49 protein-coding genes, 1 tRNA gene and 1 pseudogene (1 of these 51 running past the window's edge) are annotated in these 56,837 nt (G+C 63.2%); 21 read left to right on the top strand and 30 right to left on the bottom strand.

Features of this window, described 5'->3' with window-relative positions:
• Positions 1 to 134: 134 nt before the first annotated feature.
• Complete coding sequence (yddG, locus tag V6765_RS18600; protein ID WP_448431501.1) at positions 135 to 1,007, bottom strand: aromatic amino acid exporter YddG; 873 nt, start codon at positions 1,005 to 1,007, stop codon at positions 135 to 137.
• Between the two features lie 4 nt (positions 1,008 to 1,011).
• Entirely contained in the window at positions 1,012 to 1,791 is a 780-nt protein-coding gene (locus tag V6765_RS18595; RefSeq protein ID WP_448431499.1) for a DUF3108 domain-containing protein, read from the bottom strand.
• 228 nt (positions 1,792 to 2,019) lie between these two features.
• Between V6765_RS18595 and rpmB the strand changes: the two genes are divergently transcribed.
• Together rpmB and V6765_RS18585 are read left to right on the top strand one after the other, a co-directional pair.
• Positions 2,020 to 2,316, top strand: coding sequence for a 50S ribosomal protein L28 (rpmB, locus tag V6765_RS18590; protein ID WP_448431497.1), 297 nt, complete (start codon positions 2,020 to 2,022; stop codon positions 2,314 to 2,316).
• A 96-nt stretch (positions 2,317 to 2,412) separates the two neighbouring features.
• Positions 2,413 to 3,045 carry a VUT family protein gene (locus tag V6765_RS18585; RefSeq protein WP_448431496.1) on the top strand — a complete coding sequence of 211 codons (633 nt, stop codon included), beginning with the start codon at positions 2,413 to 2,415 and terminating at the stop codon, positions 3,043 to 3,045.
• Here the strand turns inward: V6765_RS18585 and V6765_RS18580 are convergent.
• Positions 3,035 to 4,468: a mannitol dehydrogenase family protein gene (locus V6765_RS18580; protein ID WP_448431494.1), complete on the bottom strand. Its 1,434-nt coding sequence runs from the start codon at positions 4,466 to 4,468 to the stop codon at positions 3,035 to 3,037. The genes V6765_RS18585 and V6765_RS18580 overlap by 11 nt on opposite strands.
• Positions 4,469 to 4,654: 186 nt before the next feature.
• On the opposite strand from V6765_RS18580, the gene amyA reads away from it, so the two are divergent.
• Positions 4,655 to 6,142 (top strand): alpha-amylase, encoded by a 1,488-nt coding sequence (amyA, locus tag V6765_RS18575; protein WP_448431492.1) that lies wholly within the window; start codon positions 4,655 to 4,657, stop codon positions 6,140 to 6,142.
• Positions 6,143 to 6,146: 4 nt separating this feature from the next.
• Here amyA and V6765_RS18570 read toward each other — a convergent pair whose 3' ends face one another.
• Positions 6,147 to 6,689 carry a VOC family protein gene (locus tag V6765_RS18570; protein ID WP_448431490.1) on the bottom strand — a complete coding sequence of 181 codons (543 nt, stop codon included), beginning with the start codon at positions 6,687 to 6,689 and terminating at the stop codon, positions 6,147 to 6,149.
• 94 nt (positions 6,690 to 6,783) lie between these two features.
• On the opposite strand from V6765_RS18570, the gene V6765_RS18565 reads away from it, so the two are divergent.
• Positions 6,784 to 7,446: a TetR family transcriptional regulator gene (locus tag V6765_RS18565; protein ID WP_448431488.1), complete on the top strand. Its 663-nt coding sequence runs from the start codon at positions 6,784 to 6,786 to the stop codon at positions 7,444 to 7,446.
• Positions 7,447 to 7,453: 7 nt separating this feature from the next.
• On the opposite strand, the gene V6765_RS18560 is transcribed toward V6765_RS18565, so the two are convergent.
• From V6765_RS18560 to V6765_RS18545, 4 genes are all read right to left on the bottom strand, one after another.
• Positions 7,454 to 8,392: an esterase-like activity of phytase family protein gene (locus V6765_RS18560; RefSeq protein ID WP_448431486.1), complete on the bottom strand. Its 939-nt coding sequence runs from the start codon at positions 8,390 to 8,392 to the stop codon at positions 7,454 to 7,456.
• Positions 8,389 to 10,287: a cobaltochelatase subunit CobT gene (gene cobT / locus V6765_RS18555; protein WP_448431484.1), complete on the bottom strand. Its 1,899-nt coding sequence runs from the start codon at positions 10,285 to 10,287 to the stop codon at positions 8,389 to 8,391. The genes V6765_RS18560 and cobT overlap by 4 nt, the downstream gene beginning before the upstream one ends.
• A 10-nt stretch (positions 10,288 to 10,297) precedes the next feature.
• The gene (cobS, locus tag V6765_RS18550) at positions 10,298 to 11,290 is read right to left on the bottom strand and encodes a cobaltochelatase subunit CobS (RefSeq protein ID WP_448431482.1); all 993 of its coding nucleotides are present in this window, start codon (positions 11,288 to 11,290) and stop codon (positions 10,298 to 10,300) included.
• A 71-nt stretch (positions 11,291 to 11,361) separates the two neighbouring features.
• Positions 11,362 to 12,003: a J domain-containing protein gene (locus V6765_RS18545; RefSeq protein ID WP_448431480.1), complete on the bottom strand. Its 642-nt coding sequence runs from the start codon at positions 12,001 to 12,003 to the stop codon at positions 11,362 to 11,364.
• A gap of 162 nt (positions 12,004 to 12,165) precedes the next feature.
• Here V6765_RS18545 and V6765_RS18540 point away from each other — a divergent pair, with 162 nt between their 5' ends.
• Positions 12,166 to 12,447: a BolA family protein gene (locus V6765_RS18540; RefSeq protein WP_448431478.1), complete on the top strand. Its 282-nt coding sequence runs from the start codon at positions 12,166 to 12,168 to the stop codon at positions 12,445 to 12,447.
• Positions 12,448 to 12,462: 15 nt separating this feature from the next.
• Here V6765_RS18540 and V6765_RS18535 read toward each other — a convergent pair whose 3' ends face one another.
• Together V6765_RS18535 and V6765_RS18530 are read right to left on the bottom strand one after the other, a co-directional pair.
• Complete coding sequence (locus tag V6765_RS18535; protein ID WP_448431476.1) at positions 12,463 to 13,203, bottom strand: HAD-IIB family hydrolase; 741 nt, start codon at positions 13,201 to 13,203, stop codon at positions 12,463 to 12,465.
• Positions 13,204 to 13,206: 3 nt separating this feature from the next.
• A complete protein-coding gene (locus V6765_RS18530; RefSeq protein ID WP_448431474.1) occupies positions 13,207 to 14,544 on the bottom strand; it encodes a glycosyltransferase family 4 protein in 1,338 nt (445 codons plus the stop codon).
• Positions 14,545 to 14,748: 204 nt separating this feature from the next.
• Here V6765_RS18530 and V6765_RS18525 point away from each other — a divergent pair, with 204 nt between their 5' ends.
• The 6 genes from V6765_RS18525 (at position 14,749) to V6765_RS18500 (ending at position 21,776) form a co-directional block, all read left to right on the top strand.
• Entirely contained in the window at positions 14,749 to 16,029 is a 1,281-nt protein-coding gene (locus V6765_RS18525; RefSeq protein ID WP_448431472.1) for a glycerate kinase type-2 family protein, read from the top strand.
• A 418-nt stretch (positions 16,030 to 16,447) separates the two neighbouring features.
• On the top strand, positions 16,448 to 17,422 hold the full coding sequence (locus tag V6765_RS18520; RefSeq protein ID WP_448431470.1) for a polysaccharide deacetylase family protein: 975 nt from the start codon (positions 16,448 to 16,450) through the stop codon (positions 17,420 to 17,422).
• 135 nt (positions 17,423 to 17,557) lie between these two features.
• The gene (gene leuB, locus V6765_RS18515; protein ID WP_230722493.1) at positions 17,558 to 18,673 is read left to right on the top strand and encodes a 3-isopropylmalate dehydrogenase; all 1,116 of its coding nucleotides are present in this window, start codon (positions 17,558 to 17,560) and stop codon (positions 18,671 to 18,673) included.
• Between the two features lie 55 nt (positions 18,674 to 18,728).
• Entirely contained in the window at positions 18,729 to 19,520 is a 792-nt protein-coding gene (locus tag V6765_RS18510; RefSeq protein WP_448431468.1) for a phosphatase PAP2 family protein, read from the top strand.
• A gap of 129 nt (positions 19,521 to 19,649) precedes the next feature.
• Entirely contained in the window at positions 19,650 to 20,480 is an 831-nt protein-coding gene (locus V6765_RS18505; RefSeq protein WP_448431466.1) for a phosphatase PAP2 family protein, read from the top strand.
• 264 nt (positions 20,481 to 20,744) lie between these two features.
• A complete protein-coding gene (locus V6765_RS18500) occupies positions 20,745 to 21,776 on the top strand; it encodes an aspartate-semialdehyde dehydrogenase (protein ID WP_448431464.1) in 1,032 nt (343 codons plus the stop codon).
• 75 nt (positions 21,777 to 21,851) lie between these two features.
• Here the strand turns inward: V6765_RS18500 and V6765_RS18495 are convergent, their stop codons facing one another.
• From V6765_RS18495 to V6765_RS18485, 3 genes are all read right to left on the bottom strand, one after another.
• A complete protein-coding gene (locus tag V6765_RS18495; protein ID WP_448431462.1) occupies positions 21,852 to 22,559 on the bottom strand; it encodes a carbonic anhydrase in 708 nt (235 codons plus the stop codon).
• Between the two features lie 177 nt (positions 22,560 to 22,736).
• A complete protein-coding gene (locus tag V6765_RS18490; protein WP_448431460.1) occupies positions 22,737 to 23,696 on the bottom strand; it encodes a helix-turn-helix domain-containing protein in 960 nt (319 codons plus the stop codon).
• Between the two features lie 151 nt (positions 23,697 to 23,847).
• Positions 23,848 to 24,999, bottom strand: coding sequence for a CaiB/BaiF CoA transferase family protein (locus V6765_RS18485; RefSeq protein ID WP_448431458.1), 1,152 nt, complete (start codon positions 24,997 to 24,999; stop codon positions 23,848 to 23,850).
• 215 nt (positions 25,000 to 25,214) lie between these two features.
• Between V6765_RS18485 and V6765_RS18480 the strand changes: the two are divergent.
• A pseudogene (locus tag V6765_RS18480) lies at positions 25,215 to 26,326 on the top strand (AbrB family transcriptional regulator).
• 87 nt (positions 26,327 to 26,413) lie between these two features.
• On the opposite strand, the gene V6765_RS18475 reads toward V6765_RS18480, so the two are convergent.
• The 3 genes from V6765_RS18475 to V6765_RS18465 form a co-directional block, all read right to left on the bottom strand.
• Complete coding sequence (locus tag V6765_RS18475; protein WP_448431456.1) at positions 26,414 to 26,704, bottom strand: HigA family addiction module antitoxin; 291 nt, start codon at positions 26,702 to 26,704, stop codon at positions 26,414 to 26,416.
• Between the two features lie 11 nt (positions 26,705 to 26,715).
• Complete coding sequence (locus V6765_RS18470) at positions 26,716 to 26,997, bottom strand: type II toxin-antitoxin system RelE/ParE family toxin (RefSeq protein WP_448431454.1); 282 nt, start codon at positions 26,995 to 26,997, stop codon at positions 26,716 to 26,718.
• A 111-nt stretch (positions 26,998 to 27,108) separates the two neighbouring features.
• Positions 27,109 to 27,185, bottom strand: a tRNA-Met gene (locus V6765_RS18465).
• 231 nt (positions 27,186 to 27,416) lie between these two features.
• Between V6765_RS18465 and V6765_RS18460 the strand changes: the two genes are divergently transcribed.
• On the top strand, positions 27,417 to 27,863 hold the full coding sequence (locus V6765_RS18460; RefSeq protein ID WP_448431452.1) for a metallopeptidase family protein: 447 nt from the start codon (positions 27,417 to 27,419) through the stop codon (positions 27,861 to 27,863).
• Positions 27,864 to 27,885: 22 nt separating this feature from the next.
• On the opposite strand, the gene V6765_RS18455 is transcribed toward V6765_RS18460, so the two are convergent.
• Positions 27,886 to 28,527, bottom strand: a complete 642-nt coding sequence (locus tag V6765_RS18455; protein ID WP_448431450.1) for a carbonic anhydrase — start codon at positions 28,525 to 28,527, stop codon at positions 27,886 to 27,888.
• Between the two features lie 36 nt (positions 28,528 to 28,563).
• Entirely contained in the window at positions 28,564 to 29,445 is an 882-nt protein-coding gene (gene pdxY, locus V6765_RS18450; RefSeq protein ID WP_448431448.1) for a pyridoxal kinase PdxY, read from the bottom strand.
• A gap of 212 nt (positions 29,446 to 29,657) precedes the next feature.
• Here pdxY and V6765_RS18445 point away from each other — a divergent pair, with 212 nt between their 5' ends.
• Both V6765_RS18445 and V6765_RS18440 read left to right on the top strand, forming a co-directional pair.
• Positions 29,658 to 34,439: an NAD-glutamate dehydrogenase gene (locus V6765_RS18445; RefSeq protein ID WP_448431446.1), complete on the top strand. Its 4,782-nt coding sequence runs from the start codon at positions 29,658 to 29,660 to the stop codon at positions 34,437 to 34,439.
• Positions 34,440 to 34,567: 128 nt separating this feature from the next.
• A complete protein-coding gene (locus tag V6765_RS18440; protein WP_448431533.1) occupies positions 34,568 to 35,896 on the top strand; it encodes an MFS transporter in 1,329 nt (442 codons plus the stop codon).
• Here V6765_RS18440 and purH read toward each other — a convergent pair.
• The 4 genes from purH to htpX form a co-directional block, all read right to left on the bottom strand.
• Complete coding sequence (gene purH / locus V6765_RS18435) at positions 35,877 to 37,493, bottom strand: bifunctional phosphoribosylaminoimidazolecarboxamide formyltransferase/IMP cyclohydrolase (protein ID WP_448431444.1); 1,617 nt, start codon at positions 37,491 to 37,493, stop codon at positions 35,877 to 35,879. The genes V6765_RS18440 and purH overlap by 20 nt on opposite strands.
• Positions 37,494 to 37,632: 139 nt before the next feature.
• Complete coding sequence (locus V6765_RS18430) at positions 37,633 to 39,234, bottom strand: heparinase II/III family protein (RefSeq protein ID WP_448431442.1); 1,602 nt, start codon at positions 39,232 to 39,234, stop codon at positions 37,633 to 37,635.
• A gap of 194 nt (positions 39,235 to 39,428) precedes the next feature.
• Complete coding sequence (locus tag V6765_RS18425; protein WP_448431531.1) at positions 39,429 to 40,793, bottom strand: RsmB/NOP family class I SAM-dependent RNA methyltransferase; 1,365 nt, start codon at positions 40,791 to 40,793, stop codon at positions 39,429 to 39,431.
• A complete protein-coding gene (gene htpX / locus V6765_RS18420; protein ID WP_448431440.1) occupies positions 40,784 to 41,731 on the bottom strand; it encodes a zinc metalloprotease HtpX in 948 nt (315 codons plus the stop codon). The genes V6765_RS18425 and htpX overlap by 10 nt, the downstream gene beginning before the upstream one ends.
• Positions 41,732 to 41,952: 221 nt before the next feature.
• Between htpX and V6765_RS18415 the strand changes: the two genes are divergently transcribed.
• Positions 41,953 to 42,159, top strand: coding sequence for a DUF1674 domain-containing protein (locus V6765_RS18415; protein WP_448431529.1), 207 nt, complete (start codon positions 41,953 to 41,955; stop codon positions 42,157 to 42,159).
• 56 nt (positions 42,160 to 42,215) lie between these two features.
• Complete coding sequence (locus V6765_RS18410) at positions 42,216 to 42,671, top strand: thermonuclease family protein (RefSeq protein WP_448431438.1); 456 nt, start codon at positions 42,216 to 42,218, stop codon at positions 42,669 to 42,671.
• A 3-nt stretch (positions 42,672 to 42,674) separates the two neighbouring features.
• On the opposite strand, the gene V6765_RS18405 is transcribed toward V6765_RS18410, so the two are convergent.
• The 6 genes from V6765_RS18405 to V6765_RS18380 all read right to left on the bottom strand — a co-directional run bounded on the left by V6765_RS18405 (position 42,675) and on the right by V6765_RS18380 (position 49,428).
• Complete coding sequence (locus V6765_RS18405; protein WP_448431436.1) at positions 42,675 to 43,034, bottom strand: VOC family protein; 360 nt, start codon at positions 43,032 to 43,034, stop codon at positions 42,675 to 42,677.
• Between the two features lie 52 nt (positions 43,035 to 43,086).
• The gene (locus V6765_RS18400) at positions 43,087 to 44,139 is read right to left on the bottom strand and encodes an ABC transporter ATP-binding protein (protein WP_448431434.1); all 1,053 of its coding nucleotides are present in this window, start codon (positions 44,137 to 44,139) and stop codon (positions 43,087 to 43,089) included.
• A gap of 1 nt (position 44,140) precedes the next feature.
• Positions 44,141 to 45,436, bottom strand: a complete 1,296-nt coding sequence (locus tag V6765_RS18395) for an MGH1-like glycoside hydrolase domain-containing protein (RefSeq protein ID WP_448431432.1) — start codon at positions 45,434 to 45,436, stop codon at positions 44,141 to 44,143.
• Entirely contained in the window at positions 45,433 to 46,680 is a 1,248-nt protein-coding gene (locus V6765_RS18390; protein ID WP_448431430.1) for a carbohydrate ABC transporter permease, read from the bottom strand. The genes V6765_RS18395 and V6765_RS18390 overlap by 4 nt, the downstream gene beginning before the upstream one ends.
• On the bottom strand, positions 46,680 to 47,978 hold the full coding sequence (locus V6765_RS18385) for a carbohydrate ABC transporter permease (protein WP_448431428.1): 1,299 nt from the start codon (positions 47,976 to 47,978) through the stop codon (positions 46,680 to 46,682). Before V6765_RS18385 ends, V6765_RS18390 begins: the two co-directional genes overlap by 1 nt.
• Positions 47,979 to 48,084: 106 nt before the next feature.
• A complete protein-coding gene (locus tag V6765_RS18380) occupies positions 48,085 to 49,428 on the bottom strand; it encodes an ABC transporter substrate-binding protein (RefSeq protein ID WP_448431426.1) in 1,344 nt (447 codons plus the stop codon).
• A gap of 416 nt (positions 49,429 to 49,844) precedes the next feature.
• Between V6765_RS18380 and V6765_RS18375 the strand changes: the two genes are divergently transcribed.
• Positions 49,845 to 50,639 carry a DUF1206 domain-containing protein gene (locus V6765_RS18375; protein WP_448431424.1) on the top strand — a complete coding sequence of 265 codons (795 nt, stop codon included), beginning with the start codon at positions 49,845 to 49,847 and terminating at the stop codon, positions 50,637 to 50,639.
• A gap of 78 nt (positions 50,640 to 50,717) precedes the next feature.
• On the opposite strand, the gene V6765_RS18370 is transcribed toward V6765_RS18375, so the two are convergent.
• Complete coding sequence (locus V6765_RS18370) at positions 50,718 to 52,025, bottom strand: mechanosensitive ion channel domain-containing protein (RefSeq protein WP_448431423.1); 1,308 nt, start codon at positions 52,023 to 52,025, stop codon at positions 50,718 to 50,720.
• 197 nt (positions 52,026 to 52,222) lie between these two features.
• The gene (locus V6765_RS18365) at positions 52,223 to 52,834 is read right to left on the bottom strand and encodes a hypothetical protein (RefSeq protein ID WP_448431421.1); all 612 of its coding nucleotides are present in this window, start codon (positions 52,832 to 52,834) and stop codon (positions 52,223 to 52,225) included.
• Between the two features lie 304 nt (positions 52,835 to 53,138).
• On the opposite strand from V6765_RS18365, the gene V6765_RS18360 reads away from it, so the two are divergent.
• The 3 genes from V6765_RS18360 to V6765_RS18350 form a co-directional block, all read left to right on the top strand.
• A complete protein-coding gene (locus tag V6765_RS18360; RefSeq protein WP_448431419.1) occupies positions 53,139 to 54,908 on the top strand; it encodes an IlvD/Edd family dehydratase in 1,770 nt (589 codons plus the stop codon).
• Positions 54,909 to 55,127: 219 nt separating this feature from the next.
• Positions 55,128 to 56,447 (top strand): nucleotide sugar dehydrogenase, encoded by a 1,320-nt coding sequence (locus V6765_RS18355; RefSeq protein ID WP_448431417.1) that lies wholly within the window; start codon positions 55,128 to 55,130, stop codon positions 56,445 to 56,447.
• A gap of 7 nt (positions 56,448 to 56,454) precedes the next feature.
• Positions 56,455 to 56,837, top strand: partial view of a glycosyltransferase gene (locus V6765_RS18350; RefSeq protein WP_448431415.1) — the 5' end (the start) only. Its footprint extends 1,090 nt past the window's final position; only the first 383 of its 1,473 coding nucleotides appear in the window; it begins with the start codon at positions 56,455 to 56,457; its stop codon lies off the right edge, out of view.

The following is a 56,837-nucleotide window of genomic DNA, read 5'->3' as shown; positions in this document are numbered from 1 at the left end:
CTCACTGTCGCTTTCGCGACATCTCTCCCCTCCGGGGCGAGAAGATTGGGGGGCTGTGCGGTTAAGTTCCGTGAAACGGGCGCGCACACGACGCAGGGGGAGACCCGCTTCCCGCCCTGTTCCCCAGCTCCCGCCTAGGAATTCTTTCCTCTGATCATGTCGCGCGCGGCAATCACCGCGCCGCCGGTGATCAGCAGGCAGGCGGCGATTACGCGCCAGCCGGGTTCGCCGAAGCCGGCGATGATCAGGATGATGGTCGACAGCAGCGGCGCGGCATAGCTTGCCGCCCCCAGCACCTGGATATTGCCGTGCTTCACGCCATAGTCCCAGGCGTAGAAGGCGAGGCCGACCGGCAGCAGGCCGAGGCCCGCCACCGCCAGCCACTGCCCGAAATTCTCGGGCCAGACCGTGGTTTCCAGCCCGATGTGGCAGACAAGCGAGAGCAGGGCGGTCGCAAGGCAGAAACCGGTGACGACATCGGTCGAGACCTTGGAGAAGGAGCGCGACGCCAGCGAATAGCCCGACCAGGTGAAGGCGCAGAGGAAGGCGGCGAAATAGCCGAGGGCGTATTCTCCGCTGAACGCCAGGCCGCCGCCGCGGGTCACCAGAATGGCGGTGCCCGCAAAGCCTGCAAGCGCGCCGATGATGTGATGGGCTCTCAGCCGCTCGCCCGGCAGCAGCGCCGAGCCGACCACGATCAAAAGCGGCCACAGATAGGCGATCAACCCGGCATCGACCGCTGGCGCGTTTCTGAGCGCGGTGAAATAGAGGAAATGATAGCCGAACAGGCCGGCAATGCCGACGATCCAGACCTTCGCCGGCTGGCGCAGTCGCTTCAGCCGCTCCGGCCGCGCGATCAGCACCGCGATCCCCGGCAGGCTGGCGATGGCAAAGGCGATGGCCGAAAGCTGGAACGGCGGCACATTGCCGGACGCGGCTGTAAACAGTGCCAGCAACGCCCACATCAGCACGGCGGAAAACCCGATCAGGGTGGCGCGCATTGTCATGGCGTCAGCGCGGAAGGCCGAATTTCGAGGCGTAGATCGTCAGCCGCCCGATCTTCAGCGGGATATGGGCCATGACCGGCGCGAACACGTTCAGTTCCTCATTATAGGCGAACCAGACGACGAGTTCGCGAGAATTGGCGAGATATTCGATATCCTCATCCTTGCGCTCGTAGCCGGCCACCGGCTTGAACCGGATGGCGCAGCCGATCGCGCGCCCGGAAAAACCTTTTGTCGAAAACGGACGGCTTCCCGCCGACGCCATTTCGAGCTCCAGCCGGGTTTCGCCGTCGAAGATCGAGACCGTGGTGGCGCAGGGGTTCTTGGAAGGCGGCAGCAGCAGCGCGGAGACCGGGTCTATCACATTGCGCAGATGCTTGGATCTGACCTCGACCCAGTTATCCCCGCGCGGGCCCGGATCGGGCACGATGGTCGATTTCGTCACGCGCTTGTTGGAAAAGGTGGCTGCGTAATCGCGGGCATAGTCGCCATCGCGGTAAATGAGCTGGAATTCCCGCGTTTCCGGCTTGCCGTTCTTCCACAATCCGTCGGCATCGACCTTCACGGCGATCGAGGTGAACAGATTGCCAATACCCGCCGCCTCGATATCGGCATTGATATTGTACTTGCCGTCGGTAACCGTGGTGTTGAACACCGCATCGGCGATCTTGATGCCCGAAAACGACAGCGTATAGACGGTCTGCTGCTTGATATCCTCGGCTTGCGCGGCGGGCGCGGCAAGGAGCGCCGCGACGAGCCCGAGCGATTGAAGAAGTTTAGCTGCCATATCCCGCATCCGTCCATTGAAGTTCGATTACCCTCCGTTTATGTCGTAGCTGACGGCAAAAAAACAGCCGTAAATTTTTCGCCCGCCGCGAAAAACCGGCAAATCGCCTTGACCTTTGGCGAGGGCGAGATTATAGAACCGCAACTTTCCAATGAGCCGCCAATTGGATCGCGGGGCATGGCTGTCCCGTTGAAAGCCTTGGCTAAAGAAGAATAAGTAGGTGTTACCATGTCCCGCATGTGTGAATTGACTGGCAAGGGCGTGCTGTCCGGCAACAATGTTAGCCATGCCAACAACAAGACCCGTCGCAAGTTTCTTCCCAATCTTTGCCGGGTAACCCTGATGTCGGAAGCAACCGGCATGAGCTATCGTCTGCGCGTTTCGGCGGCGGCGCTCCGCTCCGTTGAGCATCGCGGCGGTCTCGACGCATTCCTGCTGAAGTCCGGCGAGCGCGATCTTTCGCCGCGCGCCCGCCTTCTGCGCAAGGAAATCATCAAGAAGACGGCCGAACAGGCCGCCGCCTGATTTCAGGCATTCTGACTAAACTGGAGAGCCTTGCCGCCAGCCGGTAAGGCTCTCTTTATTCGTTCTCCAGCTGGTGGCATCACCCAGGGTAAAAAAATGCGACAGACGCAGTCCGTTCTTATCTACAGCCTGCTGATGGCAGGCGTCGTGCTTCTTTCCAACATTCTCGTCCAGTATCCGGTTTCCGGTACGCTGTATGGCATTTCGCTCGCCGATCTTCTGACCTGGGGCGCGTTCACCTATCCGCTCGCCTTCCTGGTCAACGACCTCACCAACCGTCAGTTCGGCCCGTCGGCCGCGCGCAAGGTGGTGATCGCCGGTTTCGTCGTCGGCGTCGCCTTTTCCTTCTACGCCTCGGTGCCGCGTATCGCGATCGCCTCGGGCACGGCGTTTCTGGTCGGCCAGCTTCTCGATATCTCGGTTTTCAACCGCCTGCGCCGGCAGACATGGTGGAAGGCTCCGCTGGCGGGCTCGCTGTTCGGCTCCGTGCTCGACACGGTGCTGTTCTTCTCGATCAGCTTCGCCGCCATCTTCGCCTTCATCGGCCCAAATGATGAGTTCGCGCTCGGCATGGCGCCGCTCTTCAGCGTGTTTTCGCTCGAAGTGCCGCGCTGGGTCTCTTGGGCGCTCGGCGATCTTTCGGTCAAGCTCGCCTTCAGCCTGATCATGCTTCTGCCCTATGCGGCGCTGATTTCCTGGCTCAGGCCGATGCGTAGCGTCAACGCATAGCGGCGGCCGCCGTCTCGCGCGGACCGTTTTCGACAATGCTTTCATAGGCCTTGAGGATCGCGGCGCGGAAGGCGGGGTGCGTCGCCAGATTGGCGTCGAAGATCGTGTCGATGGCGATGAGGCCATCGACCAGCGCCGCGCCGTCGCGGTCCCGCGCGACATCCAGCAATTTCTCGGAAAGCGGGTCGGTCAGCGTGCCGCCCTTATCCGCCGCAAGCTTCACGAATCGCATCCAGCCGGCCACGGCGAGCGCCTGTAGCGGCCAGGAGCGGCCGGCCGCGATATTCTCATCGATCGCGTGAAGCAAGCGCTGCGGCAGTTTCTGGCTGGTATCCCAGGCGATCTGGCCGGTGCGGTGTTTCAGCTTCGGGTTGGCGAATCGGGCGATCAGGTCGTCGGCATAGGCCTCGATATCGACGCCGTCGATCGCGGGCAGCGTCGGACGCTGTTCATCGAGCATCAGGCTGCGGGCGGCCTTGCGGAACACCGGATCGGCCATGCAGGCGTCGACCGTTTCGATCCCTGAAAGGCTGCCGAGCATTGCCAGAAACGTATGCGCGCCGTTCAGCATTCGGAGCTTCATCATCTCGAACGGGCGCACGTCGTCGGTCAGCATCGCCCCGCCTTCGGCATAGGGCGGGCGGCCGGCGGCGAAATCGTCCTCGATCACCCACTGGCGGAACGGCTCGCAGACGATGCCGTTGTCGTCGGCCGCGCCGCCATTGATGTCCTTCAGCAGCGCGCGCCCTTCATCGTCAAGCGCCGGCACGACGCGGTCGACCATGGTGCCGGGGAAGGTCACATGGGCGTCAATCCAGTCGGCCAGCCTGCCGTCGCGCTGATGGGCGAAGGCGAGCACCGCGGCGCGCACAAGCCTGCCATTGTCCGGCTGGTTGTCGCAGGAAAGCACGGTGAGGCCGGAAAGCCCTGCCGCGCGGCGGCGCGCGAGGCCTGCGACGATGACGCCGATCGCGGTTTTGGGGTTTTCGGGGTTTTCCAGATCGGCGCGGATGCCCTTATGGTCGAGATCGAGCTGGCCGTTGCGGCAGCAATAGCCCTTCTCGGTGATCGTCAGGCTGATGACGGAGAGCGGTTCGGAGGCGATCAGATCGAGCAGCGAATCGATGCCGTCGCGCCCGGGATGGCAGGTGCCGACGACCACGGCGATCTCGCGCGCGGTCACGCCGTCGCCGTCGACCTCGGCCACCAGATAGCGACGTCCCGCGACATCGAGCGCGGAAAGCTCTTCCGCGCCGGAGTTCAGCCGGCAGGCCACCACGCCCCAGTCGCCGCCGGCGGCGTTCAGGCCCTCCTGCAGATAGACCATCAGATGGGCGCGGGCGAAGGCGCCGAAGCCGATATGAAGGATGCGCGGGCGGAGCGAGGCCGGATCGAATTTGGCGCGGATGACGGTTTCTGGCATCGGAACTCCTCGTGAATGCCTGACGGGGTCGCAGGCACCTTATCGCGGCGGGCGGCGGCTGCGGTCAAGCAAAGTTTGCATGTCATCGGCCTGAGCGCCAGAATGCGGCCTCACTCGAAGTGCGCGGAACTTTACCCGGCGCGAACCGTTTCTGAGCGCTATCCATCCCAATCCAGCGAGGGCAATGTGGCCGGACGCGTTCTTCTTCAGTTTTTCCATTGGTATTATCCAGACGGCGGCAGGCTCTGGAACGAAGTTGCCGAGAAAGCCGAAAATCTCGCGGAGATCGGCGTCACCGACGTCTGGCTGCCGCCGGCCTACAAGGGCTCCGCCGGCGGCTATTCGGTGGGCTACGACACCTATGATCTTTTCGATCTGGGCGAGTTCGACCAGAAGGGCACTGTTCCCACCAAATATGGCGATCGCGGCGCGCTGGAGGCGGCCTGCAAGGCTTTGGCCGATCACGGGATCGGCGCCATCCACGATGTGGTGTTCAACCACAAGATGGGCGGGGATGAGCGCGAGGCGGTCAAGGTACGCCGGGCGAACCCCGACAACCGCACCGAAATCGAGGACGAGGCCTTCGACACCCACGCCTACACACGCTTCACCTTTCCGGGCCGGCAGGGCAGGCATTCCGAATTTGTCTGGACCCAGAAGTGCTTTACCGGCGTCGACTATATCGAGGACCCGACCGACAACGGCGTCTTCCGCCTCGTCAACGAATATGGCGAGGGCGAATGGAATGACGAGGTGGACGAGGAGCTTGGCAATTACGACTACCTGATCGGCTCCGATGTCGAATTTCGAAATCGCGCGGTCTATGAGGAGCTGAAATACTGGGGCCGCTGGTTTTCAGGGCAGGTGCCGGTCGCCGGCTTCCGGCTCGATGCCGCCAAGCACATCCCCGCATGGTTCTTCCGCGACTGGATCGGTCATATGCGCGGAACCGTGAAGGAAGACCTGTTCGTGGTCGCCGAATACTGGCATCCCGATATCGGCGCGCTGGAAAACTATCTGGAGCTTGTCGACCGTCAACTCCTGCTGTTCGATGTCGGCCTGCACCACCGCTTCCACGATGCCGCGAAGGGCGGCGGCGATTTCGACATGCGCACGATATTCGACGGATCGCTGCTTTCGGCGCAACCGGAACATGCCGTCACGCTGGTGGAAAACCACGATACCCAGCCGCTGCAATCGCTCGAGGCCGCCGTTGAGCCCTGGTTCAAGCCGCTTGCCTATGCGCTGATCCTGATGCGCGAGCAGGGCGTGCCGAGCGTCTTCTACGCCGATCTCTACGGCGCGGACTATCGCGACAAGGGCAGCGACGGCGAAGAGTACGACATCGTGATGCCGAAGGTCGAATGCCTGCCGGCGCTGATTTCCGCCCGCAAGCGATTCGCCAATGGTGGCCAGACCGATATGTTCGACGACCCGAACTGCCTCGCGGTGGTTCGCCATGGCACCGATGATATGCCGGGCTCGGTCACGGTGCTCACCAATGGCGAGGAAACCAGCAAGCATGTCGAACTCGGCGAGGGGCATGCCGGGGCGAGCTTCCGCGATTTTCTCGGCCATCGTGAGGATACGGTGACGGCCGATGAGAACGGCAATGCCGATTTCCCGGTCAATGGCGGCAGCGTCAGCGTCTGGGTGCGCGAGGATGCGCTATGACTGCCTATCCGCGCGGTAGCGTGCGGAAGGCCTTCTTCGCGGGCGAGCCCTGCCATTCAGGATGCTCGGCTTCCGCCTGCTTCCAGGCTTGCGCCGAGCGCCGGTAGGCCATGGGCGAGGCGATTTTCGGGATATGCGCCAGTTCCCAGTGGATGCCATTGATGGGGTCGTCGAAAAACACACCGTAATAGCCGGGCGCATAGACCGGGTATTCCGCAGGCGTCTCCGTCACCGGAACGTCCTTAGGAACGAGGAAATCGCTATGGAAACGATCAACCTCCTTCCGGTTCTTCGCCCACAGCGCAATGTGATGAATCCCGGTGGCGCGCGCCTCGTGGTCGAGCTTGCCGCCGGTCTTGGCCGGCTGGATGCCGATATAGCTGTGGGGAAACGGGAACCGCGCCATGTAATAGGTCGAGCGATAGCCGATATCCATGGTCCAGAAGCTCTTGTAGCCCAGCCAGCCGAACATCCGATCGTAGAACGCCACCGAGTTCTCGTAGTCGATGACCGAGAATTCAACATGATTGACACCGCGCCAGCGCATTGTGCATCTCCTGTTTTGTGGCGGAATTGGACCTCGCCGCGATTTCGTGCAATACGTTAGACCGCTGGTCTAAAATGTCAATGAAGGCGGATTGATGGCTGCGGCAGACACGAAGAAGCCAATGGCGGAGGGCGACACGGCGCTGGAAAGGCTTGAGGCGCTGGCGCCGGATCGTCGCGCGCGCCTGCTGGACGCGGCCGCGGCGGCTTTCGCAGAGGCCGGCTTTGCCGGCGCTTCGATGAACGCCATCCTCGCCGCGGCCGCCATGAGCAAGGGGCAGGCCTATTACTATGTTCACGACAAGGGCGATCTCTATTCGGCCGTGATCGAACGCGCGCTCGGCGAACTGGTTGGCCGGATGGACTTTTCAGCGCCGCTCCAGGCCGAAACGATCGATCTCTTCTGGGGTGGCATTTACGCGGCGTTCGAGCGCCTCAGCGGGGCTCTTGTCGCCGATCCCGTCATGGCGGCGCTTGGCCGGACGATGTATGAGGGCCCGCAGACGGAAAAGGCGCTTGAAGCGCCGCTTGCGCGGATCAGGCGCGCTCTGGAGCAACTCGTGGAAAAGGGGCAGGTGCTGGGCGCCGTCCGCTCCGACATGCCGCGCGCGCTGATCGTCGACATGGTGCTTTCCGCCGCCCGCGCGCTTGACCGCTGGTTTGCGCAAAACTGGGACGATCTCTCGCCGGAAGAGGCGGCGCGCCTCAATCTTGAGGGGCTGAAGATGATCCGGGCGATGGTCGCGTCCGCCGGTTGATCCAGCGTCAGCCGACCAGCCTGAACTCCAGCATCAGCGTCTGCTGCAGCACCGAATCATTGTCGTCCGAGATGATGATCAGATGCAGGCTGCCGTCCGGCATCGCGATAACGTCGAGGCCTTCCATGTTGTCGATCCTGTTCAAGCCGCTTGCCTGCATGATGACCGGGCCGTCGACCACGGCGCCGGCGTGGATCGTATCGGCGGGTATGCGGCGAATGCGCATGCCGATGCCGCCTAGAAGCGAAAACCGGCGCTCCAGGAGCAGCAGGTCGCCGTCCGGCAGAAAGGCGGCGTCGGTGACGTCGAATTCCTGATTCTTGACGACCTTGAAAATGCCCTTGCCGGGACCGGAAATGATGGCGGCAAACAGGTTTCCGTCGCTGTCGATGCTCTTTTCCGCAACCACCACGGTCCGGCCATCAGCATTGGTCGCCATCGCCTCGAGGCCGCCATTGGCGCGCAATTCGTTGCGGGGAATCAGGAAATCGGGGCCGGGCTTCGCTGTCGCGTCGTCGTGACCCTCCAGCGGGTATTGATCGATCCGGTGCTTGTTTTCGAAGCCGACGAGGATCCGGCCGTCCTTGATCGTCATGCTCTCGGCATCCATGTCGACCTTTTTGGCGTGCACGCCATCGGCGTTCTTCATCGGCGTGACCGTCACGTCGGCGACACCGGAAAGTCGTCCTCTGCCATCGCGGGTAATCTCGCCATCGACCCATTCGCCATAATCGGCAATCGCGACGAAGCGCTCGCCGCCGGGCAGGAAGCGGATCGCGGAAAGCCCATGCAGCCCGGACAGTTTGAGCCCGCCGACGAATTGCAGGTCGCCGAAGCGGGTCACGCTCGGGTCGCTCGCGAAACTTTCGATCCGCGTGGAAGAGACATCCGCCGCCGAAGCCTGCGTGGCAAAGAGCGCAAGCGCAAGAAGAAGGGCGCGTATCATCTGGCGCGTCGACGCGTCGGCGCCTCGGCGCCCTGTTCCTCGAACAGCGCGGCAAGCTGATCGGTCATCGCGCCGGCCAGTTCGTCGGCATCGACGATGGTGACGGCGCGGCGGTAGTATCGGGTGACGTCATGGCCGATGCCGATCGCCAGCAGTTCGATCGGCGAGCGCGTTTCGATATGCTCGATCACCGCGCGCAGATGCTTTTCGAGGAAATTGCCGGGATTGACCGACAGCGTCGAATCATCGACCGGCGCGCCGTCGGAGATCATCATCAGGATGCGGCGCTGTTCGGGCCGCGCCATCAGCCGGTCATGGGCCCAGATCAGCGCCTCGCCGTCGATGTTTTCCTTCAGCAGTCCCTCGCGCATCATCAGGCCGAGATTGGCGCGCGAGCGCCGCCAAGGCTGGTCGGCGGATTTGTAGATGATATGGCGCAGATCGTTGAGCCGGCCGGGGGCCGCGGGCTTGCCGGCCTCCAGCCACTTCTCGCGCGACTGCCCGCCCTTCCACGCCTTGGTGGTGAAGCCGAGGATCTCGACCTTGACGCCGCAGCGCTCCAGCGTGCGCGCCAGAATGTCGCCGCAGGTGGCGGCGACCGTGATCGGCCGGCCGCGCATCGAGCCGGAATTGTCGATCAGGAGCGACACAACGGTGTCTCGGAACTGGGTGTCGCGTTCCATCTTGAAGGAGAGCGGCTGCATCGGGTCGATGACCATGCGCACCAGCCGCGCGGTATCGAGATAGCCTTCCTCGAGGTCGAAATCCCAGGAGCGGTTCTGCTTGGCCATCAGCCGGCGCTGCATGCGGTTGGCGAGCCGGCCGACCGCGCCCTGAAGGTGGGCGAGCTGCTTGTCGAGATGGGCGCGCAGGCGCTGAAGCTCTTCCTGGTCGCACAGTTCCTCGGCGGTGATTTCCTCATCGAACTCGGTTGAGAACACGCGGTAATCGACCTTTTCGTTGAAATCGTCAAAGGCGGTGTTGGGACGCTTGGTCTCGCCGGCGACTTCGGAATCCGGATCGGCCTCGTCGTCGAGATCGGTGTCGGCCACTTCCGCGCCGTCGAGCTCGCCCTGGTCCATTTCCTCGTCGGCGCTGTCGCTGTCATCGGCGGCGGCGGAATCCTCGCCGGCCTGCTCCTCGACCTGTTCGTCGTTCTCGCGTTCGGAACGCGGCTGCTCCTCGTCAGAGAGATTTTCTTCCTCATCGTCGTTTTCGAGGTCGTCGCCGGCATAGTCGTCGGCCATTTCCATCGATGACAGCATCGAGCGGACAACGCGGGCGAAGGCGTCCTGATCGTCGATCGAGCCTGCCAGCCGGTCGAGATCGACGGCGGCCTTATCCTCGATGAAATCGCGCCAGAAATCGAGCACCCTTCCGGCCGATTCCGGCGGCTTTTCGCCTGTCAGCTTTTCGCGCACCAGCATGGCGACGGCCTCGGAAACCGGCGCGTCCTCCTTGCGATCGATGGCGGCGAAATTTGCCTTTTCGTATTTTTCCGCATGCATGGCGGCGAGGTTCTTCGCCATGCCCGGCATGCGCTTGGCGCCGATCGAATCGATCCGGGCCTGCTCAACCGCGTCGAAAATCGACTGCGCCTCGGTGCCGCCGGGCGACATGTGGGCGTGGGTCACGGGGTTGTGGCAGGCCATGCGCAGCGCCATGGAATCGCCAAGACCGCGCACGACGGCCAGTTCTTCCGGCGACGGACGCTTGGAGAATTCCGGCAGGCGGATCTGGTTGCCGCTCATGCCCGGCCGGTCGCGCGAAAACACGACCTCCGCCTCCCGTTCGCCGGAGATCGCGCGCACACAGCCGGAAACGGCGCGGTGCAGCGGCTCCAGGTCTACGGGCGCATAGGGGTTGGATTTTCGATTGTCGCCGGGACCGGCCATGAAAATTTCCTCAGGCGCTGATCACGACGTTGGCGGCGCTTTCCTTCAGTTCCTCGCCGAAGGCGCGCTGATACTGCTCGGCCACCAGCGTCCGCTCCAGCTCGTCGCACTTGTTGAGGAAGGTGACGCGGAAGGCAAAACCGACATCGCCGAAAATCTCGGTGTTTTCGGCCCAGTTGATCACCGTACGCGGGCTCATCACCGTCGAAAGATCGCCATTGACGAAGGCCGAACGGGTGAGGTCGGCAACGCGCACCATGTTGGAGACGGTTTCGCGGCCTTCCGCGCTCGAGGCGAAGCTCTTCACCTTGGCGAGGATGATGTTCACCTCCTGCTCGTGCGGCAGGTAGTTGAGCGTGGTCACCAGCGACCAGCGGTCCATCTGGGCCTGGTTGATCTGCTGGGTGCCGTGGTAAAGTCCGGTCGTGTCGCCAAGGCCAACCGTGTTGGCGGTCGCAAACAGGCGGAAGGCCGGGTGGGGGCTGATCACGCGGCTCTGGTCGAGCAGCGTCAGGCGGCCGGAACTTTCCAGCACGCGCTGGATCACGAACATCACGTCGGGGCGGCCGGCGTCGTATTCGTCAAACACCAGCGCGACATTGTGCTGGTAGGCCCAGGGCAGGATGCCGTCCTTGAACTCGGTAACCTGCAGCCCGTCCTTGACCACGATCGCGTCCTTGCCGACGAGGTCGATACGGCTGACATGGCTGTCGAGGTTGACGCGCACGCACGGCCATTTCAGACGCGCGGCGACCTGCTCGATATGGGTCGACTTGCCGGTGCCGTGATAGCCGGAGACCATGACGCGGCGGTTGTGGGCAAAGCCGGCGAGAATGGCGAGCGTGGTGTCGCGATCGAACAGGTAGTCGGGATCGAGGTCGGGCACATAGGGGTCATCGGTCGAATAGGCCGGGACTTTCAGGTCGACATCGAGGCCGAAGGTTTCACGAACCGAGACGGTGGTGTCGGGGAGGTTCGAATAGTCCAGATCGATCTTGCTCATCATTTCTCCAGCGCGGCCTCCTGGGAAAAAGCCGCTCAACGGTCTTTTATCTGCTCTTGATGGAAGTGTTCCTAGCAGAAGCCGGACTGCTTTAACAATTGGTATGCCTGCACCACGGCGCGAAAAGTTTCCTCCGAGCCGCGATCGCCGCCATTGGCGTCAGGGTGGTGTTTCTTGACCAGCAGCTTGTACTGCTTCTTGATGTCGTCGGAGGTCGCCGAGGCGCTCAAGCCCAGCGTGTCGAAGGCCTTGGCCTCGAGCGTCTTCAGCTTGCGCTCGCGCTTCGGGCGTTGCGGCCGGCCATCCCTGCCGTCATGAACGAAGCCGAACGGATCGCGCATGCGCGCCCCCGACGCGGCATTGCCGGCCTTCTTGGAGCCGTTCAGCGGCGTCTTGCGGGTATCGCCGTTGACGCCGACGGTCCAGGTCGGGCGATGGCCGGTGAGCGCCTCCTTCTGGTAGCGCGCGATCTCGCCGTCCGACAGGCCCTCGAAATAATTATAGCCCTTGTTGTAGGCCTTCACATGCTCGAAGCAGAACAGGAAAAACTGTCCCTCGGCATTGCGGCCGACGGGCGCCTTGTGCTTTCCGGGCTTGTGGCAGCCGTCCCACTGGCACTCGGGCACAGCGGTCTCCGCCTCGGCGGGTTTTGCCGCGGCGGGGCCCTTGCGCTTGGTGCGGAGGCGGTCGAAATATTTGGAATCTAGATTCATGGCGCGTGATTATGACCTTCCAAGCCCGCCACAACAAGAATTGACAACGGGATTTCTTACTGGCTTTCTGCCCTGTTAACGCGTTGACCACGGCGCGGGGTTCGCGAAAGCCGGTTTTTAACCTTTCCGTTAGACGCGCCACGCGCGACAAGGAGTGAAACGATGGCAATGGCCGCAGCAATCGAAGACCGGCTGAATACCCTGTTCAATCCCGAACGGCTGATTTTGAAAGACGAGAGCGCGCAACATGCCGGCCACTACAATGATCCGGACGCTCCCGAGATCACCCATTTAAGGATCAGGATCGTATCCGACAAGTTCAAAGGGATGACTCGCATCGCACGACATCGTGCCGTCAATGAGGCACTGGGCCCGGAATTCGCCGATGGCCTGCACGCGCTTGCGATCGAAGCCGCGGCACCCGACGAACCGACGCGGTGGTGATGGCGTAGGGTCGCGCTAGATCGCGACCCCGAAATGCCTCAAACCCTCGATCACGCCGTCGGCGACTTCGCCGCGGGCCTGATAGATGCGGTCATTGCCCTTGACCAGGTTCCGCAGGTCGTCATGGCCGTTGGCCGGGATGATGCCGCGCACATCCGGCACGGTGAACATCGCGCTGTCATTGCCGGTGTCGCCGGCCACCACGACGTCGTCATGGGCGATGTCGAGTTTCTGGCACAGCCATGAAAGGCAGGCACCCTTGTCGGCATTCTTCGGCAGGATATCGAGATCGCGCTTCGATGAATAGATCAGCTTGACCTCGAGCCCCTTCGACGTCAGCGCTTCCTCGATGGCCTGCAACCGGCCTTTCTTTGCGTTTTGCAGATACCAGCTCGATTTGTAGCCGTGCTGGTAGCGCTCCGGCTGGCGGGTCACATCGGGAATATTGGACATGATCCGCTCGACCTTCTCGACATCAAAGGCGGTGCCGATGAAATCATCGAAGCCGCCGATGGGCAGGCCGTTGCGGTGGTCATGGGCCATGGTGCCGACGCCGCCGATCAGGAAATCGGGCTCGGGCAGGCCGACCATGCCGATCAGGTCGCGGATATCGTCGACGAGCCGGCCACTGTTATAGACCAGGAGCGGCCGCTCGGCCTCGGGCACGGCCTCGAAGGCCCGGCGGAAGCGTTCCGTCGAGCCATTTTCGCCGACAAGCGTGCCGTCGAGATCGGAGGAGAAAAGTCTGACTGCCATCGCTCAGTCGCCGTCATTCCAGGGTTCTGCCCAGTCGCTGTCCTGCAGCGATTGCCGCATCGGCCGGCCCTCGACCAGCGAGATCAATTGCTGGGCGATACCGGTCCAGGTGAACAGGCTGCGGGCCTTGTGCGCGCCCATACGAGCGAGGCGATTATAGAGCCGCTGGTGCTTGAACGGCTTCATCATCATGATGCCGAGATCGTATTTGTCGAACGTGTCGGCAAACAGCGCGTGACGGCCGAAGCTGATCGCGCGGTAGAGCCCACCATTGGTGGTCACCACCGTCGGCGTTCCCGACGCCATCGCCTCGATCGCGGTCATGCCGAAGGGTTCGTAGCGGCTTGAAAGCACGAACATGTCGGCCGCGCGATAGATATCCGGCAGATCCTCGTCGGAGACATAGCCGGAGAAATGGACCTTCTCCTCAAGCCCCAGCTCCTTCACAAGGTCCTTGAGTTCGTTGAGAATCCTGGTTTCGAGCTCGTCCATGTCCGTTCCGCCGACGGCAAGCTGAAGCTCGGCGTCCGGCACTCGCTCGGCCATCACCGAGAATGCCTGGATCAGGAGGTCATACCCCTTGTTGGTGGCGAGCCGGCCGAGCGCCAGCACGGTCTTGCCCTTGAAGCCGAACTGCTCGCGCAGCATGTCGCGGGTGGCGCCGGAGACCGGGTAGAAGCGATTGTCGTCATAGCCCGGCGGGATCATGTAGACCCGGTCCTCGCGGATGCCGTAATCCTCCACCAGCATGTCGACCTGGAGCGGCGTGGTCGCGATCACGCTGTCGCAGGCGCGGTAGATCTTGTTTTCGTGCTTGATCCGCTCGGTGAAGTTGAAGTCCTTTTCGAACTGTTCCTTCTTGTCGGGATAGTCGGTCTCCATCGTCCGCTTCTTCCACAACCCGATCGAATGCGGCGTGTGGAGGTGCGGGATGTGGAGCGCTTCGGCAAGGCGGAGGCCCGCATAGCCGGCGTCCCAGTAGTGGGAGTTGATGAAGGTGTAGTTGAGATCGTGCTCGCGCATGTAGCGCAGCGCATTCTCGCTCCACTCCAGAAGATGCTTGTAGAGATATTCCTTAGGAATAAATTCCTTGCCGCCGCAGGGAATGCGCACGACCCGGACGCGCTCATCGACCTCGTCGATTTCCGGTTGGTCCTCGAACCGGCGGGTATAGATGTCGACCGAAAAGCCGAGCTGGGCGAGTTTCTTCGAAAGTTCCAGAATGTAGACGACCTGTCCGCCGGTATCGGCGGCGCCAAGCGGCGGATCGGCGGCAACATATCCATGGGTGGAAACAAGCGCGATATTTGGATATTTACCGGACCCGTTTTTGTCTGCCATCGTCAATCCTTCCTTGCATAATAAAGCTTGGCATGGCGGCGCGGATTCGGTTCTGTCATGGTGCCGGGAGGGAGGCGAAAAGAAACGAACGGGCGCACGACCCGCCTTTCTCCGAACGCACAAGCAGCGCAAATGTTCCAGGCAAACTTGAGCGATCCAAGGTTATGTGGAACATAGGGGAACAGACGCATAAGGAAAACCCCCATGAATTCCCCCGCCGGTTTCCAAGACAACCCCGACGTGTTTCTGCGCAGGCTTTTCGATGTCGCCGTGGCCGCCGCCGATCCGATGAAACAGCTTGCGCGATACCTGCCGGAGCCGCCGAAGGGCCGCACGGTCGTGGTCGGGGCCGGCAAGGGATCGGCGCGCATGGCGGAGGCGCTGGAGGCCTGCTGGGAAGGGCCGCTCGAAGGCGTCGTCGTCACCCGCTACGGCCATGAAGCGCCCTGCAATCACATCGAGATTCTCTCGGCATCCCATCCGGTGCCGGACGAAGCCGGCGAGAAGGCGGCGAAACGCATCCTCGAGACCGTTTCGGATCTGACCGAGGACGATCTGGTGATCGTGCTGATCTCCGGGGGCGGTTCGGCGCTGCTGTCGCTGCCGCCGGAAGGCGTGACGCTCGCGGACAAGATCGCCGTCAACAAGGCGCTGTTGCGCTGCGGGGCGGCGATCGACGAGGTCAACTGCGTGCGCAAGCATCTCTCGGCGATCAAGGGCGGCAGGCTGGCCGCCGCGATCCACCCGGCCCGCTGCCACACGCTGCTGATTTCCGATGTGCCGGGCGACGATCCGGCGATCATCGCTTCGGGCCCGACGGTCGGCGAGACCACCACGGTCGAGGATGCCAAGGCGATCCTGAAGCGCTACGCCATCGATCTGCCCGACCATGTCGCCCGCCATCTCGACACCGAGGCGGCGCGCTGCGTGGCGCCTGACGATCCGCGTCTGGCGCGGGCGGAGAACCACATCATCGCGACGCCGTTCATGTCGCTGGAAGCGGCTGCCGATGCGGCGCGCGAGGCCGGGCTCGATGTGCTGGTGCTCGGCGACACGATCGAGGGGGAGGCCAAGGATGTCGGCATCGTCCATGCCGGGATCGCGGGCTCCGTCGTCCATCACGGCGTGCCGGCCAAACGGCCTGCCATCATCCTCTCCGGGGGCGAAACCAGCGTGACCGTTAAGGGAGAGGGAAGGGGCGGCCGCAATGTCGAATTCCTGCTCTCGCTTGCAATCGAGCTCAACGGGCTTGATGGCGTCCATGCCCTTGCCGCCGACACCGACGGCGTCGATGGCCGCGAAGAGGTGGCCGGCGCCGTGATCGGGCCGGACACGCTTGAGCGCGCGCGGTCGCTCGGCCTCGATGCCCGCGCGGCGCTTGCCGACAATGACGGCCACGGGTTTTTCGAGGCGCTGGGCGATCAGGTCATCACCGGCCCGACGCTGACCAATGTGAACGATTTCCGGGCAATCCTGATCCTCTGAACGGCACTCTTGCGACAAAACGGCGCTCCCTGCGCGCGTCGTCGTGAGGCTGATGACAAAATCTCTTTTCCTCCTCCTCCGTCATGCCGGCCTTGAGCCGGCATCCAGGGCCGCTTGTGGCAAAGCTAGCAAAAGAGTTTTGCGCCCAGGGACTGGGCCCTCGCTGGATCCCGGCTCAAGGCCGGGATCACGGCGGACAGTGGGGCGACTGCCTGATTGTTTACGAGGTTTGTCAAAAAGCTGAACGGCGCGCCTGGCGCACACCGGCATTCCGTGTGCCCAAAATCGCGTCGCGGCCGGGTGAATGTTCGGCTCATTTTACGCTTTGGTAACCATATTAGCACATTTTTTACGGGAGCCCAGCGGGGCGAATCCCGCGATGCGCGTCTGCCATCTGTTTGGTTGAAGTGGATTACCAATGCGTCGTTTTGTAACCGGTCTTGCGGGCCTTTGCGTTCTCGCGCTCGCCTCCTGCGCATCCAACGGGGAGCGCGATACCACGATCCTCAAGACCGCGCTGCTGCCGGCGCCTGCCCGCGTTCTTTCCGAAGCGCCAAACGCGATCGAGGTCATCACCACGGGTTCGATCGGAGACATCGTGCCGATCGAGGAAGCGCCGCTGCAGCTTGGTTCCATCCATTCGCGCGTCGTGGACGGGGCCGATCGCGGCGCGCAAGTCATGACCATCAGCCTTGGCGAGGACGGCCGCCCGGAACGCCATCCGCTGGCGGGCCGCACGATCTATCTGGACGAGACCCGCGACATCACGCTGGCGCCGCTCGAAGTGGTGCTGACTTTCGATGACGGCCCGGTGCCCGGCCGCACCAATGTGGTGCTGGACGCACTTGATGCCTACGGGGTCAAGGGCCTGTTCTTCATGGTCGGCCAGATGGCGCATTATTATCCGGAGACGGCGGTGCAGGTGTCGGCGGCTGGCCATACGATCGCTACTCACACCTGGTCCCACCCCTACCTGCCCGCCCTTGGCCATGACGCGGCCATCGCCAATATCGACAAGGGCAGGGCGGTCGTGGAAGAGACGACCGGCATGACGCCGCGCTTCTTCCGCTTTCCCTATCTTGCCGAAAACGAATGGCTCGACCGTGCGCTTGCAAGCCGCGGCCTGATCCCGATCGGCGCCGATGTCGATTCCCTCGACTACCGCGAGGCGACCACCGAGCAACTGGTGGAGCGGGTGATGCACGGGCTCGAGGCCCGCGGCGGCGGCATCGTGCTGATGCATGATCTGCAGGGTCGCACGGCCCGCGCCATCGGCCCGCTGCTCGCGCGGCTGGAAGAGGGCGGTTACAAGGTGGTCCAGCTCAAATATGGCGCGCCGCCGCTAAAGGACGACACGCTGATGGCGCGGCTTGAGACAAATCCCCGTCGATAGTTTCCTTCAAACACGTACCGCAACGGCGCTCAACCGCCTTGAAATGCGTGGTTGCGCGGTCTAGAACCGCCTCGGCCCGCCAGAGGCGCCGACATTCCGGATGGCGCGCGGCCAGCAAGCTCCGAGGGAGGCATCATGAGCCATCGTAAACTCTTTCTTCTGCCCGGCGACGGCATCGGCCCGGAAATCACCGAGGAATTCGTCAAGGTCATCAGCCTTTTGAACGACAAGGCCAGCGCGGGTTTTGAAATCGAGCGCGGGCTCGTCGGCGGCGCGGCCTATGACGCCCATGGCAAAGCGATCTCGGATGATGACATGGCGCGGGCGATGGCGGCCGATGCTGTCATGTTCGCCGCCGTCGGTGGTCCGAAATGGGACAATGTCGCCTATGACGTGCGCCCGGAAGCAGGCCTGCTGCGCCTGCGCAAGGATCTGGAACTCTTCGCCAATCTGCGTCCTGCGATCTGCTATGCGGCCCTTGCCGCCTCGTCCTCGCTGAAGCCGGAACTGGTGGAAGGCCTCGATATCCTGATCGTGCGCGAATTGACCGGCGGCGTCTATTTCGGCGAGCCGAAGGAAATTATCGATCTCGGCAACGGACAGCAGCGCGCGATCGATACCCAGGTTTACGACACCTATGAGATCGAGCGGATCGCCGCCGTCGCCTTTGAGCTGGCGCGCACCCGCGGCAACCGCGTCTGCTCGATGGAAAAGCGCAATGTGATGAAGTCCGGCCTGTTCTGGAACCAGGTCGTGACCAGGGTTCACAAGGAGAAGTTCGCCGACGTCGAGCTGTCGCACATGCTGGCGGATGCCGGCGGCATGCAGCTCGTGCGCGCGCCGAAGCAGTTCGATGTGATTGTCACGGACAACCTGTTCGGCGACATGCTTTCCGATGTTGCCGCGATGCTCACCGGTTCGCTCGGCATGCTGCCCTCGGCCTCGCTCGGCGCGGAAGATGCCGTCACCGGCAAGCGCAAGGCGATGTATGAGCCGGTTCATGGCTCGGCGCCCGATATCGCCGGACAGGGCGTTGCCAACCCGCTCGCCATGCTGGCCTCGTTTGCGATGTGCCTGCGCTATTCGTTCAACATGATCGAAGAGGCGGAAGCGCTCGACGCCGCGATTGCCAAGGTGCTCGACGACGGTCTGCGCACCGGCGACATCATGGCGCCCGGCTGCCGCAAGGTCGGCACCAGCGAAATGGGCGATGCCGTCGTCGCCGCCTTTGCCGCCACGCTCGGCGTTTGAAAATGAAGGCTGGCGGCGGGGTTTATAACCGCCGCCGCCGCGCTATCTTGTCGGGATGAACGAGACCCGCGAAGACCTTCCCAAAACCGGTATCCGCATGCCGCCGCTTTTCTGGAAACGGCGCGTTGCGCACGAGACCTTCCGCCTTTCCGCCACCTGCTGGCCGTGGTTTCTTCTGCCGGCCGCGACGCTGGCGCTGTTGTGCATGGCGACGCTTGACGGCCCGGTGGCCTCGGCGCGCGACGCCATGTCATCGCGGTTTCAGGATTTTGCCGCGCGCCTGACCGATGTCACCACCGCGCCGTGGATCCTCGGAGCATGCGCAACCGTGACGCTTCTTGCCCTTGCGGCGGCGGCGCTTCTTGCCAGTCCGCGGGCAAAATTCCGAGCGGCGCTGGTCGTGCATCAGGGCTTCTATCTGTTTTGCTCCGTCGCGCTCGCCAGCGCCACCGTCAATGTCGTCAAGCGCCTGATCGGCCGGGCGCGTCCGACGCTGTTCGATACCGTCGGCGACCTGCACTTCAATGTCGGCGTATGGGCCTATGATTACGCAAGCTTTCCCTCGGGCCATTCGACGACATCGGGCGCGATCTTCGCCGGGCTGGCGCTGCTCTATCCACGGCTCGGGCCGTTCTTCGCCGCCTTCGCCATCTTTTTCGGCTTCGCCCGCATTGCGGTGGGTGCGCATTATCCGAGTGATGTCTCGGCGGGTCTGTTCTACGGCGCCTGGATTTCGGTGCTCGTGGCCTGCGTCTTCGCCCGCTACAGGCTGCTGTTCGCCGTGCCGGAAAAAGGCCTGCCGGTGCGCCGACCCCGACCGCGCCTGCGCGATCGGTTGCGGTCGTAATCTTCCTGTTATGTGGAAAAGTTAGTTGCTTTTGCGAAGACGGGTCGGCTGCGGACGTTGATGCCGCTGCCCGGCTCGTCTAACATCCGCCCAGCCGGTGGGGATGCCGGATGAATATTCGGAGGGGTGATGACGGAGCGCTACCGCTGGTTCAGCCAGCGCAGAAAACTCAAGGACGAGAAGTGGCCGTGCACGCATTGGCGCGGTTTCATGGTGGGTGTGGCGGGTCTTCTGTTCGTCGCCTTCGCGATCCTCGATTACCCCGTTGGGCTGATGGCCCGCGATCTCTCCGGCCCTATCAGGGAATATGGCGAGTTCGTCACCCATTTCGGCCAGTCGGAGTGGATATTGATCACCAGCGCGCTCGTCTTCGCGCTCGGCATGACGGCCGCCGGCACGGCGGAAGAGGCGGATCGGCGCACCCGTGCCAAGGGCGTGTTTCTGGCGCAGGCGGCAAGCTTCGTGTTCGCCGCGGTCGCGCTTTCCGGGCTCGCCGTCAATCTCCTGAAGGGGTTGATCGGCAGGCCGCGGCCGAACATGCTGGTCTATTACGATCTGAGCCCCTTTGCCTTCGATCCGCTGAGCTTTTCCAACAGCTATGCGAGTTTGCCCTCGGGGCATGCCACCACGGTTGCCGCGATCTTCACGGCGGCGGCGTTTTTCCTGCCGCGTCACCGCATTCTGTTTTTCAGTCTCGCCGTTTGCATCGGCATGAGCCGGATTATCGTTGGTGCGCATTATCCGAGTGATGTCATCGCCGGGCTCGCCTTCGGAAGCTGGTTTACCTATCTGACCGCGATCATCTTTTCGCGCTATCGCATGGTATTTAGCATCGATCCCCACGGCTGGCCGGTGCCGCGCAACTGCTTTTCCGCGCTGAAGCCGGAATTCATGCGCAAGCATTCGCACCATGCCGCACGCCAAACAGACCTTGACTTGACCACACAAAAGGGTCATTAGCCTTCGCGGTAGAAGGAAAAGCCGAATATGCCGCTCTTTGCGCGTCACATTGCTGCTGATGTTGCCCTGGCACCTAGCGCCGGCGGCCGGATTTCGCCTTCCCGCAGTTTCATGAAAACAGCCAAGAAAACGACGACGAAAACCGTCTGACGTTCCTGGCTTACCGCTCTCTCCCCGGTGACGCCGGGGACGGGAAGATGCCATTCCGGCCGCTCTTCCACTCCCGCGATTTTCGAGGAGAGAAACGAAAGAGAGCTTATCATCATGGGTTTCAAGATTGCAGTCGTCGGCGCGACCGGCAATGTCGGGCGCGAAATGCTGTCCATCCTCGAAGAGCGCGGTTTTCCCGCCGATGAGGTGGTGGCGCTCGCCTCCAGCCGTTCCGTCGGCACGGAGGTTTCCTACGGCGACAAGACGCTGAAGGTGAAGAACCTCGAAAACCATGACTTCTCCGACACCGATATCTGCCTGATGTCGGCCGGCGGTTCGATCTCGCAGAAGTGGTCGCCGAAGATCGGCGCTGCCGGCTGCGTCGTCATCGACAATTCGTCGGCCTGGCGCTACGACGCCGACGTTCCGCTTATCGTTCCGGAAGTGAACCCCGATGCGATCGAGGGTTTCCGCAAGCGCAACATCATCGCCAACCCGAATTGCTCGACCGCCCAGCTCGTCGTCGCGCTGAAGCCGCTGCATGACCGCGCCACGATCAAGCGGCTGGTGGTCTCGACCTATCAGTCCGTTTCGGGTGCCGGCAAGGAGGGCATGGATGAGCTGTTCAACCAGACCCGCGCCGTGTTCGTGGCCGATCCGATCGAGAGCAAGAAGTTCACCAAGCGGATCGCCTTCAACGTGATCCCGCACATCGACAGCTTCATGGAAGATGGCTACACCAAGGAAGAATGGAAGGTGCTGGCCGAGACCAAGAAGATGCTCGACCCGAAGATCAAGGTGACCTGCACCGCCGTGCGCGTGCCGGTCTTCATCGGCCATTCGGAATCGGTCAATATTGAGTTCGAGAAGGAAATCACCGCCGAGGATGCCCGCGACATCCTGCGCGAAGCGCCGGGCTGCCAGGTGATCGACAAGCATGAGGACGGCGGCTACATCACCCCGGTCGAATGCGCCGGCGAGGATTCCACTTTCATCTCGCGCATCCGCGAGGACGCGACGGTGGAGAATGGTCTGGCCATGTGGGTTGTTTCCGACAACCTGCGCAAGGGCGCGGCGCTGAACGCGATCCAGATCGCCGAGCTTCTGGTGGAGCGCAACCTGGTGAAGCCGCGCGCAATGGCGTAAGTCGTCACGGATGAACTGCAAACGGCGCCGGAGTTTCTTCCGGCGCCGTTTGTGTTTTCAGGGGGCGGTAGGGCGCTACAGAAATTCGACCTTGCCCGTCGCGATATCGTAGACGCCGGCGACCGAACTCAGTTTGCCCGATTCATTCATTTCGCTAAGAATAGGTCCTGTCTCTGCGGCGATGCGGGCGTTGTAGACCGCGTTTTCCGCAGTCGCGGCGGTTAGCAGATCGTCAGGTTGTTGCTGCATGGCATTGTAGACAGCGGGTCGGATGGCATTCACGAGACTCGGCAAGTGGCCCGGCGGCAATTCGTTGTCGCGAATGGAATCGATTGTTGCGCGAATTGCGCCGCAGCTGGTGTGGCCGAGAACCATGACAGTCTGGACGCCGAGAACGGCGGCTGCGAATTCGAGGCTGGCGATCCCGTCCTCATTCAGAAAATTGCCGGCGACGCGCACCACGAACAGCTCGCCCGGCGCCTGATCGAAGATCAGTTCCGGCACCACACGCGAGTCCGCGCAGGCGACGATCGCGGCAAAGGGCGACTGGCCGGCGGCTCTGGTGTTGCGCGTCACCGAGTGGTCGGCATTGTTCGGCGTGTTGGCGACATAGCGCGCGTTGCCGTCCATCAGACGCTGGATCGCCTCATCGGGGGAGGCAGGCGGCGACGACGTTGCCTGCGCAAGGGCGCGGCTGCCGAGGGAAGCCGAAAGCGAAAGCGCCAAACCGCCCATCAGCAAACCGCGGCGGCTGAATGTTCCTGCGTCGCATTGATTGCACATGACATTATCCTCCTGCTGCGGCGTGCGACAGCCGCTTTGACCCTGTTTCGTTATCGGTCCGGAAGGACCGAAAGTGCAGCTCTGTTTCTGATTGCTCCGATACGCTGACAGCGACGGCTAATATTGGCTATCCGATTTCCGCAAAAAACTGGCGAAAGGCAGTTCGGTGTAGACGGTTTATCGCGCGAGCGTGGCCGAGGGCGTCTCGCCGAAAACGCGCTTGTAATCGCCCGCGAACCGGCCGAAATGCAGAAAACCGTGCTGCATTGCCACGCGCGTCACTGTCGTGTCCCGAGGGCTGGCGGCCGCAAGCGCCGCACGCGTCCGGTTGAGCCGCAGCAAACGCAGATAGGCATTGGGCGACATTCCGATATATTCCTGAAAGGCATATTGCAGCCGGCGTTGCGAAACGCCAGTGGCGGCACAGATGTCCACGACCGTCGGCACTCGGTCGCATTCCGCGCAGCTTTCGATATAGGCGCGCGCCAGGCTGCAAACGGCAAAGGCGCGCGCGCGCGCCGCACGCGAAAGCTCTGCATCGCGCTCACTCTGGGCAGCAACCTGCAGGGCTGACTGCATTAGGATGTCTCTTATCGACTCGAAGCTGCATTTCTCATCTTGCTGGCGCCCCGCTTCCGCGCTCAACGCAGCGATATCCGCCGCCAGCGCGTCCTTCAGCGGCGAGGTCCAGCAGCGGATCCTCTCGGGAGCCGCTTCCCAGCGGCGCGGGTTCAGTATCCGCGCGTCCCGGAGGAAGGCTGACTGGTCGAAGCTGAGATAGCTCGTATGAGTACCTTCGGGTACGTAGAGATCGAAACCCGTGTTTGCCGGCAGAAAAAATACGGTGTCCGGATGGTCGCTGCCATGATCGGAAAACCGAAATGCTTCATCCGGGGTGCAATAGGAAAGCGTACAGAGATTGGCCGGCGTCATTCCAACTTTCTGCACCGAGGCCGCCTGATCCTCACGCACGACCTGCTGGTTGCCGAAATCGATGGTCTCCATCCGGCACACGGTTCTGCCGCTACCCAACTGGAAACACTCCATGTCGATCCAGGGCTGCATCGCCGCCTGGTCAGCCGCATATGTCAGCACCGATGAACGCAATACCGGCATATTCGCCGCACTATCAGCCATGCCCGCATCCCTCCGCCGGACAATCCTCCGTCCCCCGCTGCTGGGCAAGACCGGAAAGGTCGCCGCGGCTGGGGCGTCAATCAGCAGAATAGCAGGAAATGAGAGGGAGTGCCCTTCCCATGCGTCCGTGTCCCCTCAGGGCAGCCCGGCGTTAGTCCTTCTTCAGGCTCGCGAGAACCTCGGCAGTATGTTCGCCGAGCGAAGCCGGCGGACGTACGGGGCAGCGTTCGCCGTCGATGCGCCAGGGCGGGGCGGTGAAGGCGACGTCTTCTCCTTGCGGATTTCGGTGCGTGACCACCATCTCGGATGCCGCGGTGCGCGGGTGCGTCAGGGCTTCGTAAAGGCCCAGGACCTCGCCGCCCGGTATGCCGGCAGCCGACAGCGTCTTCAGCAGGTCCGCGCGGTTGTGCTTGCGCAGTTCGCGCTCCAATTCCGGGAGCAGCGCGCCACGGTGCTGCGAGCGCAGGATGTTCGTGGCATAGCGTGGATCATCGGCCATATCGGCGCGTCCGAGCGCCTCGTTGCACAACGATCTGAACTGTCGGTTGTTGCCGACCGCGATGACCAGCGGTCCGTCGGCCGCATCGAACACGCCATAGGGCACGATCGAGGGGTGCGCGTTGCCGTAGCGCGGCGGGTCCGATTTCATCACCAGGGCATCGAGCCCGTAATAGGCGCTGAGCGTAACGCCGCAATCATAGAGCGAGAGATCGATGCGGCGGCCCTGTCCGGTCCGTTGCACCTGAACTAGCGCCGCGAGTATCGCCTGGGCCGCATACATGCCGGTAAACATGTCGACGACCGCGACGCCGAATTTCAGCGGCGGACGCCCGGCCTCGCCATTGATCGCCATCAGGCCGCTCTCGCCCTGGACCACGAGATCGTAGCCCGAACGCTTCGCCTCTTCGCCGGCCCGGTCGTAGCCGGCGATCGAGCAATAGACGATCCGGGGATTGATCTTCAGCAGGTCCTCGAAACCGAGGCCGAAGCGCTCCATCCCGCCCTGCTTGAAATTCTCCACGACGACATCGGCATCGGCGACCAGCGCACGCGCCGCCTCGACCATGTCCGGATCGGAGAGATCGAGCGCGACGGAGCGCTTGTTGCGGTTGAAGGCGTAGTAATAGGTCGTCTCGGTTTCGCCGAGGCGGATTCCCCAGTCGCGCGTGTCGTCGCCGCGCTCGGGATGCTCGATCTTGATCACGTCGGCGCCGAGGTCGCCGAGAACCTGGGTGCCGAGCGGGCCCGCGAGCACCCGCGAAAAATCGACGACTTTTATTCCTTCCAGGGGCAGAGCCGGCATTCCAGGACCTCCGATTGACGCATTGGCCGTCAGCTATTGACTTATTTACCGTCTAGCCGGAAATAAATTCGAATGGCTGTCTTGTCAAATCCGCGGTTCGCATGTTGTGACAAGGAAAAGGGGGAGGCCGCAATGAAAAAAATGTCGAATACCCGTCAGCTCCCGGCCCGGGGCGACAGCCGCCATCTGCAGGCCTGGCGCGACGGCGCGGGAAGATGATCCGATACCTGCCTTACGGCACTCGACTACTGGTCATCTTTGCGGTCGCCGCGGCGGGTGCTTGGGGTGCGGTTGCCGCCGGGATGCCCTTGCCCTGGATGCTCGGGCCGCTTTTTGCGGCGGCGGCGGTTGCAATGGCGAAACCGAAGGTTTTCGGCGCGATCCCGGTGATGCCGACCCCGCTGCGCAATGTCTTCATTCCCATCATCGGCCTCATGATCGGTTCGCAGGTCACGCCCCAGACGATCATGCATATGGGAAAGTGGTGGCCGTCGCTGCTTCTTGTTATTCCGTTCGCGCTCGTGACGCAGATGATCAGCTATGTACTGCTGAAACGGCTGGGCGGCTAGATCGCGCGACAGCCTTCTTCGCCTCCTCGCCGGGCGGCGTCGTGGAGGCGGTGATCATCAGCGAGCGGTTCAACGGCGATCCGACTCTCACGGTGGTGCAGCATCTGGCGCGGATTTCGCTTGCGGTCACCATCATTCCTCTGCTGCTGACCGTCTATGTCGGCCATCCCGTCGGCAGCGCCAGCGGGGCAAGCGCGCCGGCGGCGGTGAACCCGATCGGGGTGCTGGATACCCTGCTGATGGCGGCCGCCGCCTTCGTGGGCGCCTATGTTGCCCGCAAGATCCGCCTGCCGGCAGCCAACATGATCGGTCCGATGATCGCGAGCGCCGCGCTGCATTCGACCGGGCTCACATTCGCGCTGATCCCGACATCGCTCATCCAGGTCACCCAGCTCATCATCGGCGCCAGTCTTGGCGGACGGTTCGCCGCGGTCGACATGCGCACGCTCTACAGGTCGGTATTGCTGTCGCTACCGTTGATCGTCGTTTCCCTGTCGGTGGCCGTGGCGGCGGGTCTTACGGTTTCGATGCTCGGATACAATTCCGTGATCGTCGGTTTCATTTCCTTCGCGCCGGGCGGCGTGACGGAAATGGGCCTGATCGCGGTTTCAATCGACGCCGACCCGGTCTACGTCGCCTGCCACCATATCGTCCGCATATTCACGGCCGTCCTGTTCCTGCCCCTGATCTACCGCTTCGTGATTGTCCCCACGCGCGAACGCAAAGGGTTTGGGACATCGGAAGATGCCGGCGGGTGACTGAATTTTCCGAGATACCAAGCCGTAATGGCGTGCCCGCAAGGCCGGGGATTTTCATGTAGAAAGCTTGCCGGCGTTTTCGGAGGCTCACGCCGCTTCCAAGGGCCGGATGTGCGAAACGTCGACGACCTTGCTTGCTTCAGCGAGATCGTAGGCGCGTTGCATGTTGAGCCAGAACTCAGGTGTATTGCCGAAGAAGGCGGACAGGCGCAGCGCCGTATCGGCGGTCAGGGAAGTTTCGCCCTTCACGAGCCGCTCGATGCGTGTGCGTGGAACGCCGAGGCGCTTTGCCAGCGCGCCAGCGCTCATGTTCAACGGTTTCAGAAACTCCTCGTCGAGGATTTCGCCGGGGTGTATCGCGAAAGCAAGCAGGGTCACGGCTATCTCCTTCAATGGTAGTCGACGAATTCAACGTCTTCCGCGTTGCCGTCCACCCAGCGAAAGCAGAGGCGGAACTGGTCATTTACGCGGATCGAATATTGCCCGGCCCGATCAGCCTTCAGTGGTTCAAGACGATTGGCCGGCGGAACCCGCAGATCGTCAAGTGTCTCGGCATTTTCGAGCATGAACAGCTTGCGCCGCGCGACCTTGAGCAGATCAGCAGGAAACCCCTTCGGGCTTTTCCCCTTTGCGACCTGCTCCGTCACCTTGTCCCTGAACGATCGGATCATCGCTGGCTATGTATCATACCGTGATACAATTTTCAAGCAGGAAGAGCGCTCACCGGCAGACGCGAAAAGGCGCAACGCATAGGTGATTTCCGACTAAGTTGTTGAATTTTTTGGTAGCGGAGGAGGGATTTGAACCCCCGACACAAGGATTATGATTCCTCTGCTCTAACCTACTGAGCTACTCCGCCAACCTGCGCACCGTCGGGCGGTGACAAGGGGTCCGGCGCTTTGCGCGGGACGGGGCGTTATTAGGGCCTGCGGCAGGGGGTGTCAAGCGTCAAGGGCGGGATTTCCAATCGGTTTGCAGACGACATTTTCGCGCCCGGCGCGCCACGTCGATCCGGCGCGGCGATGCCGGCATATTCTTTGCTCGAAATCTCCGGCGAAAAGGCCTATATGGGCCGGGCGAAGGAGCTCATATGGCGATTGAAAACAAAAGCGAGGACTGGCAGGGGCGCTATTCGCCCAGTCTTGAAAGCGTGGAATCGCTTGCGATCGAGGCCTATGCCAGATTGCCCGAGGCGTTTCGGGCGCTGACCGGCGACCTCGTGATCGAGATTGCCGATTTTCCGAGCGACGAAATCTTCGAGGACATGGCGCTGGAAACGCCGTTCGATCTGCTCGGCCTGTTCGAGGGGCGTGGCGTTTCGGAACGTTTCACAATGGAAACCGGCGAGATGGTCAACAGGATCACGCTCTACCGCCGGCCGATCCTCGATTACTGGGCTGAAAACGAGGAAACGCTTGGCGACATCGTCAGCCATGTTCTGATCCACGAGATCGGCCATCATTTCGGCCTGTCGGATGACGACATGGAGCGGATCGAGGCAAGCGTCGACGACGACGCGGACGACGCCCGGCGCTGACGCGCCGGACGGTTTTTGATCTTTAGTCCGGGCGGATGAAATCGCCGGTCTTGTTGTCCATCACCCACAATTCGCCCGATGAAATGTCGAACCAGGCGCCGTAGAGCTTCAGCTTGCCCTGTTTCTCGGCCTCCTTCACATTGGGGAAGGAGCGCAGGTTGGAAAGCGAGTTGCGGATCGATATCCGCTCCAGCGCGGTCTGGCGCTCGCTTTCCGTCATGATCGAATTGGAATTGATCTGGGCGGCGGCGGGCTTCAGCAGGTTGGTCCACTTGCCAATGAAATCGCCTGGCGACAGCGGATCGGCGTTGGGCGAAAGTGCCGCATGGATTCCGCCGCAGCGGCCATGGCCGAGCACCACGATATTCTTGACTTTCAGGCCCTCGACCGCGAATTCAAGGGCGGCGGACGTGCCGTGATACTGGCCGTCCGGCTCATAGGGCGGCACCATGTTGGCGACATTGCGAACCACGAACAGCTCGCCCGGGCTGGCATCGAAGATCATTTCCGGCGCGGCGCGGGAATCGCAGCAGGCGATGAACAGCGTCTGCGGCTTCTGACCTTCCTCGGCAAGCTGGCGATAGCGGGCGCGCTCCTCGACATAGCGTCCGGACATGAAGTTCTTGTAGCCGTCGAGAAGGGGTTTCGGGAAAGAGTCCGTCATTCTGCCGTCCTTATTTTCGGGCGCCGTGCCAGCGCGTCAGTTTCTTTTACGTCGCCGGGCGGGATGCATCAATTGACGCTGGCCAATTTTTGCAAAGGGCGCCCTCAGGCTTTGCGCATCCTTTTCCGGCATCAACTCGTCCGCGCTTTCGCGCACCGCGCGCGTCAGCGTTTCAAATACGGAAGCAGTGGATTTTTCAAGCGCTTCGGCCGGCGGCTTTCCGGCAAGCCTTGCGGCCAGAAACAGCGCGGAGAACAGGTCGCCGAGCCCGTTTGGCGGGTTGTCGACGCGCTGATGCTCGGCAAGCAGCGCCTGCCTGCGATCGACGAACAGCGCCGCGACGCCCTGCTTCAGCATGGAATGCGCCGAGGTGACCACGACTTCCGCCGGCCCGAGTGCAAGTGCTGCATCGATTGCGGCCGTGTTGTCTTCAAGCGTGCGCCCTGAAAGCCAGGCGAGCTCGAAACGGTTGGGCGTCGCGATATCGGCGAGCGGCAGAAGCCGGTCGCGGATCGCGCGGGCGATGTCTTCGCCAACATAAAGCCCGCCCTCATCGCCGATCACGGGATCGCAGAGATAGATGAGGTCGGGATTTTCGGCGCGCAGGTTTTCCACCATTTGCGCGATTGCATCGGCCTGCGCCGCGCTGGCGAGATAGCCGCTGATGACGGCGCGAACCTCTCCGCGCCAGCGGCTTGCGCCAAGTTCTCCGAGCGCCGTCGCGAAAGCCTCGCCTTCAAATTGCAGCCTTGTGGCGCGCCCGTGGCCCGGGTGCCAGGGCAGCACGACGGTGGGCACGGACCATGTATTGTAACCAAGAGTTTCCAGTGCAAACACGATGGCGCGGTTGCCAATCTTGCCGCGCATGACGTAGCTTGAAATCGCGATAACGGCGCCGTCGGGCATGTCGAAAGTCATAATGGGCCCCATTGAAGCCTGGGCTGAATGCAACCAAAACGATAAAACGGCGAAATTGTTTTGTCATTCGCCTCAATTACGCTCTAAATCGCCTATTGGAGCAAGCTGTCAAGCGGCTGTCATGGCCGCGGCGTTAAACGGTATCCCAATGGCGCGGAAAATCGCCCAAAATAGCGGCTCGATCCGCTGACATAAAATAAGCTGGAGGAAACATGGACACCAAAGCCGACCAGAAGCGCAAGTCCCTGATGCAGCAGGCCGAGCGCCTCGCCAGGGAGGCCAACAAGGCTTACATCAACCCGGCTTTCATGTTCGACCATGCCAGTCCCGAGGATCTGGAGCGCTACACGCCCGAAGCGATTGCGGCCGCCGCATACCACGCGGCCCACGAGATCGCGGCCTATGACGGCGGCGACGCGCGGGTCACGATCGGCGCGGTCGAAGGCATCGCGCCGGAAGGTATTGCAACCGATGTGATCACGGTCACCGACCGCAACATGCCGTTCATCTATGATTCGGTGATGGCGGAGATCGCGGAATTCACTAATGATTTCATGCTGGCCGTTCACCCGATCCTGGTCGTCACGCCGGGACAGGCGCCGGTGGCGTTTTCATCCGACATCGAGCATGCCGAGGACGACCGCATCAGCCATGTCCAGGTCCATGTCCGCCAGCTCGCGCCGGAAACGCGCGCGCGGTTGAAGGCGCAGCTCGAATATATCCTGAACCATGTTCGCCTCGCGGTCGCCGGCTGGCCGGAAATGCTGGCCAAGCTCGAAACGGCGATGAACGAAATCAAAACCCGCGCCCCGGCTGCCGTCGCGGATGCCCGGGAGGAGGCGCTTGCCTTTCTCGCCTGGCTGCGCGATGGCAATTTCACCTTCCTCGGCATGCGCGAGCTTGTCTATCTCAAGGATGCGGATGGCGCGCGGGTCGAGCATGTGCCGGATGCGGCGATCGGCATCCTCTCCGATCCGGAAATGCGGGTGCTGCGGCGCGGCCCCAATCCCGTGGTCTCGACGCCGGAAATCATCGGCTTTCTGGAAAGTCCGAAACTGCTTCTGGTGACCAAGGCCAACACCACCTCCACGGTTCATCGCCGCGCGTATATGGATTATATCGGCGTCAAGCGTTTCGGCGAAAACGGCGAGGTGGTCGGCGAACTCAGGATCGTCGGCCTGTTCACCTTCACCGCCTATACCCAGTCGGCGGTGCGCATTCCGCTCTTGCGCGCCAAGATCGCGGATGTCACCCGCCGCTTCGGTTACGAACCGAAGAGCCATGCGGGCCGGATGCTGCAGAACATTCTGGAATCCTATCCGCGCGACGAACTGTTCCAGGCCCCGGTGCCGCTGCTTGCCGATTTCTGCGAGCAGATCATGGCGATTGCCGACCGGCCGCGCATCCGGGTGCTGAGCCGGATCGACAATTTCGACCGTTTCGTCTCGGTGCTCGTCTATGTACCGCGCAACCTTTATGATTCCCGCCTGCGCGAGAAGATCGGCGACTATCTGGCCAGCGTCTACAAGGGCCGGGTGTCCGCCTATTATCCCTCGTTTCCCGAGGGGCGTTCGGCGCGGGTGCATTTCATCATCGGGCGGCGCAGCATGGACAAGACGCCGGACGTGCCGCAGGCCGAACTCGAGGCCGAGGTCACAAGGCTTGCCGCCGACTGGACGGAGCGGTTCAAGGAACTGGCCGGTCCCGGCGCGCCGGAGATCGAGGCAAACGAGGCCTATCACGAGGCCTTCTCCCCGGATGAGGCCTATGCTGATCTCGGGCTGATCGGCGACGCGGCCAAGAAGGGCATGCGCATCGATTTCTACCGCGACCGACATGAGGAAGAGGCGGAGGTGCTCCGTCTCAAGATTTTCCACGGGGGCTCCCATGTGCCGCTGTCGCGGCGCGTGCCGCTTCTGGAAAATCTCGGCTTCTCCGTCGTCTCGGAGCGGACCTTCGAACTGGAATATGCCGAGAGCGGCGCTGCCAGCACCGAGGTTGTCCTCCACGACATGGAACTGCTGGTCGAAAGCGATGTCGATCTGGAGGCCGATGGCGACCGTCTGGAAGAAGCCTTCGTCGACGCCTTCCAGGGCGCGATCAGCAATGACAGCTTCAACCGGCTGGTTCTGCTGGCGCGGCTCAGCGGGCGTCAGGCCAACGTGTTGCGCGCCTATGCGCAATATCTGCGCCAGGCCGGCGTCAACTACACCGGAGACTATATCGCCCATTCGCTCTGCCAGTATCCGGTTATCGCGCGGGCCCTGTTTTCCATGTTCGAGACAGCCTTCAACCCCGCACTTTCCGATGACGCCCGCAGCGACGGCATGAAAAGCGCCCGCGGCACGATCACGGAAGGGCTGGAAGGCGTGCCGAATATCGATGACGACCGCATCCTGCGGCTGTTCGTCAAGCTGATCGACGCGACGCTCAGGACCAATTATTTCCAGACCGACGAGAACGGCGCGCCGCGGCCAAACCTCGCCTTCAAGTTCGCCTCGCAGTCGCTTGCCATCCTGCCGCAGCCGCGGCCGTTCCGCGAGGTCTATCTCTACGGCCCGCAGGTGGAAGGCGTGCATCTGCGCTTCGGCAAGGTCGCGCGCGGCGGGCTGAGATGGTCGGATCGCGGCCAGGACTACCGCACCGAGGTGCTGGGGCTGGTCAAGGCCCAGCAGGTGAAGAACGCCGTGATCGTGCCGGTCGGCGCCAAGGGCGGCTTCTACCCGAAGAACCTGCCGGTCGGCGGCAGCCGCGAGGAGGTGTTCAACGCCGGACGCGAGGCCTACAAGAGCTATATCCGCACCCTTCTGTCGATAACCGACAACATCATCGACGGCGAGGTGGTGCCGCCGAAGGACACGGTGCGCGCCGATGAGGACGATCCCTATTTCGTCGTCGCCGCCGACAAGGGGACGGCGACCTTCTCGGATACCGCCAACGCGCTGGCGCAGGAGGCGGGCTTCTGGCTCGACGACGCCTTCGCCTCCGGCGGTTCGGCGGGCTACGACCACAAGAAGATGGGCATTACCGCGCGCGGCGCCTGGGAGGCGGTGAAGCGGCATTTCCGCGAGATGAACATCGATATCCAGACCACGCCGTTCACCGTGGCGGGCGTCGGCGATATGTCGGGCGACGTGTTCGGCAACGGCATGCTGCTGTCGGAACAGATCCGGCTGGTGGCCGCCTTCGACCACCGCGATATCTTCATCGACCCCGATCCTGATCCGGCAACGGGCTTTGCCGAGCGCAAGCGGCTGTTCGACCTGCCGCGTTCGAGCTGGCAGGATTATGACCGGGAGAAGCTGTCTGCGGGCGGGATGATCATCTCCCGCAACGAGAAATCGGTCCGGTTGACGCCCGAGGCGGCCGCAGCGATCGGTCTCAAGGCGGAGGAGTATTCGCCGTTCGATGTGATGACCGCGATCCTCAAGAGCGAGGTCGATCTGCTCTGGTTCGGCGGCATCGGCACCTATATCAAGGCCGCCGGCGAGACAAATGCCGAGGTCGGCGATCGCGGCAATGACGCGATCCGCATCAATGCCAACGAGCTTCGCGTCAAGGTGATCGGCGAGGGCGCCAATCTCGGCGTCACCCAGAAGGGCCGCATCGCCTTCGGGCTGAAGGGCGGGCGCTGCAATTCCGACGCAATCGACAATTCCGCCGGCGTCAACTGCTCCGACGTCGAGGTCAACATCAAGATCGCGCTGGCCTCCGCAATGCGCGCCGGCCGGCTTTCGCGCGAGGACCGCGACCACCTGCTGGCGGAGATGACCGAGGCGGTGGCCGAAATCGTGCTCGAAAACAACTATCTCCAGACGCTGGCGATCTCGCTCAGCACCCGCGAGGGGCTGCAGAGCCTGCTGTCGCTGTCGCGGATGATGGACGTGCTGGAGCGCGAGGGGCATCTCGACCGCGCCGTGGAAATGCTGCCGGACGAGGAGGCGCTGAAGACGCGCCGCCAGGCCGATCAGGCGATGACGCGGGCCGAAACCGGCGTGCTGCTCTCCTACGGCAAGATCGTGCTGTTCGACCAGATCCTGGAAAGCGGTCTGCCGGACGATCCCTATATGGAGCCGGTGCTTTACGACTACTTCCCGGAACGCATGCGCAAGGCATTCTCCGACGATATCGCCGGCCACCGCCTGCGCCGGGAAATCATTTCCACCGGGCTTGCCAATGACGTTATCAACCGCGGCGGTCCGGAATTCGTGATCAACGCCTGCGACATGACGGCGGCGACGCCGGCCGAGGTGGTCAAGGCCGCGATCATCGCCCGTGACGGTTTCGCGATGGAGGATGTCTGGCAGGCCGTCCATGCGCTGGACGGCACGATCGATGGCGATGTCCAGAACGCGATCTATGCGCAGCTTCGCTATCTGTTCCGGATTTTGACCCATCTTCTGCTGCGCAACGGGCTGGCCGAAGGCGATATCGCCGGGTCGGTCAAGAAGCTGCGCGATGCCTTCTCGCTGTTCGAGACGGATATCGAGGGTCTGCTGCCGGAGGCGCGGGCCGAGTGGCTGGCGGACCAGGAGGCCGGCTGGCGGCAGGCCGGCGTGCCGGAGACGCTGTCGCGGCGGCTCGCGCATCATCTGGCGATGATGTTCGTGCCGGAGGCGCTGCAGATCGCGAGCCGCAGCGGCCACAGCCTGGAAAAGGCCGCCAGGGCCTATTTCGAGGTGACGCGGATGTTCTACGTCTCGCCGCTGCTCTCTGCGGCGGCCCGGATGAGCCCGACCGACTTCTACGATTCGCTGGCGCTCGCCCGTTCCATGGACCAGATTTCCGCAAGCCGGCGCGATCTCGCCGCCAACGCGCTGATCGGCCATGGCGAGGCGGAAGAACCCGTCGAGGCCTGGCGCGAGGCGCATGCCCAGCGTGTGCTGCAGGTCACCGATCAGCTTTCGCGTCTCGCGGCGTCGGGCGATCCGACCATCGCCAAGACGACCGTGGCGGCCGGCCTGCTCAGCGATCTGGCGCGCGATCTCATCTGAGCGCTTGCGAAACGCCTGTCGCCATTCTATCGGATAATGGCAGGCGTGGATAAGGGGCGACGGGGTTGACACTGGCTGAGGGCGAGGCGGACGAACGCGCGGCGGGCCGGTCGGGCATCCTTGGCTGGATGTTTTTCGACTGGGCGGCGCAGCCCTTCTTCACGGTGATCATCACCTTCATCTTCGGCCCCTATTTCGTGGCCTCGCTCGGCCCGGACAAGGTGGCGGGCCAGACGGCCTGGGCGAATGCGGCGACGGTGGCGGGCGTGGTGATCGCGCTTACCGCCCCGCTGGCCGGCGCGCTGTCGGATTCAACCGGCGGCAACAAGCGCTTCATCGGCAGCCTCGCCATCATCCAGATCGCGGCGCTGTGCATGCTCTGGCAGGCCGCGCCGGGGAGCGGCTATTTCTGGCCGGCGGTGATGATCGTGCTCGCCACGGTGGCCGCCGAGCTCTCGGTGGTCTTCAACGACGCCATGCTGCCCCGTCTGGTCGAGCGGGGCGCGATCACCCGGATTTCCAACGACGCCTGGGGGATGGGCTATCTCGGCGGCATGATCTTCCTCATCCTGTTCCTGCTGTTCCTCTCCGCCGATCCCGATACCGGCCTTACCATCCTCGGCAATCCGCCATTGTTTGGGCTGTCGGCCGCCGAAGGCGAGCCGGCGCGCCTTGCCGGGCCGCTTTCGGCGCTGTGGTATCTGGTGTTTCTGATGCCGATGATCCTGCTGACGCCCGATCATGTGAAAACCGGCGCGGCGGGGAGACGGTTGAAGGGCTGGCTTGCGGACTTTTTCGCGACCCTTGTCAGCCTCAGGAAGCGTCCGGCGCTGTTTCGCTTCTTTGTCGCGCGTATGCTCTATATGGACGGGCTCAACGGTCTGCTGATCCTGGGCGGCGCGTTTGCCGCCTCCATGTTCGACTGGTCGATCACCGAGATCGGCATCTACGGCATGATCCTCAACGTCGCCGCCATTTTCGGCTGCTTCTGCGCCGCCCGTATCGGCACGCGCTTCGGGGCAGGGCGGGTGGTGATCGTCACCCTTTCGATGCTGATCTTCGCGACCCTGGGCGTGGTGTCGACAAGCGTCGATGCCACGGCGTTCGGCCTGGTGCCGCTTGCGCCGGCTGGTACCGGGCTGTTCTCGTCGGGCGCGGAAAAGGCGTTCCTGTTTTATGGCGTGATCATCGGCCTGGCATTCGGGCCCGTGCAGGCGGGCTCGCGCGCGTTTCTGGCGCGGGCGGTGGACCGCGCTGAAGCCGGCCGCTTCTTCGGCCTGTTCTCGCTCACGGGTCGGCTGACGAGCTTCATGGCGACCGCGGGCTTCGCGGTGCTCACAAGCTGGACGGGCTCGCCGAATATCGGCATGGCGAGCCTGCTTGTGTTTCTGGTCGCGGGGCTGGCGCTGTTCGTGCCGGCGGCCGTGGCCGTGGCCGTCAGTGACGGAAAGTCCTGACGCCGGTGAACACCATCGCCACGCCATTGGCGTTGGCGGCGTCGATCACCTCCTGATCGCGGATCGAGCCGCCCGGCTGGATCACGGCGGTGGCGCCTGCGGCGACGGCTGACAGAAGGCCGTCAGCAAACGGGAAGAAGGCCTCCGAGGCAACCGCCGAACCGCGCGTCATCGGCTCGGGCCAGCCGGCGGCCTTGGCGGCTTCCTCGGCCTTGATGCCGGCAATGCGGGCACTATCGATGCGGCTCATCTGGCCGGCGCCGATGCCGGCGGTCTGGCCGTCCTTCACATAGACGATCGCGTTCGACTTGACGTGTTTGGCGATCGCGAAGGCCATCTTCATGTCCTCAAGCTCGCGGTCGGTCGGCGCGCGTTCGGTGACCACGTTGAGGGCGATCTCGTCGATCATCGCGGTATCGCGCGACTGCACCAGGAAGCCGCCGGCAACCGTCTTGAAATTCATGCCGCGGGCGCGCGGATCCGGCAGGCCGCCGGTGGTGAGCAGGCGCAGGTTCTTCTTGGCGGCGAGGATTTCGCGGGCGGCATCATCGGCGTCGGGCGCGATGATCACCTCGGTGAACAGCTTGACGATCTCCGACGCGGTCTCGGCATCGAGCGTGCTGTTGAGCGCGACGATGCCGCCGAAGGCCGACTGGCTGTCGCAGGCAAGCGCCCGCTTGTAGGCCTCGGCAAGCGTCCCGGCCCGCGCGACGCCGCAGGGGTTGGCGTGCTTGATGATGGCGCAGGCAGGCGCCATCTCCGGCGGAAACTCCGCGACCAGTTCGAAGGCCGCGTCGGTGTCGTTGATATTGTTGTAGGAAAGCTGCTTGCCCTGATGCTGGACGGCGTTCGCCACGCCCGGGCGCTTGTCGCCGGTGACGTAGAAGGCCGCCGACTGGTGCGGGTTTTCACCATAGCGCATCTCCTGGCGCAGCGTGCCGCCAAGCGTCATATGGCGCGGGTTTTCCAGCGACAGCGCCTCGGCGAACCAGCCGGAGATCGCGGCGTCATAGGCGGCGGTGCGGGCATAGGCGCGGGCGGCGAGCGTCTGGCGCAGGGCATAGGGCACGGCGCCATTGCCGGCTTCGATCGCCTCGCGCACCTCGTCGTAATCGGCCGGGTCGGTGATGACGGTTACATAGGCATGGTTCTTGGCCGCCGCGCGGATCATCGCCGGGCCGCCGATATCGATGTTTTCCACCGTCGTCGGATAGTCGCCGCCGGCGGCGCGGACTTCCTCGAACGGATAGAGGTTGATGACCGCGAGATCGATGCCGGAAATGCCGTGCTCGCGCATTGCCGCCTGATGCTCCTCGTCGTCCCGGATTGCCAGCAGGCCGCCATGGACATTCGGATGCAGCGTCTTGACGCGACCGTCCATGATCTCGGGAAAGCCGGTGACGGCTGAAACGTCGGTCACCTCAAGGCCGGCCTCGGCCAGCGCCTTGTGGGTGCCGCCGGTCGACAGCAGCCTGATCCCCTGCGCCGCAAGCGCGCTCGCGAATTCGACGATGCCGCTTTTGTCGGAAACCGAAAGCAGCGCGGTTTTCACGGTGACGAGATCGGGTGCGGGAATTTTCTTGGAGGCGACAGCCATGGCGATGTCCTTCGGGCGGTCGCTGCGGAGGGCGCAGCGCTGAAATACGGGGATACCTGCGGCGCTTTAGCATGGCGCGCGGGAATTATAAACCGCTGCCCGAAGGGCTTCTCGCTGTGTCCACTTATAAGAAGTCGCCTCAGTCCAGACGTTTGAATTGCCAGGCGATGTCGGCGTGTTCGGCGATGTCGGCGGTGATCACGATCTGGTGCGAGGCTCTGGCGCCCGTGCTTGCGGCGAAGAAGACGTCGTCTTCGATTTCAGGCGCAAAGCCCGGGGCGGAAAACAGCCAGCTTTCATTGTCCGGCGCGGTCATGAAGATCGTGTCGGCATCCTCCCGCATCGTCCAGATCGCCGGATGGAGGTGGAAGCGGATGGTGGCGACATGGCCGTCGCGGGCAAGCGGCAGGGCGTCGTGCGGGCGGCGGAACCGGTCGATGCCGGAGATCGTGCGCCCGTCCGGCGACAGCGCAAGGCTGCGTTCGCAATAGAGCCGGAACCGCGACAGATAGCCGTCATGGCGCATGACGAGGCGGTCATCGCCGCGCTCGTCCTCATCCCGTTCAACTGCGATATGGCGCAGGCCGCCAAAGGCGACGGGGCCGAGAAACGTCGAGCGGGAGAACCGGATCGAGGAGTGGTCGTCGATCGTGACGGTGGAATGGGCGGCGGTGGCGCGCGCCATGCGGGCCGCATCGCCGCGCGGGGCGGCGGGAACGCCGGCATTGACGATGAAACGGTTCCTGCCGGATGACAGTTCGAAGGCGGTCGCGCTGGCATGGGCGGTCTTCGACAGATGCGCGGAGAGCGGCTTGCCGGCATCGACGAGCAGCACGGTACCGCCAGCCTCCAGCCGCTGGAAACCGGTATGGGGCAGGGCCTTGAATCCGGCGCTGCCGATCTCGTCATAGCGCAGAAGCGCCGATAGCGCGGTCGAGGGCACCCGGCCCGAGCCGTTGAAAAGCGCAAGCTCGCCATCGCTGTGGCGGAAGAAGTTCAGCGCCGCATAGGCCCGGTCGATGCTGGCGAGCAGGCGCTTGGGCAGCGGCTGTTCGAGATTGATGTAGGTCTGCCTGAGCGGCAGCAGGCCGAGCAGAAGCCGCAGCAGCGCGTCGGGGCAGCGCGAGACATGGCCGCCATCGGGAAGGATCTGGCGGGCAAGCTCGTCATCAAGCCGCTGCCGCGCCTCGGCTTTGCGCCGGTCGGAAAGATCGAGGCTGATCGAGGCCATCGCAAGCGTCATGGCGACCTGCAGCTTTAGCTCGTCGCGCGCCATGCCGCGATACCGCCGGCGCAGCAAGCGCTCGTGGCTGATGACGGCATCGATGAAACGGCGGTAGAAGGCGGCGTCCGCGCCCTTGAGAATGACGGTGGAGTGGCAGAGCCAGGCGTTGAGCCGGATCGCCACCGTTTCCGTCGCAAAGCTCGGGCCCGTTCGCGTGCGGTGGCGGCGCAGGAAGCTCAGCACCGCGGCGCGGGCGAACTCGTTCGCGCTGCTGTCGCGCTGGGTTCTCAGATGCCTCAGCCAGCCGAAGCCGGACACGATCCGCTCGAAGTTCGGGCTCGGCATTTCGCAGGAGAACAGCGGTCGGCCTTCCGTCAGCAGGAGCTCGCCGGTAAAGGCGAAGCGGCCGGAGACGATGTCCTCGCCTTCCAGCGGATCGGCGATGCGCAGGTCTGTGGGCGCGACAAGCAATTGCGGCGTTGCGCCGCCGGGCCAGCGCGGCAATGGCAGCGACAATACGGCCGCCCTGGCGCGCCGGAGGGATTCCTCGGCGTACAGAAAGGCATATCGTGCGATTTCCGCGCCCGGAAAAACCAATTTCAGACCCTTTTTGTTTGTTTCGTTCGCCGGAAACCGGCATGACCCGACCTTACGGGGTAGCGCAAGAGCCTGAACACTTGCTTAACAGGTTGTGCTACGTCAGTTTTTGCTTACCCGTCTGTGCGCCGGAGCGCGACGGCGTAGAAGCCATCGAGGCCGGTCTTGCCGTCAAGCATGGCCGCCGGTGTGGTCCGGATCGCGCCCTGGGGATCGAAGAACGGCACAAGCGCGTCCGGTTTTCCGGCCGGGAACGCCGCGCGCTCGGCGGGTGCGCCCTCGGCCAGGAGCCGCTCGACGACGGTCTCGCCTTCCAGCGGATCGAGCGAACAGTTGGAGAAGATCACGATGCCGCCGGGGCGCACCAGATCGAGCGCGCGCCGCGCCATGGCATATTGCACCTCCGCCAGCTTTTCGATGTCGGAGAAATCCTTGGTCCAGAACACGTCCGGATGCCGGCGCGCGGTGCCGGTGGAAGAGCACGGCGCATCCAGAAGGGCGGCGTCGAAGAGCGTTTCCGGCTGGTATTCCATCATGTCGGCGGCGATGGTTTCGGCGGAAAGCTGCAGCCGGGAAAGGTTCTGTTCCAGCCGCCGGAGCCGGCTTTTGGAGCGTTCCAGCGCAGTCACCTGGCCGCCCTGCATGATCAGTTGCGCGGTCTTGCCGCCGGGGGCGGCGCAGAGGTCGATCACGCGCTGGCCCGTGAGATCGCCGAACAGCGTTGCGGGGATCGCGGCGGCTGCATCCTGCACCCACCATTCCCCCTCGGCAAAGCCATCCATGTCCGATACGGCGCCGGAGGGCGCATCGAGGCGGATCGTGCCGGTGGACAGAACCGTGCCGCCAAGCCGCGCGGCCCAGCCTTCCAGGTCGGATTTGACGGAGATATCGATCGTCGGCGGCTGAAGCTGGGCGCGGCCGATGGCGTGGGCGGTATCCGCGCCATAGACGGCGGTCAGCCGCTCCGCGAACCAGTCGGGGATCGGGCTGACGCCTTCAAGTTCGTCCAGGATTTTCGCCTTGCGGCGCGTCATGCCGCGCAGCACGGCGTTGACGAGACCGGCAAAGCGCTTGTTGCGCGGATCGGCATTGGCCTGTTCCACGGCGATATCAACGGCTGAGTGATCGGGCACGTCGAGATAGAGGATCTGCGCGGCGGCGATCGCCAGCACATGCGACAGCGCCCGCGCGCCGCCCGGCAACGGACGGTCGAGCAGCGAGGCGATCGCCTGATCGATCATCGGCTTGTGACGGAGCGTGGTCAGCACCAGCGCGCGGGTGAGCGCCCGGTCGGCGGGGCCGAGCGCGCGATAGGCGGCATTGCCGTGTTCGGTGTCGATCATGCCGTCGAGCGGCGTCTTGCGGTCGACCACGGCGGCGAGGATTTTGGAGGCGGCGGCGCGGGCTGCGTAGCCGGGCTTATCGGTCGGACGGTCCTTTTTCGGGGCCGTCCGCTTCATGTCATCATTCAAGACCAGGGACCTTTGAAGGGCGGTTCATTGCCGTTGCCGGTGTTGGGAACCGACTGCGATCTGCGGGTCGCTGTAGCAGGCCGGTAGCCCTGCGTCGAGGTCTGCCCCATGCTTGCGGCCTGATCGCGCAGTGCCGCGATCCGGTTTTCGGTGTTGGGGTGGGTCGAAAACAGATTGTCCATGTTCTGACCCGAAAGCGGGTTGATGATGAACATGTGCGCCGTCGCCGGGTTGCGCTCGGCGCGCTCATTGTGGATCGCCTGGGCGCCGTGATGGATTTTCTGTAGCGCCGAGGCAAGCGCCATCGGGTTGCCGCAGATCTCGCCGCCGCGCCTGTCGGCCGAATATTCGCGGGTGCGGCTGATCGCCATCTGCACAAGTGCTGCCGCCATCGGGGCGACGATCATCATCAGCAGAACGCCGACAATGCCGAGCGGATTGTCACGGCCGCGCCCGAAGAAGAAGGCGAAATTGGCGAGCATGGAGATTGCGCCGGCAAGGGTCGCGGTGATCGTCATGGTCAGCGTGTCGCGATGCTGGACGTGGGCGAGCTCATGAGCCATCACGCCCGCCAGTTCTTCGCGGGAGAGCATTTTTACAATGCCGGTCGAAGCGGCGACGGCCGCGTTTTGCGGGTTGCGCCCCGTGGCAAACGCATTCGGCTGCGGGCTGTCATAGAGATAGACCTTGGGCATGGGCAGACCGGCGCGGCCTGCAAGTTCGCGCACCATGCCGTAAAATTCCGGCGCCGTGCGCTCGTCGACCTCCTGGGCGCCATACATCTTCAGCACCATGCGGTCGGAATTCCAGTAGGAGAAAACGTTCATGGCGGCGGCGACGAGGAAGGCGATTACCATGCCGCTCTGGCCGCCGAGCATATAGCCGATGCCCATGAACAACGCCGTCATCGCGGCGAGCAGCATGGCGGTGCGAACGAAATTCATGTCCTGGTCTCCTGAAGCGACAATGAGGAACTCTTCAGATTGGTTGAAGCTTGCCCTATAATTGGGGCATGGTCGCGCATATATCAATATTGCGGCGACCGCGGGATTTGCGGGATTTGATTGGCGAGAGACGTGGCATGACAGACGGAAACGACGGCAACAGCAACGAAAACGATATCGCCGGCCTGCCATCGGCAGCCGATCTGGCGGCGCTGACGTCGATGCCGGAAAAGCCCGCTGACGAGCCCGACGCGCAGCACCGCGACCTGCCCGAAGCCGCCAAGCGGGCGCTTGCCGAGGCCGAGGAACGTCGCCGCGAGGCCGCACGCGCGGCCGGCAAGCCGGCAACCGAACTCGGTGGCCGCGGCGGACTGGACCCGGCCCGGTTTGGAGACTGGGAGATCAAGGGTCGTGCAATCGATTTTTAACTATGGGTAAAAATTCCTATTGATGCGGCGGAAGCAAAGGAATAAATTCCTTTGTCATGAATCACCCCTTTTCCACATGCGCCCTGTTCTGCGCCGTTTTCCTGTCGCTGCCGCCTGTCGCCGGCGCCGTCGAGATATTCGCCGGGCCGGTGAGCGCTGAGGTCGTGCGGGTCGTCGATGGCGATACGATCGCGGTCGAGGCGCGGCCCTGGCCGGGGCAGATCATCGAGACGCTTGTTCGGGTGCGCGGGGTGGATACGCCGGAGCTCCGCTCGTCCTGCGGGGCCGAGAAGGAAGCGGCCAATATCGCGAAGGACTATGTGATCTCGCTGCTGCACGAGGGCGACCGGGTGGAGTTGCGCGAGATCGCGGGCGACAAGTATTTCGGCCGCGTGGTCGCAGATGTCGGCGTGCCGGAAAAGGGCGATCTCAGCACATTGCTGCTGACCGGCGGCTACGCCATTCCCTATGACGGCGGACGCAAGACGCCGTTTGTGTGCCCGTCTTCCTGACGCTCACGCCGAGTCGGCGTGGACGAGGATGTTGAGCAGCAGGCCATCGGGATCGCGCACGAAGAAACGACGCACGCCCCAGGGTTCATCGGCGGGACCATAGGCGAGGGCAAGTCCCATCGCCTCCACCCGGGCGAGGGTCTCGTCAAGATCATCGACCTCGATGGAAAGATCGGGCACCGGCGTGCCGGAACCGCCTTCGCTCGCGAAGGCGATCTGGACCAGCGCGCGTTCGTCGGATGCCAGGGTGACGATCCAGCCGTGATCCATCACCGCCTTCAGCCCCAGCAATTCCTCATAGAAGCGGCGGCGCTCCGTTATCGACTGTGTGGCGATGTTGGCAACGATCCGCTTGACGGTCATGACGCCTCCCTGGCCTTTTTCAATTGCGCGCGGGGCCGGCGATGCGTCCGGGTCAGATCGAGGCCCCTGATTCATCGAAAAAGTGTAATTTTTCCGACCGGAATTTCAACCCGACTTGCTTGCCGCGCATGCCGGCCTCGATTTCCGCCACGCGCACGATCAGGCGGCCGGCGGTGCCGCAATCAACATAGAGGAAGGTGTCGGAGCCGAGATATTCGTCGATCTCGACTTTGCCGGTGACCTGCCCCTCTCCGGGAGCGACGACGTCGATATGTTCGGGACGGATGCCGAGCGATGTCGGCGCATCGCCTGTGCCATCCGGCAGCGCGCCGCCGCCATGGCCCTCGATGGCGTATTTCCCGTCCCCGCCGGTACACGGCAGGATGTTCATCTTCGGCGAGCCGATGAATTGCGCAACGAACAGGTTGTCGGGTTTTTCGTAGAGTTCGCGCGGCGTCCCGATCTGCATGATCCTTCCGTCCTTCAGCACCACGATCCTGTCGGCAAGCGTCATCGCCTCGACCTGATCATGGGTCACGTAGATCATTGTCGTGCCGAGCGTTTCGTGGAGGCGGGCGATCTCGAAGCGCATCTCGACCCTGAGCGCGGCATCAAGGTTTGAAAGCGGCTCGTCGAACAGAAAACCCTTCGGCTCGCGCACGATCGCGCGGCCAATCGCGACGCGCTGGCGCTGGCCGCCGGACAGCGCCTTGGGGCGGCGGTCGAGATAGTCGTCGAGTTTGAGGATTTCGGCGGCGCGGCCGACCTTTTCCTCGATTTCCGATTTCGGGCTGCCGGCTGTCTTCAACGAGAACCCCATGTTTTCGCGCACATTCATGTGCGGGTAGAGTGCGTAGGACTGGAACACCATGGAAAGCCCGCGCTCCGACGGCAGCCGGTCGGTGACGTCGTCGCCGTCGAGCAGGATACGTCCGCGGCTGGTCTCCTCGAGGCCGGAAATCATCCGGAGCAACGTCGATTTTCCGCAGCCGGAGGGGCCGACGAAGATCACGAACTCGCCATCGGCAATCTCGAGGTCGATGCCCTTGATGACCTGCAGGTCGCCGAACCATTTTTCCACGTTTTCGAGCTTGATCGCGCCCATATCAGTCTCCTTCCGCCTGCAGCATGTCGTCGCCCATGGCCCAGGCGAGATGAATGGCCGCCGTCCAGGTAAACAGCTTTCCGCCCAGACCCTCACCGGAAAGCGGGTCGAAATATTCGTAGAAGCCGGATTTTTCCACCGCCTTGCGGGTGTCGGCCCGAAGCCGTTCGGCAAGCGCCATCTCGCTCTTTTCGGCAAGGCCGAGGCCGATCATGTAGTTAACGACCGACCAGATCGGCCCGCGCCAGTAGCGTCGGCTTTCGAACTGGTCGTCGCGCGGGTCCCAGCTTGGGAAACCATAGGTGCAATTGTCGAGAATGGCGGCGATTTCGGCGATCGAGCGCCCCTGCTGGTCGGGTGTACCGGCATCGGCGTAGAGCGCCATGGCCGACGCATTGGTAAAGGCGGTCGAGAGCCCGCCGGAGCGCAGGTCCTTCGCAACGAAGCCGCCGACCGCATCGCTCCAGAAGCTTTCGCAGCCTTCCTTGGAGCGCTTCAGCCACGCCTCGCATTCATCGCGGATGCCGGGCTCGCCGAATTCGCCGGCAAGTTCGGCAAGGTCGCGGTCGCCGCGCATCAGCGCGAACTGGACGCAGGGATCGACCATGAAGAACGGGCCGTTGCGGGCGATTTCCAGATGATCCCATCGGCATTCATGGCCGAATTTCACGATGGCGAGATAGCGGTTATATTGCTCCGCCGTCGGGCGTTCGGACGGGTCGACATGGGTGATGTCGCGGCGCGGCAGGTCGCCGAGATCCTCGGGCACGGCCACCTGCGCCATGCCGATATCCCAGTCCGGGCAGTTGTCGCGGCCGGATTCCCACGGATGGATGATGCCGACCACGCCGGTCTCATCCGGGTCTCGATAGGTGTGGAACCAGCGATGCCACCGGACGAGCTTTTCGAACAGCGCCTCGGCCCGCGCGCGATCCATCGCGCCGCCGGTCTTCATCATCGTCAGCATCGCGCTTGCGGCGACCGGCGGCTGGGAATGGCCGGAGGAGGGGGGCACGGTGTTGGATTTCCACATTTCCGGGCCGGGAAAATAGTCCGGATCGGTCTTGTGGAAGATGATATGCGGCACCATGCCATCGGCCCACTGGCCGGAAAACAGCGTTTCGATTTCTGCCCATGCACGGTCGCGGTCGAAGGTGGCGAAGCCGAGCGCCGCGAATACGGAATCCCATTCCCACTGATAGGGGTAGAGCCGCGCGGTCGGCACGGTGTAGCCGCCGCGATCGTTCATGCGCAGGATGTCGATGGCCTGTTGTTTCAGCGAGCTATGCATGCTCATCCTTTCACGCTGCCGGCCGTCAGCCCCGCCACCAGGAAGCGTTCGAACCAGAGGAACACGACCAGCACCGGCACGGTGGCGATCACCGCGCCCGCCATCAGATGTTGGCGCGGCACCTCGGACGAATTGAGCGAGACGACGCCGCGCGAGAGCGTGAACATGTTGATGTCGTCGAGGAACATGAAGGCGAACAGGAACTCGTTCCAGGCGATCATGAAGACGTAGAGCGCGACCGAGGCGAGCGCGGGGAGCGCAAGGGGAAGCGTGATCTTCAGGATCACGCCCGGCCGCTTCAGCCCGTCCATAAGCCCGGCCTCCTCCAGTTCGGAAGGCAGGCCGCGGAAATAGCCCTGTAGCATGTAGAGCGCGACGGGAATGGTGGTGGCCGGGTAGACGATCATCAGCCCGAACAGCGAGTTTCTGAGCCCGATCTGGGAGAAGGCGGAATAGAGCGGGATCACCAGCACGATCGCCGGCACCATGTAGATCAGCAGGATCGAGCGTGACAGGAAGTTCTGGCCGGGGAACCTGAGCCGCGCCACGGCATAGGCGCCGGGCACGGCGAAAACAAGCGTGATCACGACGGTGGCGACCGAGACGATCGCCGAATTCATCAGGAACGTGCCGAAGTGATAGGTGGTGAACAGCTCGATATAGGAGCTGAACAGGCCGGAAAGCCCCTGTGACAGATCGATCGAGAGATCGAGCGGGTTGGAGACCAGCGATTGCTGGCTCTTGAAGCTCGTCATCACCATCACATAGAAGGGCAGCGCCACGACGATGGTGAACAGCGTCAGCCCGAGACCCTTCATGAACCGCAGGAACACGACTTCCAGATGATAGCGGCCGATATTGCCGGCGGGCTGATCATGAAGCGCCGCCACTATCGACCAGCATAAGGCGGCGATGAAGGCGACAAGCGCGATCAACTGATAGAGCGTGGAGTAGAGCAGCGACAGGCCGAAGGGCTCGCCGAAGGTCACGATCATCAGCACCGCGAAGATGGCGATGGCCACGATCGCCTTAAGCCGTGTGCCGCGCGCCTTCGGCCGGTCGCGGGTTTTCACCGGCGATAGTATGTATATCGCTGCGGCCACCGCGCCGGCGAGCGAGGCCACCCACACCTGCGGCGCGCTCGCCTCGCCGGCAAACAGCGTGTAGATCAGCCCGATGACGACCATCCAGACCGCGCCCCAGAAAGCGCCGAGAAGGATGGCCGCGATGAAACCGGTTCCGATACGCATCAGCCCTCATCCTGCGGTGAGAATTTGAAGAACAGCAACGCGAACGCCAGAAGCACGACGAACACCACGACTGCGACCGCAGCGCCCGCGCCGAGATTGGAGACGGCAAAGGCCTGCTCATAGACATCGACCGTCAGCGTGCGGGTGCCGGCCGCGCCCCCGGTCAGAAGGAAGATGTCGTCGAACTTGTTGAAGGTCCAGATGAAGCGCAGCAGGAACAGCACCGCCAGAATGCCGACGAGCTGCGGCAGAGAGATGTACCAGAACTGCTGCAGCGGCGTCGCGCCGTCGATCTCGGCCGCCTCGTAGACATCGGTGGAAAGCGCCTGCATCCGCGCCAGAATGAACAGGAAGGACAGCGGGAAATAGCGCCATGCTTCAAAGGCGATCACCGTCGTCAGCGCCACCGGGAAATTGAAGGTGAGGCCGAACACGGAGATCGGGATATCGCGCTGGCCGAAGAAATCCACCGGCGCGCCGATCATGCCGGAGCGCACCAGGAGCGCGTTGAGCGTGCCCGAATAGGGATCGAGCAGGATCACCCAGGTGAAGGCGACAGCGATGACGGGGGCGACATAGGGAAACAGGAACAGGCCGCGCAGCGCCGTGCGCCCGCGAAAGCTCTGGTTCAGAAGCTGTGCGGCGAACAGGCCCAGCACCAGCGCGCTCGCCGTGCCGAACACGGTGTAATAGAAGGTGACCCGCAGCACCTTCCAGAAATCCTGCGAGGAGAAGATGCGGGCGAAATTGTCGAGCGTGAACTCGAAATTGGTCAGGATGTTTTCCGCGCTGCCGAAGGGCGCGGGATCGCTGTCACGCGGGCTGACGGGCGTTTGAAGATAGGCCGTGTCGGCGATCACCTGAAGGCGGATATTATCGCGGAATTTCGGCGGCAGATCGCCGAGCGTGCAGCTCACCTGCCGGTCCTCGACCACGCAGCGCTCATCAACGCCGGTCACCGTCAGGCCATCGGGCACGATGTCCACGAAGCCCGCCTCGTAGATCGAGGCATCCTGCGAGGTGTTGCGCAACCGGTATTCGAGCTCCACCGCATCGCCGGCGTTTTCGATATCGCCGCGAATGCGCTCGTTGATGTTGAGCTGCGGCGGGCGCAGGTCGGAGAGCTGGACCGGCTTGAACGAGATCCAGAAATTGGCGATCAGCGGCATCAGCACGACCGCGAGCACGATGAGGAAGGTCGGCGCGAGCATGGAATAGGCAAAACGCATCTCGCGCCTTGCCATGCGGCCTATGGTCTTGGGCGGCCCCTTCGGCGTCGTTTCGGTTGTGTCTGTCATGCGATCGTTTCCGGCCTGGAGACTGTTCGCGCCCCCGGCGGGGACGCGCTGCAGGAGCGGCCGGGCGGTTCAGAAGTCCCGCCCGGCGGTTTTCCCGAAAGGGCAATCAGTTGATTGCGCCGAGCTCCGTGTTGAGCCTTTCGACGGCCTGCTGTCCGTCGATCTCGCCGTCGATATACTGGCGCACGACCTGATTGATGATCTGGCTGTTGATCATCTTGGAGGCGAGCGCGAGCTGGCCCTCCTTCACGCCCCAGCGGTTGGCGGTTTCAAGACCGGTCACGATCTTGTCCACCGTCGCTTCCGGGTAGAGATCGGCAAGCGGGGCCTTGCGGTCGACGCCGACCGGCAGCGTCGCCCATTCCTCGACGAATTCCGTGGGCGCGTCCGCCGTGCCGCGACGGACCGGGAACTTGCCTTCCGGGGCCATCGACAGCGTGTTCATGTAGCCCTCATCCATTGAGAACTTGATGAAGTCGGCGGCGACATCGATATTGGCGTCCGCGGTCACCCCGAGATAGCGGATATCGGCCCAGGCCGCGCCATCCGGATTGGAGGGGCCGGAGAAGGTGGTGACGACGTCGGTCTTCTGCGCCAGTTCGGTGGAGGTCGGATCGTCATTGATGGTCGGCGGCGCGCTGTCGCGCAGGCCGGCGAGCTCATCGAGGATGAAAGGCGACCAGATGATCATCGCCGCCTTGCCATCGAAATAGAGCGAGCGCGACTGGTCCCAGTAGAGCTCGCCGGCGGGCGACGCATCGGCCAGCGTCTTGTAGAATTCCAGAACCTCGATCGTCTTCGCTTCATCCAGCGGCTTGAAGCCGTTTTCATCGACCGGGGTCACGCCATTGGCGAGGAAGACATGTTCCAGAACCTGGCTCATGAAGTTCTCGTCGATCTTGGTCGCTGCGACAAAGCCGTACATCTCCGGCGGATTGTGCAGCGCCTCGATCGCGGTCGCGATATTCTCGTAGGAATCCGGCGCGGCAAGGCCGTTCTCGTCGAACAGGTCCTTGCGGTAGATAATCATTTGCGTCCAGCCGTCGACCGGGACGGCGGCGGTCATCCCCTCGAACTGCGCCATTTCGATCGCGCCGGGCGCGAAGGTGTCGATGCCCAGATCATTGACGATCTCGTCGTTGATCTCGACGTCCAGAATGCCGGCTTCGGCCCAGGGCAGGACATATTGCACGGTGTGGTAGATCACATCGGGAAGGTCGCCGGCGGCAAAGGCGGCGGTGGCGCGGGTGCCGAGATCGGTCTCGGTCACCGGAATGACCTGAACCTCGTTTCCGGTCGCTTCCTTGAACTGATCGGCGATTTCCTGCTGCTTGGCGAGGCGCTCCGGCTGTTCCTCGGTGGTCCAGAAGCGGATTGTATCCGCCTGCGCCATTGTCGCGGTGCTGGCGGAAAGCGCGAGCGCGGCGGTCAGTTTGCTCAAAGTCGACATGTCAGTCCTCCCTCATTTTCAACCGGCGGCGTGCCGGGACCGAACTCCTGCGGGGCAAAAAGGCGATTGACCGGGGCGGCCCCTGTCCCGGTGTCGTTTGCAAAATCCATCATACGCGGCCCGGATCGCCGGGTCGGCGTTTCGTTTTGAAAAGAAACTATCAGACTTCACCGAAGGTGAAGCACCCTCCCTAACGCGTTGGGCGCGTCTTTTGTTGCACAAAAAATACGCCTGACCGCTTCTTAGGCAAAAATGTAGCGCCGAAAACGAGTTGGGGTCAAGGCGCAGCGGCGTTTCGGCTCTTTGCCACTTTGGTCTGATGGGGCCTAGGGCCGGTGCCCCGCGCGAGGAACAAAGCCACGGGCCGCACGTTGGCTCACTGTCTATTTACGCAAAACAGGATTGGGGAACGTTCAATGGTGCAGGGCGCGAGATGGCTGAAACCGCTGGCCCGCACGGGCTATTTTGCCCGGGGCGTAGTCTACACGATCATCGGCTTCTTTGCCATTCTGGCGGCGATCGGCTCCAGCGAGAACAAGGATACCAAGGGCGCGCTGGAGACGCTGCTCGGCCAGCCCTTCGGGGCGGTGCTGATCGCGGTGTTGATCATCGGCTTGGTGAGCTACGCGGTGTGGCGGTTGTTCCAGTCGGTCATGGATCCTGATGAGCATGGCACCAAACCGACAGGGCTTGCCGTTCGCGCCGGACTTCTGGCCAGCGCCTTCACCTATACCGTGCTCGCATTCTACGCGTTATCGCTGATCGCGTTTTCGGGCTCCGGCGGCGAGGGCGGGGGACAGTCGCCGGCGCAATATATTGCCGGCTTCATCGGCTCGCGGCCCGTCTCGCTTGGCCTTGCGGCGATCTTCGCCGGCGTTGCGATCGCCCATTGGGTGAAGGCGTTCAAGCGCAAATACGCCGATCATCTGAAGGCGTCGGAAGAGGTGATGGCTTATGTCCATCCGATTTCGATCGCCGGTTTAATGGCGCGCGGTGCGGTGTTCGCGATCCTTTCGGTCATGCTGGTCTTCCGCGGTCTCACGGCCGACGATTCCTCCGGCACGCCCGGCATCAAGGAGGCGATGGAGTTCATTCAGGGGCTTCCCTTCGGCGCCATCCTGCTCGCCGCCATGGGCGCCGGCGTCATCATGTTCGCCGCCTATTCCTTCGCCGAGGCGATCTGGCGGGAGATCAATATCGAGGATGCGTGAGGCGAGGGGGCTCTGCCCTCAATCGAAAGGGTCGATGAACGGAGCAGAGGGGCACGGGCGTACCGTTTCCCCGAGGCTCTATTCGCTTTCAAACTCGGTCGGCGCGTTCTCGCTCAGGAGGTCGCCCCGGCCGCGAGACTGGCGCTCCCGTTCCATGCGGCGCTGCAGGCTGGGGTCGATGTTGGTGTTTTGCGGAACAGCCGTTTCTTCTCGGACCTTTCTGGGAGCGGATTCGACCGGCCTTTCCTCCGTGCCGGAGAAACCGCTGAGCGCCGATTTGAGGTCGTCATCGTCGAAACGCAGGCGATAGATCGGCTCCGGCAGCGAGAAGCCGTTGGATTCAAGCGCCCGCTTCACCAGCCGCATCGCCTCGGATCGCGCCTTGGCCCAGTTTGTGCTGGACTGGTCGATCCAGCCGACGAAATAGAGCACCACATTGGAATCGCCGAGTTCCTCGATCCAGGCATCAGCCTCCGGGTCATCGAGGATGAAGTCCTGCGCTGCGATAGTTTCAAGCCCGATCTTCAGGGCCATATCGAGATCGCTGTCGGCGCTGACGCCGAGTTCGAAGGTGAAGCGGCGCTGCGGATTGACGGTGTAATTGGTGATCGCGCTCTTGAACACTGTGGCGTTCGGGATGCGGATGTGGTTGCCGTCAACTTCCATCAGGATGGTGGCGCGCGAGGTCAGGCTGATCACGAAGCCCTCGAAGGCGTCTATTTTCACAAGGTCCTTGGGCCGGAATGGCTGGCGGATCGAGAGCAGGATACTGGCGATATAGTTTTCGACGGTGTCGCGCACCGCGAAGCCCACGGCGAGGCCGACGATGCCGGCGGCGCCCAAGAGCGTGCCCAGCAGGGCGGTTGCGCCAAGAATATCGAGCGCCAGAACGCCGCCGATCACGTAGAATACGATCCGGACGACCTGGCGCAGAAGATCGGCGATGAAGGCATTGGGCGCGATCCGCGACCACGGCCAGCTTCGCGAGGCGAGATAGAGGCCGAAAACGATGACGACGACGCAAACGATGAAGGCCACCAGCAGCAGGGGCAGGTAGCTCAGCGCCTGCGCGGTCCGGTCTTCCAGCCTGTCATAGACCGGCTCCAGCCGTTCGCCGAGCGAGGTTTCGACCATGATCCGGCCATTGACGGCGACGACGCCGTCAAGGCTGCTGGCAAGCTCCCTAGCGCGACTTGCAAGCTGAGCCTCCTGCACCTCACCGCCAAGCGTGACAACGCCATAGTGCACTGACACCTCGACCGCCGACAGCCCTTCGATCTGGCTGAAAATGCCCTCAAGGCGGTTCCGGATCGCGGTGTCCGCAGGGGCATCGGCATCGCCCGGCACAGTCTGCGCGCTATCGCTCTGCGTGGGCTCTTCCGTCAATTGTGCGAGAGAGGGAGACGCCGGCGAGAGCAGGATAAGGGCGGTGACGGCTATGCATACAAGAACCCTGTTGCATCGCGCTGTCTGTTCGCCAGCGCCTGAACCGGCGCAAAACGACAAAATCCCGCGGGCGCGCCGCAGGAGGGTAGGAAAAAGGGCCCTCTGAGGGCCCTTTTGTGTTGCTTTGGCTTCCATGCTTACGGCTGCGTGCGGCGGAAGAACGGGCCGCGGAAGGCCGAGATCGCAATGCCTTCGTCACGGTGGTTGCCGCCGGCAACGGCCGCAAACCATGCGCCCGCCGCGCCGAGCACAGCGCCGGCGCCTGCCGCGAAGGCGGTGATCGTGGAGGCGGACTGCATCAGCTGCATCATTTCGGCGCTCACTTCCGGATCCGCTGCGGCAGGGGCCATGGCGGACGAGATCGCTGCCGAGAGCCCGGCTGCAAGACCCATCGCGACAGTGGCGAGCGCCCAGACGACGATGCCGTGAATGCCGTCGCGGAATTCACTCTCGTCTTCCGTGCCGTCGCCGAAATGCGAGCGCATCCGGCCTGCAACATAGCCGCCGGCGCTGGCGCTGGCGAAGGGGATGAGAACCAGCCACAGGCCCACCAGGAAGATACCCCATGTGAGGCCATCTTCGAGCGTCGGGTCGGCGGTTGCGATGCCGATCCCGGCGCCGAACTGCGTCAGCACCACTGTCAGCGCGCCGGCAACCACGGCGCCGGCGAATATCGCGCCCCATTCGATGTATGAGACGCCCGGCCTTGCAGCGGCGGTTGTTACGGGTTTGTGATCGATATCACTCATGGTTACGCCAGACCCAGAACGGACAGGATGAACATGACGACCACGATCAGACCGACGAGATAAATAATACCACTCATTTTTCTGCTCCGATTGAAATTGATATCCGGTAAAACGGCTTGACGCCGCGAACGTTCCGCAACCGGCCTGTTTTTTCGGTTCCGCGCTCCAATCGCAGGTCGTGGCAGTGCCCGGCAACGGCCTTTTTCGAAGGGAGAAAGTCGAAAATCTGCAAGAAGTCCGTGGACCGGGGCGGAGAGTTTCGCCACTTTGCGGCTGAGGAAAGCTCTATCGGGAGAACAATGAAATGTCGCATCGCCGCCTGCGTTCACAAGACTGGTTCGACAATCCGGACCATGCGGATATGACCGCGCTCTATCTCGAGCGGTTCATGAACTATGGCACCACGCCGGAGGAGCTGCGCTCTGGCCGGCCGATCATCGGCATCGCCCAGAGCGGCAGCGACATCAATCCCTGCAATCGCCACCATCTCGATCTCGCGCGCCGGGTCCGCGACGGCATTCGCGATGCCGGCGGCATTCCGATCGAGTTTCCCTCGCATCCGCTGTTTGAAAACTGCAAGCGCCCGACGGCGGCGCTCGATCGCAATCTCGCCTATCTCGGTCTCGTGGAGATCCTTTACGGCTACCCGCTGGACGGCGTGGTGCTGACGACCGGCTGCGACAAGACCACGCCCTCGGCGCTGATGGCCGCCGCAACCGTCAACATTCCGGCGATCGTCTATTCGGGCGGCCCGATGCTCGATGGCTGGCATGAAGGCGAACTCGTCGGCTCCGGCACGGTGATCTGGCGCTCGCGGCGCAAGCTTGCCGCCGGCGAGATCACCCGCGAGGAATTTCTGGAGGCAGCGCTCGATTCTGCCCCGTCGGTCGGCCATTGCAACACGATGGGCACGGCTTCGACGATGAATGCGCTGGCCGAGGCGCTCGGCATGTCGCTGACCGGCTCGGCGGCGATCCCGGCGGCCTATCGCGAGCGCGGTCAGGTGGGCTACCGCACTGGCCGTCGCGCGGTGGAGCTCGTCAACGAGAATATCCGCCCGCTCGATATTCTCACTCGCCGGGCTTTCCTCAACGCCATCCGCGTCAATGCCGCGATCGGCGGCTCGACCAATGCCCAGCCGCATTTGGCGGCAATCGCCCGTCACGCCGGCGTAGAGCTGAAGCCGGAGGACTGGCAGGATTATGGCTATGACATACCGCTGCTTGCCAATGTCCAGCCGGCCGGCAAGTATCTCGGCGAACGCTTCCATCGCGCCGGCGGCGTGCCCGCGATCATGTGGGAACTGCTGAAGGCCGGCAAGTTGGACGGCGATGTGCCAACCGTCACCGGTGCGGCGATGGCCGACAATCTCGACGGGCGCGAGGCTGTCGATCGCGAGGTGATCCTGCCCTACGCCAGGCCGATGCAGGAGCGCGCGGGCTTTCTGGTGATGAAGGGCAATCTCTTCGATTTCGCGATCATGAAGATGAGCGTGATATCCGATGCATTCCGTGAGCGTTATCTCATGGAACCCGGCCATGAGGGCGTGTTTGAGGGCAAGGCCGTGATCTTCGACGGCTCGGAGGATTACCACGCCCGCATCAACGATCCGGCGCTCGATATCGACGAGCGCACCATCCTTGTGATCCGCGGCGCCGGGCCGCTCGGCTGGCCGGGGTCCGCCGAGGTGGTGAACATGCAACCGCCGGACCACCTCATCAGGAAAGGCATCACCAGCCTGCCGACCATCGGCGACGGACGCCAATCCGGCACGGCCGACAGTCCTTCCATCCTCAACGCCGCGCCGGAAAGCGCTGCCGGCGGCGGCCTCGCCTTCCTGCGCGATGGCGACACGATCCGCATCGATTTCAATCAGGGGCGCTGCGACATGCTGGTCGACGACGCCGAAATCGAGAGACGCAAGACCGAGGGCCTGCCGAAAGTGCCGGACGACGCGACGCCGTGGCAGCGGCTCTACCGCCAGACGGTGACGCAGCTTTCCGACGGCGGCACGATCGCCGGCGCCGAGGAATTTCGCGATATCGCCCGCCGCCTGCCGCGCCACAATCATTGACGTTTCGCGCGGAAAACCGCCGGCGGGTTAAAAAACGGTCATGAATACGGTATCTTTAGAAATTGCGGATACAGCTATTGACAATCGCGCTGTTGCCTTTTTCCGGACGGTGCAGCGTATTGGCTCGACCGCGCGGGCGATGCGGTTGAATCAAAACCGTCAGAGTGTGTTTTCCGGGCGCGAAAATGCCCCGGACGTTCAGACCCAAAGGAGGGTCATGTGGTACGAGTAAGCGTGTTTGGCATCGGCTATACCGGCACCGTTTCAGCGGCCTGCCTCGCTGAGCAGGGTCATCAGGTGGTCGCGGTCGATATTGACGCCGCCAAGGTCGCCTCCATCAATGCCGGGCGTACGCCGATCGTTGAGGAACGTCTCGATGAGCTGGTCTCGACCAATCACGCTGCCGGCAGGCTTTCGGCGACGACGGATATCGCCGAAGCGATCCTGGACACCGACGTCTCGATCGTCTGCGTCGGCACGCCCGGCGAGGAAACGGGGGAGATCGGACTTTCCTATGTCACGGCGCTCTGCCGCTCCATCGGCGCGGCGCTGGCTGAACGGAAAGGCCATCACAGCGTCATCCTGCGCTCCACGCTGGTGCCGGGCACGATGGAAAGCGTCTGCGTGCCGGAGCTTGAGCGCGCCTCGGGGCTGAAGGCCGGAACGGATTTCGGCGTCGGTTATTTTCCGGAATTCCTGCGCGAGGGCACCGCTGTCGCGGACTATTTCGAACCGTGCCTGATCGTCTACGGCGCAATGGACGCGCCGACGATGGCGATGCTGCGCGAGCTCAATGCGAGCCTGCCGGGCGAACATCACGCCGTCGACATGAAGACCGCGGAGATGATCAAATACACCAGCAACAGCTGGCGTGCGACCAAGATCACCTTCGCCAACGAAATCGGCAATATCGCCAAGAGCGTCGGCGTCGACGGGCAGGCGGTGATGAAGATCCTGTGCTCGGACGACAAGGTGGCGATGTCGCCCTATTTTCTGCGCCCGGGGTTCTCCTTCGGCGGTTCATGCCTGCCCAAGGACCTCAGGGCGCTGCGCTTCCTCGCCAATTCCCACGATGTGGCCGCGCCGCTGCTTCAAGGCGTGCTTCAGGCCAACGAGAACCAGATCGCCCGCGCCGAGGCGCTGGTTAAGAAATTTGAGGGGCGCACCGTCGGCATGGTCGGCATCAGCTTCAAGCCGGGCACGGATGATCTGCGCGAGAGCCCGCTCGCGGCGCTCGCCAGCCGGCTTCTGGATGGCGGCTACGAGGTGAAGATCTACGATCCATCCGTCAAGGCGGCCTATGACGAAGGCATGAGCGGGGCCGGCCGCGGCAATGACAGGATCGGCGATCTGCGGGAAAGGCTCGTCGGTGATTTGAAAGACCTGATAGCGTTGTCAGACATCCTCGTGGTCGGCCATCGCTACAAGGAAGCTGTCGAGCCGCTTTCCGCGCTGATCGGCGACAAGCCTATGGTCGATCTCGCCCGCATCGCGCCGGGCGTGGTGACGGGTGATGGCTATGAGGGGATCTGCTGGTAGGAACGGGATGCTCTATCATATCCTCTACATATGCACGGCCGTGAATATCGCGCTTTTCGCAGCGCCGAACGTCGTCGGCAAGTCCGGCACGCTCGCGCTGACGATCGGGGTGCTCGGCATCTGGCGCTATTCCTGGGGGATATTGAATTTCATCCGCGCGAAATATTACATGCACTTCGCGTTTCCCCGCCGCCGCCGGCGCGCGGAGGCGCTTTATGCCGCGCAAACCTATCGGGCACACGCCTTCTTCCTGGTGACCACCTACAAGATCGATCCGGCGATCACCGCGCCGGTTTATCGCTCGATCTTCGAGGCGGCGCGCAATTCCGAGGGCGGCGCGACGATTGTCGCCTCCGTCGTCGATGCAAGCGACATCCGCCTGATCAAGGC

The sequence above is a fragment of the Martelella sp. FOR1707 genome, assembly GCF_053484265.1.
This window is presented reverse-complemented; position numbering and strand designations above follow the sequence as displayed.

Bases quoted from the DNA above. Each gene is read 5' to 3' on its own strand.
- yddG (WP_448431501.1), bottom strand. From the start codon at position 1,007: ATGACAATGCGCGCCACCCTGATCGGGTTTTCCGCCGTGCTGATGTGG.
- V6765_RS18595 (WP_448431499.1), bottom strand. From the start codon at position 1,791: ATGGCAGCTAAACTTCTTCAATCGCTCGGGCTCGTCGCGGCGCTCCTT.
- rpmB (WP_448431497.1), top strand. From the start codon at position 2,020: ATGTCCCGCATGTGTGAATTGACTGGCAAGGGCGTGCTGTCCGGCAAC.
- V6765_RS18585 (WP_448431496.1), top strand. From the start codon at position 2,413: ATGCGACAGACGCAGTCCGTTCTTATCTACAGCCTGCTGATGGCAGGC.
- V6765_RS18580 (WP_448431494.1), bottom strand. From the start codon at position 4,468: ATGCCAGAAACCGTCATCCGCGCCAAATTCGATCCGGCCTCGCTCCGC.
- V6765_RS18570 (WP_448431490.1), bottom strand. From the start codon at position 6,689: ATGCGCTGGCGCGGTGTCAATCATGTTGAATTCTCGGTCATCGACTAC.
- V6765_RS18565 (WP_448431488.1), top strand. From the start codon at position 6,784: ATGGCTGCGGCAGACACGAAGAAGCCAATGGCGGAGGGCGACACGGCG.
- V6765_RS18560 (WP_448431486.1), bottom strand. From the start codon at position 8,392: ATGATACGCGCCCTTCTTCTTGCGCTTGCGCTCTTTGCCACGCAGGCT.
- cobT (WP_448431484.1), bottom strand. From the start codon at position 10,287: ATGGCCGGTCCCGGCGACAATCGAAAATCCAACCCCTATGCGCCCGTA.
- cobS (WP_448431482.1), bottom strand. From the start codon at position 11,290: ATGAGCAAGATCGATCTGGACTATTCGAACCTCCCCGACACCACCGTC.
- V6765_RS18545 (WP_448431480.1), bottom strand. From the start codon at position 12,003: ATGAATCTAGATTCCAAATATTTCGACCGCCTCCGCACCAAGCGCAAG.
- V6765_RS18540 (WP_448431478.1), top strand. From the start codon at position 12,166: ATGGCAATGGCCGCAGCAATCGAAGACCGGCTGAATACCCTGTTCAAT.
- V6765_RS18535 (WP_448431476.1), bottom strand. From the start codon at position 13,203: ATGGCAGTCAGACTTTTCTCCTCCGATCTCGACGGCACGCTTGTCGGC.
- V6765_RS18530 (WP_448431474.1), bottom strand. From the start codon at position 14,544: ATGGCAGACAAAAACGGGTCCGGTAAATATCCAAATATCGCGCTTGTT.
- V6765_RS18525 (WP_448431472.1), top strand. From the start codon at position 14,749: ATGAATTCCCCCGCCGGTTTCCAAGACAACCCCGACGTGTTTCTGCGC.
- V6765_RS18520 (WP_448431470.1), top strand. From the start codon at position 16,448: ATGCGTCGTTTTGTAACCGGTCTTGCGGGCCTTTGCGTTCTCGCGCTC.
- leuB (WP_230722493.1), top strand. From the start codon at position 17,558: ATGAGCCATCGTAAACTCTTTCTTCTGCCCGGCGACGGCATCGGCCCG.
- V6765_RS18510 (WP_448431468.1), top strand. From the start codon at position 18,729: ATGAACGAGACCCGCGAAGACCTTCCCAAAACCGGTATCCGCATGCCG.
- V6765_RS18505 (WP_448431466.1), top strand. From the start codon at position 19,650: ATGACGGAGCGCTACCGCTGGTTCAGCCAGCGCAGAAAACTCAAGGAC.
- V6765_RS18500 (WP_448431464.1), top strand. From the start codon at position 20,745: ATGGGTTTCAAGATTGCAGTCGTCGGCGCGACCGGCAATGTCGGGCGC.
- V6765_RS18495 (WP_448431462.1), bottom strand. From the start codon at position 22,559: ATGTGCAATCAATGCGACGCAGGAACATTCAGCCGCCGCGGTTTGCTG.
- V6765_RS18490 (WP_448431460.1), bottom strand. From the start codon at position 23,696: ATGGCTGATAGTGCGGCGAATATGCCGGTATTGCGTTCATCGGTGCTG.
- V6765_RS18485 (WP_448431458.1), bottom strand. From the start codon at position 24,999: ATGCCGGCTCTGCCCCTGGAAGGAATAAAAGTCGTCGATTTTTCGCGG.
- V6765_RS18470 (WP_448431454.1), bottom strand. From the start codon at position 26,997: ATGATCCGATCGTTCAGGGACAAGGTGACGGAGCAGGTCGCAAAGGGG.
- V6765_RS18460 (WP_448431452.1), top strand. From the start codon at position 27,417: ATGGCGATTGAAAACAAAAGCGAGGACTGGCAGGGGCGCTATTCGCCC.
- V6765_RS18455 (WP_448431450.1), bottom strand. From the start codon at position 28,527: ATGACGGACTCTTTCCCGAAACCCCTTCTCGACGGCTACAAGAACTTC.
- pdxY (WP_448431448.1), bottom strand. From the start codon at position 29,445: ATGACTTTCGACATGCCCGACGGCGCCGTTATCGCGATTTCAAGCTAC.
- V6765_RS18445 (WP_448431446.1), top strand. From the start codon at position 29,658: ATGGACACCAAAGCCGACCAGAAGCGCAAGTCCCTGATGCAGCAGGCC.
- V6765_RS18440 (WP_448431533.1), top strand. From the start codon at position 34,568: ATGTTTTTCGACTGGGCGGCGCAGCCCTTCTTCACGGTGATCATCACC.
- purH (WP_448431444.1), bottom strand. From the start codon at position 37,493: ATGGCTGTCGCCTCCAAGAAAATTCCCGCACCCGATCTCGTCACCGTG.
- htpX (WP_448431440.1), bottom strand. From the start codon at position 41,731: ATGAATTTCGTTCGCACCGCCATGCTGCTCGCCGCGATGACGGCGTTG.
- V6765_RS18415 (WP_448431529.1), top strand. From the start codon at position 41,953: ATGCCGGAAAAGCCCGCTGACGAGCCCGACGCGCAGCACCGCGACCTG.
- V6765_RS18410 (WP_448431438.1), top strand. From the start codon at position 42,216: ATGAATCACCCCTTTTCCACATGCGCCCTGTTCTGCGCCGTTTTCCTG.
- V6765_RS18405 (WP_448431436.1), bottom strand. From the start codon at position 43,034: ATGACCGTCAAGCGGATCGTTGCCAACATCGCCACACAGTCGATAACG.
- V6765_RS18400 (WP_448431434.1), bottom strand. From the start codon at position 44,139: ATGGGCGCGATCAAGCTCGAAAACGTGGAAAAATGGTTCGGCGACCTG.
- V6765_RS18395 (WP_448431432.1), bottom strand. From the start codon at position 45,436: ATGAGCATGCATAGCTCGCTGAAACAACAGGCCATCGACATCCTGCGC.
- V6765_RS18390 (WP_448431430.1), bottom strand. From the start codon at position 46,680: ATGCGTATCGGAACCGGTTTCATCGCGGCCATCCTTCTCGGCGCTTTC.
- V6765_RS18385 (WP_448431428.1), bottom strand. From the start codon at position 47,978: ATGACAGACACAACCGAAACGACGCCGAAGGGGCCGCCCAAGACCATA.
- V6765_RS18380 (WP_448431426.1), bottom strand. From the start codon at position 49,428: ATGTCGACTTTGAGCAAACTGACCGCCGCGCTCGCGCTTTCCGCCAGC.
- V6765_RS18375 (WP_448431424.1), top strand. From the start codon at position 49,845: ATGGTGCAGGGCGCGAGATGGCTGAAACCGCTGGCCCGCACGGGCTAT.
- V6765_RS18365 (WP_448431421.1), bottom strand. From the start codon at position 52,834: ATGAGTGATATCGATCACAAACCCGTAACAACCGCCGCTGCAAGGCCG.
- V6765_RS18360 (WP_448431419.1), top strand. From the start codon at position 53,139: ATGTCGCATCGCCGCCTGCGTTCACAAGACTGGTTCGACAATCCGGAC.